The following is a 55,636-nucleotide window of genomic DNA, read 5'->3' as shown; positions in this document are numbered from 1 at the left end:
CCTCGCGCGCGAGAGCAGTCCGCGCACTGTCGAGACCGGCAGGTCGAGCTCCTCGGCGATGTCCTCGTAGCGGTACTCGAGCACTTCCTTCATCACCCAGCACCGTCGCTGTGCCTCGGGGAGTTCGGCGAGCGCCGTCTCCACGGCCTCCTCACGGGACCGCGCCTCCGCGACCCGGTCCGGAGCACCGTCGTCGGGTGCCGCGACCTCGATCTCGGTGACGTCGTCGTGCACGCGTCGCGCACGGATCCGGTCGAGGCACTTGCGGCTGAGGATGCGCATGAGCCACGCCTTCACACGGGCGCCGTCGTCGAGGGAGTCGAGCCGGTTCCACGCCGTGATGAACGTCTCCTGCACCACGTCGTCGAGCTCGTCGGTCGAGCCGAGCGTGCGGCGGGCGTACGCGCGGAGCAGCGGCGTGTACCGGCGGATGAGGACCTCGAACGCCCGGACGTCGCCGTCCGACGAGCGACCGGCGAGGACGGTGTCGTCGAGGTCTGCGAGGGGCTGGTGGGGCACGGGTACCTTCTACTGGTCACGCCTCGGGGAAGTCTGGGCGTCGGTGTGACGGTCGGACGGGACGGATCGTCACGCGGCACGTCGGACACCGTCGGGGACCGGCATGGGGCAGGGTGGTGCCGTGTCCCTCGTCACCGCCGTCTGCCGCGTCGAGCAGCTCCTCCGCGACTCCGGCACCATCGGCATCACCGCGATCGACAAGCGACCCGTCGACGGCCCCGTCCGGGTGCGCCCGCTCGGCCTGCACGCCGACGTGCAGGCCGACCGGAAGCACCACGGCGGCGAGGACCAGGCCGTGTACGCCTACGCCGACGAGGACGCCGCGTACTTCGCCGAGGTGCTCGACCGCGAGGTCCCGCCCGGGCTCTTCGGCGAGAACCTGCGGACGAGCGGCGTCGACGTCACCGGGGCGGTCACCGGCGAACGGTGGCGGATCGGCGAGACCCTCGAGCTCGAGGTCACGATCCCGCGGGTGCCGTGCGGGACCTTCGCGCGGCGGATGCGCATCGACGGGTGGGTCCGCCGGTTCGCCGAGGAGAACCGTCCGGGCGCCTACCTCCGCGTCCTGCGGTCCGGACCGGTTGCCGCCGGCGACCCGGTCGTGGTGACCCACCGGCCGGCGCACGGCGTGACCATCGGCCAGATCTCCGCGGGCCTCACGCCGGAGCAGGCCCGCGCGGTGCTCGACTCCGGGGACGGGCTGGCCCCGAAGGTCGTCCGCGACGTCTCGAAGGTGCTCGCCCGCGGGCGAGTCTCGGGCCCGACCCGACGCGCGGGGTCGAGCGGTCGGGTCTAGGGCCCGACCCGGCGCGCGGGGTCGAGCGGACGGGACTAGGGCCCGACCCGGCGCGCGGGGTCGAGCGGACGGCGGGCGCGCGGCAGCCCCTGCACGACGAGCTCCCAGGAGTTCGCGACGAGGTCCTCCACCATCGCCTCGTCGAGCCCCTCCCCCGGCGCCAGCGTGACCCAGTGCCGCTTGTCCATGTGCCACCCCGGTGTGACCTCGGCGAGGTCACGGACCAGTGCGGCAGCGTGCGGGGGCGCGCACTTGAGGTTGACGATCGGCACGCCCCGCAGCGTCGTGGTGAGCACGAACATCCGGCCGACCACCTTGTGCACGACCGAGTCCTCGCCGAACGGCTGCGTCTCCTCGACCGCGGGGAGTGCCAGGGCCGTCCGGATCGCCACCTCGTGCAGTGCTGCGCCGTCCACCACACCAGCATGCCGCACCGCCCCGCTCGGGGGTATCCACGGATAAGCCCTGCTCGGCTACGATCGGGCCGTCGCGCACCCGACGCGGCGGTCGCGCGAGCGGCCACCACCTCCCAGGGGGAAGAACCCGTGCAGACCACCCGCACCCTCGGCGCAACCGTCGCCACCGTCGCACTCGCCGCCGCCGTCGTGCTCGGCGGCACCACGACCGCGTCGGCCGCGCCGAAGACCTACGCGAACTGCGCCGCCGTGCAGAAGGTGTACTCCGGCGGCATCGCGAAGAAGTCGGTGACGTACAACACCGTGAAGACCAAGTCCGGCAAGGTCGAGCACCGCGCGCTGAAGGGCACGGTCAAGAAGGACGACGCGCTCTACAACGCGAACAAGTCGATGGACGCCGACAAGGACGGCATCGCCTGCGAGAAGAGCTGACGCACACGGTCAGAGCGTCGGGACACCCTCGTGTCCCGACCTCGGCCGCGCCGTGCCGGCCACCCCGGTGACGACCGACCCCGCCGGGACGTCCTTCGTCACCACCGTGTTCGCACCGACGACCGAGTCCGCCCCCACGGTGATGGCACCGATGAGCGACGACCCCGCTCCGAGCACCACCCGGTCGCCGACGACCGGGTGCCGCCGCCGCCCCGGTCCGTGCTCACCGCCGCGGCCGCCGAGCGTCACGCCGTGGAACACCAGCACATCGTCGCCGATCACCGCGGTCTCGCCGATCACGACGCCCATGCCGTGGTCGATGAAGAAGCGACGGCCGATCCGTGCGCCCGGGTGGATCTCGATCCCGGTCGCGGCGCGCGCGAGCTGCGCCAGGACCCGGGCGGCGAAGCGCGAGCCGGGCAGACCGCGCGCGAGCCAGAGCCGGTGCGTCAGGCGGTGCGTCCAGATCGCGTGCAGGCCGGAGTACACCACCGCGTTCTCCAGGTCGCCCCGGGCGGCGGGGTCACCGCGGCGTGCTGCGGCCAGGTCCTCCCGGACGGTCCCGAGCACGCCGCGTCGGACGGCACGCGTCACGCAGTGAGTCCCTCGAAGAGCGGGGTGGACAGGTACCGTTCACCGGTGTCGCAGACGATCGCGACGACGCGCTTGCCGGCGTTCTCCGGGCGGGCGGCGATCTCGACGGCGGCGTGCACGATGGCGCCGGACGAGATGCCGGCGAGGATGCCCTCCTCGGTCCCGAGCGCCCGCGCCACGCGGAGGGCGTCGTCGAGCTCGACGTCGAACACCTCGTCGATGACGGACCGGTCGAGGACCTCGGGCACGAAGTTGGCGCCGATCCCCTGGATCTTGTGCGGACCGGCCTTGCCCTCCGACAGCAGGGGCGAGTCCTTCGGCTCGACGGCGACGATCTGCACACCGGGGACGCGCTCCTTGAGCACCTGGCCGACACCGGTGATGGTGCCGCCCGTGCCGACACCGGCGACGAACACGTCGACGTGCCCCTCGGTGTCGCGGAGGATCTCCTCGGCGGTGGTCCTGCGGTGGATCGCCGCGTTCGCGGAGGTCTCGAACTGGTGCGCCAGGATCGCCCCGGGGGTCTCCTCGACGATCTGCTCCGCACGCGCGACGGCGCCCTTCATCCCCTCGGGACCGGGTGTCAGGACGATCTCGGCGCCGAAGGCACGGATGAGCGCACGACGCTCGACGCTCATGGTCTCCGGCATGGTGATGACGACGCGGTACCCGCGCGCGGCACCGACCAGTGCGAGCGCGATCCCGGTGTTGCCGGACGAGCCCTCGACGATCGTGCCGCCCGGACGGAGCTCCCCGGACTCCTCGGCCGCGTCGATGATCGCGACCCCGAGACGGTCCTTCACGCTGGACCCCGGGTTGTAGAACTCGAGCTTCGCCAGGACCTCGGCGCCGTCCGGCTGCGGCAGGCGGTTGAGGCGGACGAGCGGGGTGTTGCCGAACGCCTGCGTGATGTCGTCGTAGATGGTGCCGGTCATCCGTCTTCGTCCTCCGGTCGATGGGCGCCACCGACGGTGGTGACGCTGCAGTCCCCCGTGATCCTACCGACGGCGCCCGGTGCTCCCCCGTCGATGACGCCCCCTGACGCGCCGGACGTCGACCACGCGTCCGGTCCGGGTCAGCGCCCCGCGTTCCGCGCGAACCGCCCGTCCGTCGCCTCGAGCACCCGCAGCACGTTGCCGCCCGCGAGCGCCCGCAGGTCGGCGTCGCCCCACCCGCGCCGCCGCAGCTCCTCGGCGAGCACCGGGTACCGCGACACGTCCCGCAGGTCCGGCGGCAGCACGGGCGTCCCGTCGTAGTCGCCGCCGAGCCCGAGGTGCCCGACGCCGGCGACGTCCCGCGCGTGCTCGACGTGGTCCGCCACGTCCGCGACGGTCACGGGCGGCGGCGTCCCCTCGGAACCCGCCTCCTCCCAGTCCGCCCACGCGCGCGAGACGAACTTCGGGACGAAGGTGATCATCACCACCCCGCCGTTGTCGGCCAGGCGGGCCAGCACGTCGTCGGGGACGTTCCGGGGGTGGTCGTCGATCGCGACCGTCGACGAGTGGCTGAAGACCACGGGCTGCGTGGCGACGTCGAGGGTGTCCCGCATCGTGGTGGGTGCGGTGTGGGAGAGGTCGACGAGCATGCCGATCCGCTCCATCTCGGCGACGACCTCGCGCCCGCGGTCGGTCAGTCCGCCGTGCGCCCGGACTCCGGTCGCGGAGTCGGCCCAGGTGGTGTCGTCGTTGTGCGTCAGCGTCATGTAGCGCACGCCGAGCCGGGCGAGCGTGCGGAGCACTGCCAGGTCGTCGCCGATGGAGTGCCCGCCCTCGGCCCCGAGCAGCGAGGCGATGCGTCCGGCAGCGACGGCGGCCCGGAGCTCGGCGGCGGTCCGGACGAAGGTCAGGTCGTCCGGGTACCGCTCGATGATCCGGTGGGCGGTGTCGACCTGCTGCAGCGTCGTCCGCACCGGGTCGGGGTCGTCCGACGGCACGAACACCGACCAGAACTGCCCGACGACGCCACCGGCGCGCAGCTTCGGCAGGTCGGTGTGCAGGGTCCCGTCCTCGGTGTCGATGCCCTCGACGCCGGAGTCGTGGGACTCGCGACGCTCCCACGGCAGGTCGTTGTGGCCGTCGACGACGGGGAAGGCGAGGGAGTCGAACGTCATGCGTCGACGCTACCGCGCCGCCGCCCGCTCGCTAGGCTCGCGCTGTGCACCCCGTGACGCTCCGCACCGACCGGCTCGTGCTGTCCGTCCCGGTCGACGCCGACGCCGACGACGTCGTCGCGTACGCGAACGACCCGGACGTCGTCGCCTTCACCCCGGTGCCGGTGCCGTACGGCCACGCCGAGGCCCGGCACTGGATCCGGGAGGTCGTCGCCGCGGGCTGGCGGGACGGCACCCGCACCGAGTTCGGCCTCCGCCGCGCGGACGACCTGCGGCTGCTCGGCACGGTCGGGTTGTTCGGGATCGCGGACGGTGCGGCCGAGATCGGCTACGCACTCCACCCCGACGGACGCGGGCACGGGTTCGTCGCCGAGGCGGTCGAGCGGGTGCTGCGGTGGGCCTTCGCGGCGTCACCGACCGGTCTCGCGCTCGAGCGGGTGCAGTGGCGGGCCATCGCGACGAACGCCGCCTCCGCCGCCACCGCGCAGCGGGTCGGCCTGCGCTACGAGGGACGCGCACGCTCGGCGGTGCTGCACCGGGGTGCCCGGCACGACCAACTGCTCGCGGCGGTGCTGCGGGACGACGACCGGTCCGGGCCGCAGGTCTGGCCGACGGCGTGACCGTCGTCTTCCGCCTGGTCACCGAGATCGCGGCACCGCCTGAGCGGGTCTTCGCGCTCTCGCTCGACGTCGGCGCGCACGAACGCTCGATGGCAGGTACCGATGAACGCGCCGTGGCCGGCACGACGTCCGGCACCATCGGCCTCGGCGAGAGCGTCACGTGGCGCGCACGGCACTTCGGGGTCGTCTGGCGGATGACGAGCCGGATCACCGCCCTGGAGGCGCCGGGTCGCTTCGTCGACGAACAGGTGCGTGGTCCGTTCGCCCGCTTCCGGCACGAGCACCGGTTCGAGCCGTCGGCCGTCGGCACGCGGATGGTGGACGACGTCACCTTCCGCGCACCGCTCGGTCCGCTGGGGTGGCTCGCCGAGCGGCTCGCGCTGGCGCGGTACATGCCTCGGCTCATCGCCGCGCGGAACGCCACGCTCCGCGCGGAGCTCGAGCGCGGGCACGACGGTCAGCGCGCGGCGAGCTCTCCGAGCGAGTCGTAGGCCGCGGCGACCGCGTCGACGCGGGCACGACCGGCGGGACCGGACGCCTCGTACACGTCGTTCGCGATGGCGGCGACGACGGCGAAGAGCGCCGCCATGGAGTCGAACGCCGACGGCGAGTCGACGGGGCAGAGCACCGCGGTCGCAGCGGGGGCGGCGATGACCGCCGCGGTCGGGTCGCCGAGCACGACGACGTCCGCCCCGGTCGCGACGCAGTGCCGCACGAGCCGCTCGGCACCGGCCGCGTGTCGCCGCACCGTGACGAGCACGACGAGGTCGCGGCGGTCGAGGTCGGCGACCTCCTCACCCAGGCGCTGCCCGGGTGCCGGACCGATCCGGACGTCCGGACGGACCTGCGCGAGCTGGGAGCGGAGCTGCATGGCGACAGGGTGCGCGCCGCGTTCCCCGAACACGAGCACCCGGCGGGCGCGGACGATCCGGCGGGCGAGCCGGACGCGGTCGGCCCGGGCGAGGGAGGCGAACGCGGCGTCGAGGTTGCGCGCCTCGACGGCCCGCTGGTCGACGTGCGCGGCGTCCTCCGCGGCCCAGGGCAACCCGCTGCCCCGCGCGGACATGAGCTCCTGCCGGACCTCGGCGGCGTCCTGGAACCCGAGGGAGCGGACCAGGCGCGAGACCGTCGCCTTCGACGTGCCGGACTCGGCCGCGAGCTCGGCGGACGTGCCGACGAGCAGCAGCTCGGGGTCGTGCCGGACCATCGCGGCGACCCGGCGCTCCGCGGGCGACAGGCGGTCCCAGACGGCGTCGACGCGGGCGCGGACGTCGGGGACGGCGCTCACGCCGGGACCTCCCGACCGTCCGCGACGACGTCGTCGGCGATCCGCTCGACGGCCACGGCGAGCGCGTCGAGGCCGAGGGCGACGTCGTCCTCGGAGACGAACTCGTCCGGGTGGTGGCTGATGCCGTCGGGGTTGCGCAGGAACAGCATCGCGACGTCGGTCACCAGGCCGAGCGACATGGCGTCGTGCCCGGCGCGGGAGAACAGCTCGGCGGGCGCGGCCTCCCCCGTCGAGGCGATGCCCGCGCGGATCGCGTCCATCAGCCGGGGTGCGCAGAACACAGCCGGCGCACGGTGCACCTCGGTCGGCGACACGGTCACGCCGCGTCGGGTGGCGATCTCGTCGAACGCCGCCGTGATCGCCTCCCACACCCGGTCGCGGCCCTCGTCGAACTCCCCACGCAGGTCGACGCTGAAGCGGGCGAGCCCCGGCACGACGTTCACGGCCCCGGGTTCGACGGACATCGTGCCGACGGTGCCGACGTGCTGCTCCGCCCGGCAGATGCGCTCGACGGCCAGGGCGGCCTCGGCCGCGGCGAGCAGGGCGTCGTGCCGACGCTCGTAGGGGGTGCCGCCGGCGTGCCGGGCCTCACCGACGGCCTCGACCGTGAAGCGACGGGCGCTCGCGATGCTGGTCACCACGCCGAGGGCCTGACCGGCCTGCTCCAGGTGGGGACCCTGCTCGATGTGCGCCTCGAGGTACCCGACGAGCCGCTCCGGTGCCAGTGCGGCCTCGCCGACACGCTCCGGGTCGAGTCCGAAGTCGGTGAAGGCCTGCCGCAGGGTGGTCCCGTCGCCGTCCTCGAGGTCCCACCACGCCTCGTCCCAGACCCCGGCGACGGCGGAGGACCCGAGCAGGGCCTTGCCGAACCGGGTGCCCTCCTCGTCCGAGAACGCGGTGACCTGCAGGGCGACGGGCAACGGGCCGGCCGCGGTGAGCCGGGCCGCGGTGCGGATCGCCATCAGGACCCCGACGACCCCGTCGTAGCGACCGGCGTCGACGACGGTGTCGAGGTGCGAGCCGAGCAGCAGCACGGGGGCGTCCGGCGTCGCGCCGTCGACGATGCCGTGCAGGTTGCCCGCCGCGTCCTGCCACGTGCGGAGGCCCGCGTCGTGCATCCACTCCGCGACGACCGCGTTCACCCGGGCGTGCTCCGGTGACAGGTAGACGCGGGTGGTGCGGCCGTCGTCCTCGGACACCGCGGCGAGGGCGTCGCACCAGCGGACGATCGTCGCGGCGTCGGCGAGGGCACGCGTGCTGGCGGTCGGGACGGGGGTCGGGGTGACGGCGCTCACGCGGGGGCCCCGACCGGGACGGACGCTCCGGCGTGCACGTCGAGCGCCGCGTCGACGCCCGCGCCCTGCGGGACGGCGTGCCCCGCACGCCGGAGGCTGTGCTCGAGCGCGGCGAGCGTCGCCACGACGGCGTCCTTGCGCGCGTTGTACCCCATCGTGCCGATCCGCCAGACGCGGCCGTGCAGCGGGCCGAACGACGTGCCGATCTCGATGCCGTGGTCCTCGAGCATCGCGCCGCGGACCTGGTCGCCGACGACGTCGTCCGGGATCTCCACGGCCACGACGTTGTGCATCTTGTGCCCGACGTCGCCGAAGACCCGCAGACCCAGGGCCTCCACCCCCGCGAGCATCGCGCGACCGGCCGTCGCGTGGCGCTCGACGACGGTCTCCCGCCCCTCCTCGAGCAGGATGCGTGCGCACTCGTTGGCGGCGTAGAGCATCGACGCGGCCTCGGTGTGGTGGTTCAGACGCCGCGGTCCCCAGTAGTCGAGGATCATCGCGAGGTCGAGGTAGTTCGACCGGATCGGGTGGTCGGAGACGACGTCGTCGGCCTCGCGGATGCCGGCCTCGATGCTCCGACGGCCGTCGAGCACCGCGACCGCGCGCGGCGAGACGGTGATCGGGGCGCTGCCGGACGGACCGCCGAGGCACTTCTGCAGCCCGGCGCTCGCGACGTCGATCCTCCACGCGTCCACCTCCAGCGGGTTGCCACCGATGCTCGCGGTGGCGTCGGTGTAGAGCAGCGCCCCGTACCGGTCGCAGACCGCGCCGAGCTCCTCGAGCGGCTGGTTCATCGTGGTGGAGGTGTCGCCCTGCACGACCGCCAGGACCTTCGGCCGGATGCGGCGCACGGCGTCCTCGACCACCGACGTCGGGAAGACCTGTCCCCACTCGGTCTCGATCGTGTGCACCTCGGCGCCGGCGCGCCCGGCGATCTCGGCCAGCAGGTGCCCGAAGCGCCCGAACACGGGCACGAGCACGCGGTCCCCGGGTGCCAGGAGGGAGACCAGGGCCGCCTCGATGCCGGCGCGCGAGGTCCCGTCGACCAGGACCGTGGCGTCGTTGCGGGTGCCGAAGACCTGGCGGTACAGCTCCTGCGTCGCGGTCATCGTGGCGGTCATCCACGGGTCGTACTGCCCGACGAGCGGCGTCGAGAGCGCCCGGAGCACCCGGGGGTCGGCGTCGATCGGGCCCGGACCCATGAGGAGTCGGGCGGGCGGGTTCACTGGCTGCGTCATGGTGCCTCCGTTCCGTTCAGGATGGTACCGGAACGATCGTTTCGTACGTGTTGCGTGTCCTGCGGCCGGACGAGCAGGACGCCCTCGACCGCGGTCACCCCCTCGGTGGCCGTCGCGACGAGCCGCCCGTGCAGCCAGGTCTCCGTGACCCGTCCGAGGGTGTGCAGGCCCGCGAAGGCGGACACCGGGTTGCGGTGCGCGAGGGCGGCGACCTCGACGACGTCCTCGGCCGCGGGGTCGAGGACCGCGAGGTGCGCGACGGCACCCGGCGCGATGCGACCGCGGTCCGTGAGCCCGACGAGCGCCGCCGGTCCGGTCGTGAACCACGGCAGCACGGTCTCGAGCGGGATCCCCCGCCGCACGGCCTCGGTCCACACCGCGCGGAAGCCGACCTGCAGCCCGGCGATCCCACCCCAGGCGAGCCCCCAGTCGTCGGTCTTCAGGTCCGCCGTCGACGGCGAGTGGTCCGAGACGACGCAGTCGATCGTGCCGTCGAGGAGCCCGGCCCAGAGCGCGTCGCGGTTCGCGTCGTCGCGGATCGGCGGACAGCACTTGAACTCGGTGGCGCCGTCCGGGATCGTGCTGGCCTCGAAGGCGAGGTAGTGCGGGCAGGTCTCGACGGTGATCCGCACACCGTCCGCCTTCGCCGCCCGGATCAGCGGCAGGGCTGCGGCGTCGGAGAGGTGCAGCACGTGCACGCGCGCACCGGTCTCGCGAGCACCGTCGACGACCCGCGCGATGGCGGACCGCTCGGCGCTGCCCGGACGGGTCGCCAGGAAGTCGGCGTACCGGCCGCCGAGCGCGTCGTGCGGGACGAGCAGGTCCGGGTCCTCGGCGTGCACGATGAGGAGCGCGTCGAGCTCCGCGACCTCGGCGATCGCGGCACGGAGCTGCTCCGGGTCGAGGTGCGGGAACTCGTCGACGCCGCTCGGGGCGGTGAAGCACTTGAACCCGAACACCCCGGCGTCGTGGAGCGGCCCGCGGGTCCCCGCGTTCGCGGGGACCGCACCGCCCCAGAACCCCACGTCGACCGCCACGCGACCCTCGGCGCTCGCCCGCTTGACCGCCAGGGCGTCGACGTCGGTCGTCGCCGGGATCGAGTTGAGCGGCATGTCGACGATCGTCGTGACCCCGCCGAGCGCCGCCGCGCGGGTGGCGGACGCGAAGCCCTCCCACTCGGTGCGGCCCGGCTCGTTGACGTGGACGTGCGTGTCGACGAGCCCCGGGAGCAGCACGTGCTCGTCGGGCACGGTCCGGTCCTCCGCGGCGTCGACGGCGTCCCCGAAGGGCAGCACCGCGTCGACGAGCCCGTTCCGGACCACCACCGCAGCCGGGCGGAACGCGCCGTCGACCCAGGCCCGTCGAGCGCGCAGGACGAGGTCGGCCTCGGCGCCGCTCATGCCGACACCCCGCTCAGCACGGCGGTCGGGGCGGCCACGGTGAAGCCCGACAGCACCCCGGTGACCTCCTTCGGCGGTGGCGGGGCGTACTCGCCGCGCTTGCCGGTCACGAGGCCGAGCCGGACGAGCGACTCGGCGAGCACCGTCGCCGCAGCCACGCCGTCGACCACCGGGGCACCGACCTCCCGGGACACCTCGGCGCAGAGGTCCGCCATGCCGGCGCACCCGAGCACCACCGCGTCCGCACCACCGGCGAGCACCGCGCGGCACTCCTCGACGACGAGCGCCCGCGAGCCCGAGGCGGGGTCGTCGAGCGCCAGCACCGGGACCTCGCACGCGCGGACCTCGGTGACGAGCGGCCCGAACCCGTAGCGCTCGGCGAGCTCCCACGCCCTGCCGGTCGTCCGGGCGAGGGTGGTGACGACCCCGAACCGCCGACCGAGCATGGCCGCGGCGTGGAAGCCGGCCTCCGCGATGCCGATCACGGGACCCGTGGCGAGCTCCCTGGCGGCGTCGAGGCCCGGGTCGCCGAAGCACGCGACGACGAACGCGTCGACGCCGTCCCGTTCCCCGAGTGCCACCTGCTCGAGGAGCCCGGGGACCGCCAGCGCCTCCTCGTAGTGGCTCTCGATCGAGGCCGGTCCGGTGGTGGGCGTCACCGCCTCGATCACGGTCCCGGGCCCGGCGACGGCGGCCGCAGCGCGACCGATCGTGGCCGTCATGGCGGCGGTGGTGTTGGGGTTGACGACGCGGATGCGCAAGCGGGTCCTCCGGGTGGTGACGAGGGGAAGCGGGGCGTGGAGCCGGGTGGTGACGAGCGGGGCGGAGGCGGGACGCGCCTCCCGGCCGAGCCGAGCCGAGCCGAGACGGGCCGAGCCGAACCGAGACGGGACGGGACGGGCCGGGCCGAACCGACACGGGACGGGACGGGACGGGCCGGGCCGCGCTAGGCGCGCCCCACGGCGGCGCCGTCGTCGACCGTCGGGTCGTCGGCCTCCAGGACCGGCATCCGCGGCGACCGGCGCTCGAGCGCCCAGAACACGACGAGCCCGAGCCCGCAGCCGATGAACCAGCTGTAGTTCGACAGCCACGGCAGGATGCCGGTCGCGGGCGGCAGGACCGCGCTGGCGACGGACACGGCCCCGGCGACCAGCAGGGTCCACATCGCGTTCGGGTTCCACCCCGCGCGGTACCAGTACCGGGCGGTGGGCTCCTTCGAGTACATGTCGTCGACCGCGACGCGCTGCTTCGCGACGAGGTAGTAGCCGGCGATGAGGATGCCGAACAGCGGACCGATCAGCGCGCCGAGGATGCCGAGCGTGTACAGGATCGCCTGGTCGTTGCCGTACCAGTTCCACGGCGTCAGGAGCACCGAGCCGACCGCGGCGATCATGCCGCCCGTGCGCCAGCTGATCTTCCGCGGGGCGACGTTCGAGAAGTCGAACGCGGGGCTGATGAAGTTCGCGACGATGTTGATGCCGACCGTGGCGATGACGAACGTCAGGCCGCCGAGCAGGATCGCGAACGGTGCGTCGATCGCCTGGACCGTCTCGATCGGGTCGGTGATGAGCTTGCCGAACACCGGGACGGTGGCGCTGGCGCAGAGCACCGTGAGGACCGAGAAGAACAGGAAGTTGACCGGTAGGCCCCAGAGGTTGCCGCGCTTGACGGCGGCGAACGACCTGCCGTACCGCGAGAAGTCGCCGAAGTTGAGCATCGGGCCGGAGAAGTAGCTGACGACGATCGCGACGGCGGAGAGCATCACCGGGATCGAGGCGCCGAACGACATCGGCGCCCCCGTGTGCAGCGTGAGCGAGATGTTGCCGATGCCGGCCCGGGCGACGAGGTAGACCGCGAGCGCGATCATCACGAGGTAGACGGCGGGCCCGGCGAAGTCGATGAAGCGGCGGATCGCCTCCATGCCCATCGAGAAGAGCACGGCCTGCGCGACCCAGAGGATGCCGTACGAGATCCAACCGAGCGCCGACAGCCCGAGGAACGCGTGGTCGAGCAGCGCGGCCGATCCGGGCAGGAACTTGAGGAACACGATGTTCAGCGACTGCGCGGCGAGGAAGGTCTGCACGCCGTACCAGGCCGTCGCGATGAGCCCGCGGATGACGGCGGGGACGTTCGCCCCGATGACGCCGAACACCGCGCGGTTGATGACCGGGTACGGCACACCGGTGCGCTGCGACGGCTTCGCCACGAGGTTCGCGAACACCTGGACGACCAGGATGCCGACGACCAGGGCGACGAGCACCTGCCAGCTGGCGATCCCGAGTGCGAAGAGCGACCCGGCGGTGACGTAGCCGCCGACCGAGTGCACGTCGGACATCCAGAAGGCGAAGATGTTGTAGCTCGTCCAGCGCTGTTCGCGCAGGGGGGCGAGGTCCTCGTTGGTGAGCGACGGGTCGTACCCGGGCTTGACGACGCCGGCACCGGCGGCGGCCGACGACGTCGTGCGGGGGGCGTGGGGCGCGGCGACGGGTGTCGCGATCTCTGTGACCAAGGCGTCCTCCGTGGGAGTGGGCGGCGGGGGTCCCCGCTCCTGGACGACGCTATGGAGGCTCTTCGCGCTGCCCGTTTCCCTCGTGTAACGGTCGTGTGACACGCTCCCCGGCCCGGAACGATCGTTCCGAGGAACCACGGCCGTCACCTGAGCGGCCGCACAGTCCGGTGCGGGATGCCGCAGGGATTGGCGCACCGGTCGACAGGAGCCGTCCGGGGAGCACCACGCGGCACGATCATCGATCCATGACCAGGGGCATCAGGATCGACCACGTCGGCGTCACCGTGCCCGACATCGACGCGGCGACGGCGTTCTTCGCCGCCGCCTTCGACGCCGTCGTGCTCTACGACGTGCGCCGCACCACCGACGTGCCGAACGGCACACCGGAGGCGCACCGCTACCTCGGCATCCCGGACACGATGGCGCAGGGAGCCATCCGCATGCTCGCCCTGCCCGAGGGCCCGGGGCTCGAGCTCTTCGAGTACCGCGGCCCCGACCAGCGCGCCGCTGCGCACCCGTCCGACCTCGGCTGGCAGCACCTCGCGCTGTACGTGGACGACCTCGACGAAGCGCTCCTGCGGCTCGAGGCCGCCGGCGCCGTCCGCAACAGCGATCCGCGGCCCCTGCGGGGTGAGGAGGCCGGGGAGGGCAACCGCTTCGTCTACACCCGGACGCCGTGGGGGTCGACGCTCGAGCTCGTCACCTACCCGACACCGCAGCCGTACCTGCTGCATGCACCCCGGGCGAAGTGGGCGCCGTGGCCGGACGTGGACCGGCTCCGGCAGCTGGACCCGGCCTGACGGGCTGACCGGTCCGGCCGGCCGGGAGGCACGGCTCGCGTCCGCCTCGCCGGTCACCGTGCGTGCCGGGTTGCGCTCATCCCCTACGCTCGTGCCGACGGAGGGGAACACGATGACGAACCTTGCCGACTGGGAAGCCGAGGGTGCCCGGGCACGACCCAGCACACCGACGGACCACGTCCGAGCACCGCTCGCGCTCCGGGCGGCGACGTGGATCGGCACGGCCCTGCTCGTCGTCGCCGGCATCGTGCTGATCAGCACGACGATGGTCACGCAGCAGGCGGAGGAGTCGGCGGCGCACGAACTGCTGCGCGTCCTGGTCCTGGTCGTGGTCGGCAGCGCGATCGCGGTCGTCGGTGCGGTGACCCTCGTCCTCCGTCTCGTCGCGAGCGCGCTCCGTCCGAGCTCCTGACACGACACGGCAGGGCCCCAGCTGCGAGGACCACCGGGTGCCGCTCGGTCCCCGACGCGCGCCGTGGGATCGTCGAGCCGTGGACGACGACCTCACCGCTGCAGCGTTCCGTCGGGCCTTCCGCGACGCGGACGGCGTCGAACCGATGCCGTTGCCCGACGGCGAGGTGGTCGACTCGCTCGGATCGGACATCGGCCCACTGCGCGACGCACTCACGCACGCTCGATGGCTGCACGTCACGGAGCAGGACACGGGCGGGGCGGCCGCGACGCTCGCTGCCTGGCCGAGCACCGGCGTGCAGGTCGACTTCTTCTTCGGGTGGGGAGCACCCATCGCGTTCGACTTCGATCTCCGGCAGCTGATCGGGGACGAGGACGTCCAGGCGCTGGCGCGGTTCCTCCGACTGGTGAGTTCGGTCGTCGGCAAGGACGTGGTGGTCCGTCCCGAGGGCGAACGAGACGGTCAGCCGGCCCTCGTCGTCGAAGCGTCGACCGGTCGCTGTCGTCTGCTCCCCGCCCCGCCTGGATGAACCTCGATGACGCCGTACCGTGGACGGGCGCTCCTCGATCGAGGTCAGCGCGATGTCGATTTGCACGAGGAGCGCGCCGCCATGGGCATGTTCGCAACGTTCACGTACGCCGATCACCGATGGCTGGCGGAAGAGGATCCGGTCCAGCGCGACGGCGCACCGAGCGGACCGTTCTTCTCGGCCACGGTCCACGACAGCGACTTCGCGACGCTGCGGTACGAGCCCGCCTCGACTGCCGGCGGTCTGGCGTACCTCGGGTTCCAGCCGCGCGACTACTTCGACGACCCGAGCGCGAGTGACGACGTCGATCTGGACGCGCAGGCCATAGGGCTTGCGGAATGGGCTGCGGCGGTCACGGGGACCGCCGTGTCAGCAGGGGCGATCCGCCCCCTGCTGGCGCAGGAGTTCGTCGAGGAACCGATCGCCGACTTCGTCGAGGACACCCTGCAACGACTCGTCTCCCTGCTCGGGTTGCCGCTGATCGCGGAGCTCATCGACGGTTGATCGACTCGAAGACGCGGCCGTTCCATCGGCTCGTTGCCGCAGCAGCCAGAGTCGACTCGTCAGCGGTCGAAGTCAGGTACCCGTCGTCGACCCTCCCCACCGCGCAACCGGCCAGCGACACCACGCCGAGCGCTGAGGAGGACCATGCAGCAACAGCTCGTGACCTCATGAGCACCACACTGCACTCAACGGATCCCGGTCAGGAGAGGATCGTGAGCAGACGGTTCCCGAAGAGTGCCGCGTACCGCCCCTGCCTCTGCAGGATGCGCTCGACGGAGTGGGCAGTCTTCGGCATCCGATGCGAGAAACGGTCGAAGCCCGAAAGGCTGAGCACGAGGCCAGTCTCGGACGCGTCCCACCCGTAGTCCGCCTCTGCGACGTCTGCCATGCAGTCGTTGAGGGCGTCGAGGTTCCTCCCGAAGTGGCGAGGGAAGCGGAGGCCCGTCGCGAAAGCGATGTGCATCTGCTCGTCGTCTTCCCATGCATCGGCGTCGAGCTCGACGACCCGGTAACCCTCGCGCCGAAGCCACGTCACGGCGCTGCTGACCGCAGCATCGTCTCGCATCCTGGCGACGAAACCGTCTCGGGCGAGCTCGAAGTCGAGCCGGTTCCCCAAGACGTCATCAGTGGAGAAAGCGGACATGCTCGAACCGTAGTACGCCGTGGACGCACGAGACGGTGTGACTGGTCATGGGCGGCTGGCTCAGCGCTCGACACGAGCGATCCGTCACCGCCGGACGGGCGATCCTGCGCCTTCGTAGCGACGGAGGTCGAGTCCCTTGGCCGGCAGGTCGAGGAGCCGCATGAGGGGCGACGCGATGGACGCGGCGCGGAAGAACAGGTTCCGGAGACGGATCCCCCGCATCGTCCTCGGTGCCAGGAGCGCGCCGGCGTTCACCTTGTGGGACGCGGCCGTGTACGGCCGGTAACGGGCCTCGTACTCCGCCAGGGCCGTCGCGACGTCTCCGTCCGCCAGACGCAGCTCGCCGGCCAGCACGTACGCGGCGACCAGGGCGAGGCCCGTGCCGTACCCGCTCAGGGCGTTCCCCCACGCGGAGTCGCCGAGCAGGACCACGCGCCCTCGGCTCCAGCGGCCCACGGTCACCCGGCTGATGGAGTCGGTGTAGAACGACCGCGCGTCGGCGAACCGGTCGACGATCTCCGGGATGCGCCACCGCCCCTCCCGCAGTGCGCCCGCGATCTGACGCTTCTGCTCGTCGACGTCGTCACGGGCTCCCGGGAACCGGTCTGCGGCGACGACGATGAAGGTGGGGGCCTTCGACCCGCCGAGCATGACCGTCATCCCGGGCTGGCTGTACACGACGTCGTCGTCGCCCAGGTCCAGGTCCGCCAACACGTAGTGGTGTCCGCGGTGCTCGACGAACTGCTCCTCCGGGCCCCAGACGAGACGGCGCACCCCGGAGTGCACGCCGTCGGCACCGACGACCAGGTCGAAGCGCTCCACCGATCCGCTCCGGAACGTCACCGTGACGCCCTCGCCGTCGTCGACCATGCGCGAGATGCGATCCCCGAACCGGTAGTCGACGTCGTCCTTCGTCCGCTCGTACAGGACGGTCGCGATCGTGTCCCGGGGGACGTTGAGCTCGCCGGAGCCGAATCCACCGGGCGCGACCCCGATCGTGCGACCGTGCTCGTCGACGATCGCGGCGTCCTCGTCGCGGATGTCGTACTGACGGAGCTCGTCGAGGATCCCCATCTCCCGGAGGACCTGCATGTGGGTCGCGCCCTTGAAGTCGACGGCCTGTCCACCGGGTCGGATGCTGTCGTTCTTCTCGACGACGGTCACGTCGTGGCCGGAGCGGTGCAGCCAGAAGGCGAGGGCGGGACCGGCGATGCTGGCGCCGGAGATCAGGATGCGGGTCATGGGGACTCCTCGTGTCGGTGGGACCACCATCCGCCCGACCACTCACACCCCGCTGACGCGGTACTGACACCGGTGGCGTCCGCGGCGCCAGGCGCCACAGGGAGCCGCGCGCTCCGCCGCGCCGCCTCCGGGAGCACGGTCAGGACTCGTCGTCCGAGATCTACCGCACCCGAGCCCTCACAGCGCGTGCGTCCCGAGCAGCGCCCCGGCCACGTACGTCGCCGCGAGCGCGAGCGCCCCGCCCACCACGACCCGCAACGCCGCACGCCCCCGCCGGGCACCGCCGAGCACCGCACCGGTGGTCCCGGTGAGCGCGAGCGCGACGAGCGACGCCGTCACCGTGACCGGCACCCGCGCGGCTTCCGGGGCGAACAGCATCGCGAGGAACGGCAGCAGGGCCCCGACCGTGAACGTCGCGGCGGAGACCCAGGCGGCACGCCACGGGCTCACGACCTCGTCCTCGGCGTCCCGCAGGGCGGCCTCGGCCCGCCGGCGGCGGACCTCCGGTCGCGCGAGCTCCCGGGCGACCGCCACCGCCACCGACTCCTCGACCCCGAGCGACCGGTAGTGCGCGGCGAGCGCTGGGGCGTCCTCGGCGTCGGCCTCGAGCTTCGCCTGCTCCGCGGCCTGCCCGGTGCGCTGGGCGTCACGCGCGCCGCTCACCGAGATGTACTCGCCGAGCGCCATCGAGATCGCACCGCCGACGAGCGCCGCCGTCCCCGCGGCCACCACCGGCCCCGTGCCCGCTCCCGCGCCGGCGACGCCGACGAGCACGGCCGCCACGGAGACGATGCCGTCGTTCGCGCCGAGCAGTCCGGCGCGGAGCCAGTTGAGTCGCGCGGCGCTGGCGGCGTCGTCGTGCTCCGAGACGGGGAGCGAGAGGTCCGATGCGGTCGACATGGGGGCAATCGAACCACGCTCGTGCGCCGCGCGCCAGCAAGGTGAGGCATGCCTGACCTGGGGTTTCCTGGTGAGGACAGCCTCACCTCACCGGTCCGCGCCGGTCCGCCAGACCCGGGTCGGCCGACCGCTCAGGGCGTGGGGGAAGGAGTCACCGACGGGCCGGAACCCGGCGCTGGCGTAGAGCGCCAGTGCCGGCGCGTTGTCGTCGAGCGCGTGCAGCTCGCACTGCGCGTGCCCGGCCTCGGCTGCGGCCGCCACCGCTGCGGCGAGCAGCCGGCGGCCCAGCCCGTGCCCCTGCGCGGTCGGCGCGACCGCGAGCAGGCTGAGGTACGCGGCGTCGCTCGGGGTGCCACCGGTGCCGGGGGCCGTGACCAGGGCGAAGCCGACCGGTGCTCCGGCGGGGTCGTCCGCCACCACGAGGGCGACACGGTCGGCGGCGAACTTCGTCCGGGCGCGCTCGCGGACCGCCGGCGAGGCGGGCAGACCGTCACGGTCGGCCACGGCCGCGACCCACAGGTCGACGCAGGCCGCGTCCGCCCCGGTCGCGGTGCGCACGACGAAGGTGGTCCCGATCACCGGACCACCCTACGTCGCACCGTGACCGTCGACGCTCAGACCGCCGCGCGGACCCCCGAGCGGTACTGCGCCGCACGGTGCTCCTCGGGGAGCCGGTCCCCGCGGCCGAACAGCTTCTGGCGCAGGGACCCCGCCACGTACTCCTCCGGGTACGCCCCGCGGGCACGGAGCTCGGGGACGACGAACTCGATGACGTCCTCCCACGTGCCGGGGGTGACCGCGTACGCCAGGTTGAACCCGTCGACGTCGGTCTGCTCCTGGATGTCGATCAGCCGCTGGGCGATGGTCGCCCCCGACCCGACGGCCACCGGCCCGAGTCCACCGATCGCGGTGTGCTCGGCGATGTCCCGGACCGTCCAGTTCGCCCCGTCCTCCCCCGTCGCCGCGGACAGGTTCGCGGCCGTCGACTGGATCGCGTTCGACTCGATGTTCCCGAGCGGCTCGTCGAGGTCGTACTGCGACAGGTCGACGCCCATCCACCCCGAGTTGAGCACGAGCGCGCCCTCGGCCGACGCGTACGACAGGTAGTCGCGGTACTTCGCCTGCGCGGCCTCGTCGGTCTCGTCGGTGATGACGGTCAGCAGCGTGTAGACCTTCGCCGCGTACCGGTCGCGGCCGGCGGCCTCGAGGGCGTCGCGGATCTTCCCCACCGTGGCCGCGAGCTGCGGGATCGTCGGCGCACCGACGAAGACGGCCTCGGCGTTCTCCGCAGCGAAGCGGATGCCGCGAGGCGATGCGCCCGCCTGGTAGACGACGGGGCTCCGCTGCACGGACGGCTCCGACAGGTGGATGCCGGGCACGTCGAAGTGCGTGCCGTGGTGCTCGATCGGGTGGACCTTCGCCGGGTCGGTGAAGACACCGGTCTCGCGGTCCTCGACGACGGCGTCGTCCTCCCACGACCCCTCCCACAGCTTGTAGAGCACCTCGAGGTACTCGTCGGCCACGTCGTAGCGGTCGTCGTGGCTCAGCTGGTCGGTGTGTCCCATGTTCCGGGCGGCACTCGGCAGGTACCCGGTGACCACGTTCCAGCCGATGCGGCCCTTCGTCAGGTGGTCGAGCGTCGACATGCGCCGCGCGAACGGGTACGGGTGCTCGTACGCGGTCCCCGCAGTGATGCCGAAGCCGAGGTGCTCGGTCACCGCGGCCATCGCCGAGACGAGCAGGATCGGGTCGTTCACCGGCACCTGCGACCCGGTGCGCAGGGCAGCCTCGTTCGTGCCGCCGTACACGTCGTACGTCCCGAGGACGTCGGCGATGAAGATGCCGTCGAAGTGCCCGCGTTCGAGCAGCTGCGCCAGGTCCGTCCAGTACGACAGGTCGTTGTAGTGCCGCGAGCGGTCGCGGGGGTGCCGCCACAGTCCGGAGGACTGGTGCGCGACGCAGTTCATGTCGAACGCGTTGAAGCGGATCTGCCGGGGCTCGTTCGTCGTGTCCGTCACGGCGGTGACGCTACGTGCGTCCGGCGCGTCCGTCACGCCTCGTGACGCTCCGTGACACGGCCGGGAGGCCCGCCCCGACTCCGCCCCGCCACACACGTCCGGCGCGGGTCGCCCGTCGCCCGGCCGGTCTGACGCGAGCGGCGGGCTCAGCCGCCGGACTCGGCGCAGCTGTCGGTGCCGCTCCAGCAGGCGGGTGTGTCGTTGCTGAGGCTCGGGATGTCGGCCCACCGTCCCTGCGGCACCGCGAGCACCCACGCGGCGACGAGCACGATCGGGACCATCGTGAGCGCGACGAACGCCGGCCAACGGACGCCGCTGCGCACCGCTGACACCACGGCGACGACGACCAGCACGGGCGTGGCGACCAGCAGCAGCTCGTAGGTCCGGACGTGCGCCGGGGTCTCGTCGGGGCCGTACAGGGTCCACGTGCCCACCACGTTCAGCAGCATGACGACCGGGACGGCACACGTCAGCAGCGCGGCCACGACGGCGGTCCGGCCGGAGCGCCGGTGGTCCCGCGCGGCGTCCGCCGCGACCTGGTCCCCCGTGCCCGTCACGCGGCGGTGGCCTCGCGGGCGGCGGCCTCGGCGGCGACCCAGGCGAGCATGCCGCACTTGACCCGCATGACGAACTTCGAGACGCCGTGGAACGCCACGAGGTCCTCGAGGGTGTCCTCGTCGGGCTCCCCCGCGCCACGCGACCGCATCATCGTCCGGAACGCCTCGGTCAGTTCGAGCAGTTCCGGGACGGTGCGCCCGGGTGCCATGTCGGTGAGGACCGATGCCGACGCCATCGAGATCGAGCAGCCGTCGCCCTGCCACGCGACCGCGGCGATGCGGTCGGTGCCCGGCTGGAGCCGGATGCTCACGGTGATCTCGTCGCCGCAGGTCGGGTTCCGCTCGAAGTGCGACGCGTCGGCGTCGACGAGCACGGTGTCACCGTGTCGGGCCTTCGCGTGGTCGAGGATGACCTGCTGGTAGAGCGAGTCGAGCCCGTTCACGAGGCCGCTCCGAAGTAGCCGCGGATCTCCGCGACGGCCGCGAGGAACCGGTCGACGTCCTCCTCGGTCGTGTACACGTACGTGCTCGCGCGGCTGGTCGCCACGAGGCCGAGGCGACGGTGCAGCGGTTGGGCGCAGTGGTGGCCGGAGCGCACGGCGATGCCCTGCGCGTCGAGGTACTGCGAGACGTCGTGGGCGTGCACGCCGTCGACGTCGAACGCCACGAGCCCGGACCGCGGGACCCCGGCGGGCGGACCGACGACGCGGATGCCGGGCACCGCGGCGAGGCCCTCGAGCATGCGCTGGGCGAGCTGCTCCTCGTGGGCACGGACCCGGTCCGTGCCGATGGCCTGCAGGTACCGGACGGCCTCGGCGAGCGCCACGGCCTGGGACACGGGCTGCGTGCCCGCCTCGAAGCGCTCGGGAGCGGGCATGAACTCGGACGACTCCATCGTCACGGTCGTGATCATCGATCCGCCCGTGCGGAACGGGGGCAGCGCATCGAGGAGCTCGCCCCGACCCCAGAGCACGCCGATGCCGTTCGGCCCGAGCATCTTGTGCCCGGAGAACGCGGCGAAGTCGACGCCGAGCTGCTGCACGTCGAGCGGACGGTGCGGCGCGGACTGGCAGGCGTCGAGCACGACGAGGGCGCCGTGCTCGTGGGCGGCGGCGACGACCTCCGCCACGGGCGCGATCATGCCGGTGACGTTCGACACGTGCGCGAAGGCGACGACCCGCGTCCGGTCGGTGATGCGCGAGGTCGCGTCGTCGGCGGTCCACGTGCCGTCGTCGGCGACCGGCACCCAGCGGAGCGTCGCACCGGTCAGGGCCGCGAGCTCCTGCCACGGGACGAGGTTCGCGTGGTGCTCGGCCTCGGTGACGAGGACCTCGTCGCCCGGGCCGATGCGGAAGCGCTCGGCGGCGGCTCCACCGCGACCCCGGCTGGCGTTGGCGATGCCGTACGCCACGAGGTTGAGGGCGTCGGTGGCGTTCGCCGTCCAGACGACCTCCGACGGCGACGCCGCCCCGACGAAGCCGGCGACCGTGGCACGCGCGTCCTCGTAGGCGTCGGTGCTGAGCGCCGCGAGCGTGTGCGCGCCACGGTGCACGGCCGCGTTGTCCTGCTCGAGGAAGCGTCGTTCGGCGTCGAGCACCTGCCGCGGCCGCTCGGCCGTCGCCCCGGAGTCGAGGTAGGCGAGCGGACGCCCGTTCACCTCCTGCTGGAGGATCGGGAAGTCCCGCTTGATCGCGGCGACCTCGGCGTCGGTCAGCGGCTGGTTCGGAGCGAGGACGGTCACCCCACAATCGTGGTCCGTCGCGCCCGCTCCGTCCAATCGCTGTGAGCGGAAGCGCCGGTGCTACTCGTTGCCGATGCGCTTGTCGGCCTGCTCGCGGGCGCCGTCGATCTTGTCGTCGTACTTGCCGCCGGTGGCCTTCTTGACCGCGTCGGCCACGCCACCGAGGATCTTGTCGCTGACGTCCTCGGCCTTCTCGCTCTTCAGGGCGTCCTGGACCTTGCCGTCCTTCAGGAACTCCTGCGCCTTCTTCGTGATGTCGTCGAACCCTGCCACGGGATGCTCCTCAGCTCGTGCGGGGCCCGCTGCCCCGACCTGCGGTCGATGCTAGGCGCGGTCCACGCCCGTGTCCGGACCGGGCGTCGGGACACGGGAGTCGGCCGCGCCTAGGCCATCTGCGCGCTGCGCCGGCGGGCGAGCAGGTACCCGACGGCCACCGAACCGGTGATCGCGAGGAGCGACGGGACGAGGATGTCCGTGCCCTCCTGGGTGAACTCGACGACGAGCACGAGCGCGGTGAACGGCGCCCGCATCGTCGTCGCGAGGAACGCCGCGGCGCCGACGAACGCGAAGGCCGCCAGGTTCGATCCGTCGGCGGGCCAGAGCAGCACCCACAGCCCGCCGAGCGCGGCGCCGGCGGCGGACCCGATGGCGATGGACGGGGTCAGCGTGCCACCGACGGCACCGGCGCCGATGGTCGCCGAGGTCGTGATGGTGCGGATCACGGCGAGGAGCAGCAGGAACACGATCGGCGACAGCCCGGCGAACTCGGGCGCCTCGGTGGTCGCGTTCATCGCCACGAGCCCGAGTGCCCGGCCGTTCCCGAGGATCTCCGGGAACGGCACCGCGATGAGGCCGACCATCGCGAACACCACGGGCAGCACGACGAGCAGGTGCCACCCCTTCGGCGCCATCCCCTGCAGCCGGTTCGTGAGCTTGACGAAGCCGACGCCCGCGAAGCCGAGCAGCGGTCCGACGACGAGCGCCCAGACGAGCAGCGACGGCGACATGTGCATCGCCGGCACGTGGTACAGCACCTCGTCCGGGATCACGAGCCGTGCCGTGAAGGCCGCGATCGCGCTCGTCGCGAACGCCGGCAGCGCGGTCGCGAAGGTCAGCTCGCCGAGCAGGACCTCCACGGCGAACAGCGCGCCGCCGAGCGGGACGTCGTAGACGGCCGCCAGACCGGCTGCCGCGCCGCAGGCGACGAGGATGCGGGTCTCGCGCGCGGTCAGACCGGCGCGCGCCGTGACGAGCTGCGACAGCCAGGCACCGATCTCGCGGGGCGCGACCTCCTTGCCGATGGAGGCGCCGAGCCCGACCGCCAGGATCTGCACGGCGGCGTTGGCGACCGTGGCGAGCGCGGGCATCCGCTTGCCCCCGACGGCGGCGGTCACCGACACGACGGGCTTCGCCCAGCGCCGGATCGCCCACCACGCGACCCCGGTGAGCACGCCGGCCGCGGTGAGCGCGAGGAAGCGGTTCAGCCCCGAGGGCGCATCCGCCGCCTCGCGGTGCCCGCCGAACGGGTACCCGAACGCGACGAACTGGATCGCCTGCAGTGCGAGCCACACCGAGATGCCCGCGGCACCGCCGGCGATGCCCACGAGGGCGGTGATCACGGCGAGCTTGAGGGCCCAGACCGGCGTGGTCGTGCGTGTCGCGTTCCCGGTCTGCGGCATGTCCGGAAGCCTAGCGGCCCGTCGGGGCCGCCCCCGGCCCGGCAGGTGACCGGTGGCCGGACGGGAGGCCCGTGGCGGTGTCGCAACGCGCCTCCCGTCCGGCAGCGGGTCACGTCACGGTCAGACGGCCGTCACGCGGAACGGCACCACGCGGTCGGCCGGCACGAGGGGCGGCTGCAGGCCGACCTGCTCGAGCACGCGGCCGGTGAAGACGCGGTCACCGGACCACCACGCGGGCGCCCGCACGTCGTCGCCCGCACCGACGATCACCGGGTCGACGCGGTACCGCGTGTCGGGGTCGAGGTCGCGGAAGACCACGCGGCCGACACCGGACACGTCCGAGCGACCGGTGCTGGCGACGAAGAACGCCGCCTGGCGGCGGTCCTCGGCGACCACGCCGTACACGAGCCGCGTCGGGTCGACCTCGTCCACCCGGACGAGCAGACCGCCGTGCAGGAGCGCACGCCACTCCTTGTGCAGCGTGATCCACGACGCGAGCGTGCGTTCCTCGTCCGCGGTGGCCCGGGCGAGGTCCCACTCGATGCCGAGGTGCCCGATCAGGGCGGTGCCCGCACGGAAGGAGACGTCGTGGGAGCGCCCGGTGGTGTGGTTCACGCCGCTGGCGACGTGCGCCCCGAGGAGCTCCGGGGGCAGGAGCTGCTGCGTCCAGCGGTGCATCTGCTGGCGCTCGGAGGGGTCGATGTCGTCGGACACCCACACGCGGTCGGTGTGCTCGATCACGGCGAGGTCGACCCGGGCCCCACCGGACGAGCACGACTCGATCTCGAGCGACGGGAAGCGCTCCTTGAGCGTCGCCATCAGCCGGTACGTCGCGAGGGTCTGCTCGTGCACGGCGGCCCCACCGCCCGGGTGCCCCGCCTCGACGAGGTCGCGGTTGTGGTCCCACTTGACGTAGTCGATGCCGTACTCGCCGATGATCGCCGTCATCCGTTCGAGCACGTACGCGGAGGCCTCGGGGATCGCGAGGTTGAGCACCTGCTGGTCTCGGGAGCGGACGGGCAGCCGACCGTCGGCCTGCATGATCCACTCCGGGTGCGCCCGGGCGAGGTCGCTGTCCTCGTTGACCATCTCCGGCTCGAACCACAGGCCGAACTCCATGCCGAGTGCGCGGACCCGGTCGACGATCGGGCCGAGGCCGTCGGGCCAGACGTCCTCGTCGACGTACCAGTCGCCGAGCCCGGCGTGGTCGTCGCGCCGACCGCGGAACCAGCCGTCGTCGAGCACGTACCGCTCGACCCCGAGCCGGGCAGCGCGCTCGGCGAGGTCGGTCAGCCGCGCGAGGTCGTGGTCGAAGTAGACGGCCTCCCACACGTTGATGGTGACCGGACGCGGGGTCGACGGGTGCTGGGACCGACTGCGCAGCCAGCGGTGGAAGCGCCGGGCCTGGTCGTCGAGGCCGTCACCGTACGCGGCGTAGACCCACGGTCCCTCGTACGACTCGCCCGTCGCGAGCCGGACCTCCCCCGGCAGCAGGAGCTCGCCGCCCCCGGCGACCTGGCGACCGGTGGCGAGCCGCTCGGCGAAGTGCCGGTGGTTGCCGCTCCACGCGGTGTGCACGCCCCAGACCTCGCCGCGGGCGAAGCCGAAGCCGGGCTCCCCGACGCTGAGGACGGTCGCGGCGTCGGCACCCGTCCGACCCTTGCGGCTGTCGCGTTCGTGCGCGCCGACGACGAGGGCGCGACGCTGCGGGGTGCGCTCCTTGCCCCAGTGACCGGCGAAGTCGAGGACCTCGCGGGCGCGGGAGGGCACGGGCAGGGCGACGGTCAGGTCGTCCACCGTGTACACGCCGTCGGCGGCGTTCGTGACCGCCGCGCGGGCACGGACCAGCCCCGACCCGAGCAGCTCGACCGTCACCCGGACGGTCAGTCCCGCGACCGTGTCCTCGGCGTCGGCGACCACGCGGTTCCCGTCGACGTCGAGGGCGGTGACGGTGAAGGCGGGCGACCAGTCGCGACCGTCGCGGTGGCCGGAGAGCCCGGGACGACCCGTCCACCCCCGGTGGGGTTCCGGCAGCAGGGCGAGGCGGACGGGGACGTCGGCCTCGTTGTTCGCCACGACGGCGACGTCGGCGTCCGCGAGCGCGACGAGCTCGTCGTCGGAGAGGGACCCGAGTGCGGCGCCCCAGTGCACGACGGCGGGGAGCGCGTTCGCGCGGCAGTCGAGGACGAGGGAGACACCCCCGGCGGTGAGGTGGACGAGGTCGTGCGAGATCGGCGTGGTGGTCGGCATCGGTGCTCCGGTCGGCGTCGTTGACGGTGTCGAGCCTTCCGGTCCGTGCGCGCTGCCGCAACCCGACGGGCGTGGGAGCGGTCAGCGCACGGGGATCAGAACCAGCGCTTGACCTTGAACACCACGAACAGGACCACCGCGAACAGCACCATCGCGAGGATGGACAGGGGGTAGCCCCAGGTCCACGACAGCTCGGGCATGTGCGTGAAGTTCATGCCGTAGATCGCCGCGATGAGCGTCGGCGCGAACAGGATCGCGGCCCAGCCGGAGATGCGCTTCGTGTCGTCGTTCTGCTTCTGCGCCGCGAGCGTCGAGTCGACCGTCAGGGCGTTCTGCAGGAGCTGCCGGAAGGTGTCGAGCCGCTCGACCGTGCGGATGACGTGGTCGAGCACGTCGCGGAACCGACGTTGGAGCTCCACGGGCAGGTGGTACTTCTCGGCACCCCGGTGCAGGTTCTCGATGATGCCGATGAGGGGCCGCGCCGCGCGCTGGAAGTCGACGACCTCGCCGAACAGCTCGTAGATGCGCCGCGACACCCCGGTGACACCGGCGAACAGCTGGTCCTCGATCTGGTTGATGTCCTCCTCGAGCCCGTCGATGACCGGCGCGTAGCCGTCGACGATCGAGTCCATGAGCGCCCAGAGCTGCGCCTGCGGTCCGGCGGTCACTAGGCCGGGCTTGCCGCTCATGCGCTGCAGGGCCCGCGGGACGGCCTCGCGGCCGCGCGGGTCGGCTGCGACGACCGCGAGGAAGAAGTCCTGCCCGACGAAGGCGTGCACCTCACCGAACTCCACCTCCTCCGCACCGTCGTGGTAGACCGCCGGCTTGAGGACGGTGAAGAGCGTCGAGCCGTACCGCTCGAGCTTCGGCCGCTGGTGTCCCTCGGCGGCGTCCTCGACCGCGAGCTCGTGCAGGCCGAGGGCCACCGCGACGTCGCCGAGCTCCTGGGCGTCCGGCTCGTGCAGCACGATGCACGCGCTGGCGCCCTGCTCGCCGACCAGCCGGAAGGTGTCGTCGAGCGAGGGGCACGCCATCGGCGCGATCCGGTCGACGTAGACGGTGTTGAGCGCGACGGTCACGAGGCCACCGTACGCACCCGTGCGACGCTCCGCTGCCGTCCCCCGCGCTCCTGGACGCCGGCTGCGCGCGCGGCCGGTCGACGTCGTACGGTCGATTTCATCAGCATGCTGACGAACGGAGTGGACATGAGGAAGATCTGGAAGCGCATCGCGGTCGCCGTGAGCGCGGTCGTGGCGGTCGTCGGGGCGTTCGTCGGCTCGGGTGCCGCGGGCGGGACCCCGATCCAGGACGCGGCGGGCGGGGCACTCTCGGCGTCGTCGACGGCCATCGCGCCGGACGGTCCCGCGTTCTCGATCTGGAGCGTCGTCTACGTCGGGCTCATCGCCTACGCGGTGCGCCAGTGCTTCCGGACCGCCGACGACGAGCGGCACGAGCGGCTGTTCGCCCCCGTGGTGCTCTCGCTGCTCCTGAACGCCGCCTGGATCCTGTCGGTGCAGTTCGGGTTCCTGTGGGCGAGCGAGCCGATCATCGTCGCGCTGCTCGCCGTGCTCGCCTGGGCGTTCGTGGTGCTCCGTCGCACCCGTCCGTCGGGCACCGTCGAAGCGGTCGTCACGGACGGCACGTTCGGGCTCTACCTCGGGTGGGTGTGCGTCGCGACGGCGGCGAACACCGCTGCGGTGCTCACGGCCGCGGGCTTCCGGGGCCTCGGGCTCGGGCAGGACGCGTGGGGCGTGCTCGTCGCCGCGGTGGCCGGGCTCGTCGGCGTCGCACTCGCAGTGTGGGGTGGCGGACGCCTGGCCCCGACCGCGGCGCTCGGGTGGGGGCTCGCCTGGGTCGCGGTCGCGCGGCTCGACGGCCCGCTCGTGTCGGTGCCGACTGCGGTGACATCGGTCGTGGCGGTCGCCGTCGTGGTGGTCGTGACGCTCGTGGTCCGCACCCGCACCGGCTGGGCTCGTGCTCGCGCGGGCTCCCCGGCGCGCACGGCGTAGCGGCGTTGCCCGAGGCTCGGCCCGGCGGACACTTTCGCGTCAGGATCTTCGCGAAAGTGTCCGTCCAGCCGAGGCTCGGCCAGGCGCGTAGCGGCGTGCGCGCCGGCGCGTCAGCGGCCCGCCGCCGCCAGGCCGTGGGCAGCGGCGACGGCCTCGTTCACCACGCGACCGGCGTGCACGTTGACGCCCTTCGCGAGCGCCGGGTCGGCGGCGGTCGCCTGCTCCCAGCCCTGGTCGGCGATCGCGAGCGCGTACGGCAGCGTCGCGTTCGTCAACGAGATCGTGCTCGTGCGCGGCACCGCGCCGGGCATGTTCGCCACGCAGTAGTAGACGGCGTCGTGCACGCGGAACGTCGGGTCGTCGTGCGTGGTCGGCCGCGACCCCTCGAAGCAGCCGCCCTGGTCGATCGCGATGTCGACCAGCACCGCCCCCTGGCGCATGTCGGCGACCATGGCGTCGGTGACGAGCTTCGGCGCCGAGGCCCCCGGGATGAGCACCGACCCGATCACCAGGTCCGCGTCGCGCAGGGCGTCCGCGATCGCGTGCGACGAGGACCGCAGCGTCGTGATGCGTCCGTCGAACCGGGCGTCGAGCGCTCGGAGGCGGGGCAGGCTGATGTCGAACACCGTGACCTCGGCACCGAGGCCGAGCGCCATCGTCGCCGCGTGCTCGCCCGCGACGCCGCCGCCGATCACGACGACCCGGCCGCGCGGGGTGCCGGGCACGCCGCCGAGCAGCAGGCCGCGACCGCCGTTCGTCCGCATGAGCTGGTGGGCCCCGACCTGCACGGACAGGCGCCCGGCGATCTCCGACATCGGCGAGAGCAGCGGCAGCGACCGGTCGGGCAGCTGCACGGTCTCGTACGCGATCGCGGTCGCGCCGGAGGCCACGAGCGCGTCGGTCAGGGAGCGGTCGGCCGCGAGGTGCAGGTAGGTGAAGAGCACCTGGCCGGGACGGATCGCGTCGTACTCGGACGCCACCGGCTCCTTGACCTTGAGCACGAGGTCGGCGCGCTCCCACACCTCGGCGGCGGTGCCGACGACGGTCGCGCCCGCGGCCCGGTACTCGTCGTCGGCGAAGGACGAGCCGTCCCCCGCTCCGGCCTGGACGAGCACCTCGTGCCCGTGCAGCGTGAGCTCACCCACACCGGCCGGGGTGGCCGCGACGCGGTACTCGTTGTTCTTGACTTCGGTGGGGACGCCGATGAGCATCACGGACTCCTTCGTGGGCGGTGCAGGTCCCTTCCACGATGCGCTCGGGTTCGTGTCGAGCACGTTGCGGCCGAACATCTGCGCAGACCGGCGGCGTTCGGTGCGATGACGTTCGGCACCGGCTCGTCGGTCGCCGGCTCGGCCGAACCGGGTGTCAGCGCGTCCGGAGCGATTCGCTCGGCAGTTCGCCGAACCGCGCGCGGTACGTCGCCGAGAACCGACCGAGGTGCCCGAACCCCCACGACCGAGCGATGTCCGCGACGCTCGTCTCGTCGCGGTCGCCGCGCAGCAGGTCGCCGCGAGCACCGTCGAGCCGGACGCTCCGCAGCAGGTCACCCGGGGTCTGGTCGAGGTGCCGACGGAGCGACTGCTGCAGCCCGCGGGCGCTCAACCCGGCGGCGGCGGCGATCTCCGGGGTGCCGATGGCGTCACGCGCGTGGGCGTGCACGTACTCGAGCGCGCGGCGGAGCCGGTCGTGCTCCGGGCCGTTGCCGTGGACGGACGACTGCCAGCGGTCGCGCCGCGGGAACGCCTCGACCGCGGCGGCGACGAAGGCGTCCGTGATGGTCCGCTGCACGGTCGGTGTCATCCGGTGCTCGACGTCGAGCCACGTCGACGCGTGGGCACGGACGGCGGCCTGCCACGTCCGGATGCCCTCGGCCGTCGGTCGCCGCATCGCCTCGAACGCGAACTCCGGGTCACCGACGGTCGCTCGCACGTGGTCGCGGTCGAGGTGCACGAGGTTCAGGCCGATGTCGCGGTGGTGCAGCTCGTACGCCTCGGCGAAGGGCAGCACCACGGGGACACCCGGCTCGAGGTCGATCGACCGGCCGCCGTGGGTGATCGTGCTCGAGCCCGACCGCAGCCACGCGACGAGGAACTGGTCGTCGACCATGCTCTCCGTCCGGAGGTCGACCAGGAAGCGGGACGATCGCAGCGACATGCGCTCGTCACCGACGCCGGCGAAGTCCCAGTGCGGGCGCTGCCGGGTCCGTCGGACCCGCGGCGTCCGGAAGTCGTAGTCGCCCGTGAAGAAGGCCAGGGCTTCGTCCACGTCGCTGCCGACGAGCCGTCGGAAGTAGCGCGCATCGTCGTGCGACGACCCGTTCGACGGCGCCGACGACGGGGCCGCCGGGCGCGTGGTGTCGGGAGCCGGCTGACCGGTATCGCGAGGAAGCACCATGCACCAGAACGTACGGGCGACCACCGACAAAGTACGTCAGGCCCTGACTCAGGGCTGCAGGATCGCCTGCCCCACGCTCTCGTCGAGGATGAGGTCGGTGATCAGCCCCGCGGCGAGCGCGCCCTTCAGTGAGGCCGCCTTGGACCGCCCGGCCACCACGCACACCCGCCGGGGCGACCGCTTGATCGTGTCGAGGTCCGGCGCCCCCGCGCGGGCGTTCACCCCGATGTCCTTCCACGACCCGTCGGCCCGGTAGAACACCGTCGACACGTCGCCGACGACGCCCGCCTCGGTGAGCTCGTCGCGGTCCGCCGGGTCGAGGTAGCCGCCGGAGTAGACGTGCGAGGGCACCGGGGCCTGCGGCGCGCCGACGCCGAACACCACGAGGTCCATCCGCTCGTGCAGGTCGAGCACCCGGCGGATGGAGCGCTCGCGGAACAGCATCTCCTTCGTCGCCGGGTCGTCGAAGAACGCCGGCACCGGGAACTGCTGCACGAAGGCGCCGTAGGCCTCACCGAACCGACGGAGGATCTCGGACGCGTAGACGATGCCCGTGGTCCGGGTGTTCGCGGCCCCGTTGATCTGCACGACCGTCGACCCGTGGGTGGTCTTCGGCACGAGGTACCGGCTGACGGCGCTCACGGTCGAGCCCCACGAGATGCCGATCACCATGTTCGACTCGACGTACTGCGTGAGGATCCGTGCGGCGCTCAGGGCGACGCGCTCGAGCCGGTCGACGTCGCTCGTGTGGTCCGGCACCGGTACGACGTGCGCGTGCACGCCGAAGCGCGCGCGGATGTTCCGGCTCAGCGCGGCGGCCTGGTCCAGCGGCGAGCGGATCTGGATGTCCACGAGCCCGGTGTCCCTGGCGTACTTCAGCAGGCGCGACACCGAGGAGCGCGACGTCCCGAGCTCGTCGGCGATGGCGTCCATCGTCAGGTCCTGCAGGTAGTACAGGTGCGCGGCGCGCAGCGCCTGCTGGGTCCGCATCGGCTGCGCCGCGTCGCTCATGGGAACCGAGCATGCACGGACGTGCACGGCCTCTGCAACCCCGGTCGCGCCTCCCGGTCGCGCCTGCCCGCCCCGCTGCTGACGCCGACAGGTGTGCTGCACGTTCGTGCACGTGAGTTGCCCGGCCTCTCACGGAGGCGCACGATCGAAGTCGTCCCACGGAACCGACCCAAGGAAGCGACGCACCATGTCGAAGAAGACGCAGCCCCGGAACACCGTTTCCGCGCTCACCGAGCGCCCGACCGCACAGGTCCTCGTCGTCGGTGGCGGCATCAACGGCATCGCCACCTTCCGCGACCTCGCCCTGCAGGGTGTCGACGTCGTGCTCGTCGAGCGCGGCGACTACGCCGGCGGTGCGTCCGCCGCGTCGAGCCACATGATCCACGGTGGCATCCGCTACCTCGAGAACGGCGAGTTCCGCCTGGTGCGCGAGAGCGTGCAGGAGCGCAACGGCCTCATCCGCATCGCCCCGCACTACGTCAAGCCGCTGCAGACGACGATGCCGATCTTCTCGACGTTCTCCGGCATCATGAACGCCCCGCTGCGCATGCTCACGCACAAGCAGCGCTCCACGAAGGAGCGCGGCGCGATGCTCATCAAGATCGGCATGACGATCTACGACTCCTTCTCCCGCGACGGCGGCTCGGTGCCGAAGCACGTGTTCCGCACGAAGAAGGCCGCGCTCGAGGACATGCCGGCCCTGAACAAGGACCTCAAGTACACCGGCACCTACTACGACGCGTCGGTGCACGAGCCGGAGCGCCTGGCCCTCGACGTGCTCAAGGACGGCCTGGCCGCCGCGCAGGGCACCGGCAGCGCCGCGACCGCCCGCGCCGTCAACTACGTCGAGGCAGCCGGTACCCGCGACGGCGGCGTCGTGCTGCGCGACCGCGAGACCGGCGAGGAGTTCGTCTTCTCGGCCGAGGTCGTCGTGAACGCGTCCGGGCCCTGGACCGACCTGACGAACCAGGCGTTCGGCGGCGAGACCAAGTACATGGGCGGCACGAAGGGCTCCCACATCGTCGTGCAGAACGACGAGCTGCTCGAGGCGACCAAGGGCCGCGAGCTGTTCTTCGAGAACAACGACGGGCGCATCGTCCTCATCTACCCGCTCAAGGGCCGCGTGCTCATCGGGACGACGGACATCGACGCCGACCCGTCGAAGCCCGTCACCACGACCGAGGAGGAGATCGACTACTTCTTCGGCCTGGTCAAGCACGTCTTCCCGCAGATCGAGGTCACCCGCGACCACATCGTCTACAGCTACTCGGGCATCCGGCCGCTCCCCCGTCACGAGGACACCGCCCCCGGCTTCGTCTCCCGGGACTACCGGATCGTCGACACCCCGATCGCTGGCCTGCCGTCGACCACCGTGCTGTCGCTCGTCGGCGGCAAGTGGACGACGTTCCGTGCCCTCGCGGCGCACCTGTCGAGTGACGTCACGACGAAGCTCGGCGTGGCCCGGAAGGTCGACACGACCGGCATGCCGATCGGCGGCGGCAAGGACTTCCCGACCACGGACGCCCAGCGTGCCCTGTGGATCAAGTCGCACCGCGACGGCCTCGACGAGCAGCTCGTCGACGGTCTGCTCGAGCGCTACGGCACCCGTGCCGCCGAGGTCGTGGACGTCCTGACCGACGGCCCGGTCGAGGCGCTCGAGTCGGACCCGTCGCTCACCCGCGCCGAGGTCGCCTACTTCGCCGAGCACGAGCAGGCGGTCCACCTGGTGGACGTGGTGCTGCGACGCACGAACCTCGCGTTCGTCGGTGGCGTGACGATCGACCTGCTCGACGAGCTCGCTGACGTCATGGCCGGGTCGCTCGGCTGGACCACCGAGGAGCGCGCGGACGAGGTCCAGCGCACTCTCGACGTGCTGCGCGAGTCGCACGGTGTGGTCGTCCCGCTGCACACGGCGGCGCAGCCCGCGTAGTCCCCACGCAACCGGACGGGAGGCGCGGTGCCGGCTGGCACCGCGCCTCCCGTCCGTCACGTGGTCGGGTCAGAAGCGCTCGCCGGTCGGGTCCTGCGCCGTCCGGTCGATCAGCTCGTCGCCGCCGACCGGCTCGCCCTCCCAGTCGACCAGGCGCCAGCCGTCCTCGAAGGAGCCCTCGACCTCGACGATGCCGGTGTTCTCCAGGTGGCGCTGCGTCCCGAACTCGTCCGGGGTGTTCTGCGCGACGGCGCTCGCCCACGTCCGGATCGCGGCACCGTGGCTGAACGCCGCGGCGACGCCGACCCCGGAGGCGACGACGTGCCGCACCGCCTCGTCGTACCGGGCGAAGAACTCGTCGCCGCTCTCGGCGCCGGGCATCCGGCTGGCACGGTCGCCGGCGGACCACCCGTGCACGGTCGAGATGTACATCTGCACCGACGTCCGGTCGTGCTTGCCCTGCAGGTCGCCGGCCTCGATCTCCCGGAGCCCGGGCAGCACCTCCGGCTCGAGCCCGAGTGCGGCGGCGAGGGGTGCGGCGGTGACCTGCGTCCGGACCATCGAGGAGACGAAGAGCCGCTCGATCCCCCGGTCGGCCAGGGCTGCCGGCAGCGCGTCGGCCTGCCGCTGCCCGAGCTCGGTCAGCCCGGGGCCGGGCACCTCGGCGTCGAGGACGCCGTTCACGTTGGCGGGGGTCTGGCCGTGGCGGATGAGCAGCAGTCGCATGCGCCCACCCTACGGACGCCCGGTGACCTCGCTCCTGAGGGCGGTGGTCGTGACCCGGTGACGGACGGGGACTCCGTCACCCCAGGGTGTCGAGCAGGGCGCGCGCGGTCGCCGCGTCGGTGACGAGCTCGTTCACCATGCCGGCGCGCACGGCACCGACGATGCTCGTCACCTTGGCCGCGCCGACCGCGACGCCCACGGCGTGCGGGACCCCGGCCAGGACCTCCCGCGAGGTCCGGACCATCCGCTCGCTGCCGGGGAACTCGACCGGCGACCCGTCGGGCGCGAAGAAGTTGAGGCACACGTCACCGGCGGCCTCGTGCAGCACGGCGTCGTCCACGGGCAGCCCGGTGGCGAACGCCTCGCGGGTGAGGACGGGGGCGCCGATGCCGAGGAACGCGCCCTTCGCGCGGCCCCACAGCCCGACGACGTGCTGGAACGCCGGGTCCTCGTCGAGGGTCGCCCGCATCGCCGCGGACGGCAGCGCCTGCGCGAACAGGAACGCCGGGATCGCCCCGGAACGCTGCGCTGCCGCCCGGGTGATCTCGTTCGTCTGGAACCAGGGCGTCGGGTCCGCCTGGCCCCCGACGGTCGGTACGAGCTGCACGCCCGTGAGCGGCGGCATGCCCGCGTGCGCGACGTCGGAGACCGTCCGGCCGGAGGACATCAGGACCGCGTCCCCGGGCACGAGCCCCATCCCCTCGACCGCGGTCGCGATCGGGCCGGCCAGGTCCGCGCCGAGGGTCGCCTGGTGGGTGACCGCCGCCAGGTGCACGGCGCGGAGTCCGAGCACGACCTGCAGGCGCTCGGCGAGGGCCACCGTCTCGTCCTGGAAGGGGTCGACGACCTCGATCCGGACGAGCCCGGCGCGCCGCGCCTCGGACACGAGTCGGCTGACGGTCGGCCGGGACACCCCGAGCCGCTCGGCGATCTCGCCCTGCGTGGCGTCCTCGAGGTAGTACATCCGCGCCGCCTGGTAGACGGTGTCGAGCGGGAAGCGGCCCCTGGCCCCCTCCGTCGCGGTCGTGCTCTCGGAGGACATGCGGCGGGACCCTTCACCTCGGTCGGACACCGCCGATCGTAGTCGGCAGGGCTCAGCGGATCGTGTACCCGCCGTCGACCCGGAGGTCGGCGCCGTTCACCATCGCGGCGGCGTCGCTCGCCAGGAACAGGACTGCCGCCGCGACCTCGGCCGGGGTCGCGAAGCGTCCGGTCGGGATCTCGTCCTGGTGCCGCACCCCGGCCTCGTTCGCCCACGCCGCGCGCCCCAGGTCGGTGAGCACGACGGTCGGCGACACCGTGTTGACGGTCACCCCGCGACCGCCCCACTCGAGCGCCAGCACGCGGGTGAGCCCGAGCACGCCGGCCTTCGACGCGCAGTACGCCGCGTGCCGGTCGAGCCCGACGTGGGCGGCCTGCGAGGCGATGTTCACGATCCGGCCCCGACCCGCCGCCAGCATGTGCCGACCGACGGCCTGCGCGAGCCGGAAGGTCCCGGTCAGGTTCACGTCGAGCGTCCGTGCCCAGGCGTCGGCCCCCAGGTCCTCGGCGGCGTCCAGCGCCACGATGCCGGCGCAGTTGACGAGCACGTCGACGGTGCCGGTCTCGTCGACCACCGCGGTGACCGTCCGTCCGACCGAGCCGTCGTCGGTGACGTCGCACGCGAGGCCGAGGTGTGGTGCCCCGTCCCCGGTCGGCGGGAGGTCGGCGGCCGCGGACGAGGCGGCGTCGGCGCGGACGTCGACGATCGCGACCCGGGCACCGCGTCCGGCGGCGGCCCGGGCGATCGCGCTGCCGATGCCGGACGCCCCGCCCGTCACCAGGACGGTGCGACCGGTGAGGTCGTTCGTGAGGTCGACGTCGGCGGGACCCGGACGGAGGGCTGAGGCGTGGTCTGCAGTCATGACGGGAACGGTAGCAGTACGTGACATTGTGCATTGATGTACTCTCGTTGTACGGTCGGGAAGTCCTCGTCGTCCCGAGGACGTCCAGCTGACCGACGGAGGACCAGCCCGTGTCGACGACGACCCGCACCAGACCGACCACGACAAGCACCGCCGGGGCGACCGCCACCGGACGCACGTCCACCGCCCGAGCGACCGAGGGCCGACTGGACCGGATGGGCATCCCCCGCCCGCTCGCCCTCGGCTTCGTCGCCGTCCTGCTCTTCATGACGGGGGTCGGGGTCGAGTCGAACTTCGTCGTGCCGCACGTGGTCGCGGTCCTCGGGAGCCCGGAGACCACCGTCGCGGCGATCGTCACCTGCTCCAGCCTCGCCGCCCTCGTCGGGTCGTACCTCTCGGGCGCCCTGTCCGACCTGGTCGGGCCGCGACGGGTGATGGTCGTCGGCTTCGTCGCCTGGGTCGTGCCGGAGGTGCTGTTCCTCGTGGCGCTCGGCACCGGCAGCGTGCCGTTCGCCGCGGTGGCGTACACGGTCCGCGGCCTCGGCTACCCCCTGTTCGCCTTCGCGTTCCTGGTCTGGGTGGGCATCACGACGCCGCCGCAGCGGAACGGCGCGGCGGTCGGCTGGTTCTACGTCGCCTTCACCGGCGGCCTGCCGACGCTCGGCTCGCTCTTCGCGATCGGGGCCATCCCGGCGCTCGGCGGCGGCACGGTCGGCGAGACCGGGGCGATGGCGGCCTCCGTCGTCCTGGTCACTGCCGGGTTCCTCGTCGTGCTGTTCGGCGTCCGCCTGCCGAACGGCTCCGCGCGCCTCGCCCCCGCGGACGAGAGCACCTGGCGCGTGCTGACGAGCGGCATCCGACTCCTCGCGACACGACCCCGGATCCTGATGGGGTTCGCCGTCCGGCTGATCGACACCGCACCCGAGTTCGGCATGTTCGTCGTCCTGCCCGCCGTGATCGCCGACGAGCGCGGGTGGGGCCAGCAGCGGTGGCTGCTCATGACCGTCTGCGTCTACGCCACGAACATCCTCGTGAACGCGCTGTTCGGCTGGGTCGGCGACCGGATCGGCTGGCAGCGCACCGTCCGGTGGTTCGGCGTCGTCGGGTCCGCCGCGGGCCTGCTCGCCTGGTGGTACGTCCCGCAGCTCGTGCCGGCCGGGTCGGACTGGGGCTACGTGCTCTCGGTCGTGGCGGGGTGCGTCTTCGGCTGCATGCTCGCCGGCTTCGTGCCGATGGGCGCGATCATGCCGGCGCTCGCCCCCGGGCACGAGGGCGCGGCCATGGCGGTGTACACGACGGCCGCGGGTGGCGCGGCGTTCGTCGGCAGCGCGGTCGTGGCGGTCGTGCTCGCCCTGGGCGGCGGTGGCGAGGCGGTGACGTGGACGTTCGTCGGTCTCTACGCCTGCGCCTTCGCGATGGTCCACTTCCTCGTCGTGCCGCAGGACGGAGGGCACCGCGCCGCCCACTGACCGCCGACCACCACCGCGCCACCGCGCCACCGCGCCACCGCGTCACCGACCCCGACCACCCAGCCCCGACCACGGAGGACCCCAGCACCATGACCACCATCCACGACGCTCCCGAGGAGTTCGCCGAGGACCAGCTCGCCGGCTGGACCGCGCTGTACGCCGACCGCGTCCGCCCCGTCCACGGCGGCGTCGTCGCCCTGCCCACCGCCGGCGCCGAACCGCAGGTGGCCGTCGTCGTCGGCGGCGGCTCTGGCCACTACCCGGCCTTCTGCGGGCTCGTCGGCCCGGGCCTGGCGACCGGCGCCGTCGTCGGCAACGTCTTCACCTCACCGTCCGCCGCACAGGTCTGGTCCGTCGCCCGGGCCGCCGACCAGGGACGCGGCGTCGTCCTGGCCTTCGGCAACTACGCCGGCGACCGGATGAACTTCGGGCTCGCGGCCGAGCGGCTCCGCGCCGAGGGCATCGACACCCGGATCGTCACCGTGACCGACGACGTCGCCTCGGCTGCGGACCCCGCCGACCGACGCGGGATCGCGGGGACCCTCGCCGTGTTCAAGGCCATGGGCGCCGCCGCCGCTGCAGGGGCACCGATCGACGAGGTCGAGCGGACCGGCCGACGCTGCAACGCCGCGACCCGGACGATCGGCGTCGCGGCCTCCGGCTGCACCCTGCCCGGCGCGGACCGGCCGCTGTTCCGCGTGCCGGACGGGCACCTCGGGCTCGGTCTCGGGATCCACGGCGAGCCGGGCATCCGCGACGTCCCGCTGCTCTCCGCGACCGCGCTCGCGGCCCTGCTCGTCGACCGGCTCCTCGACGAGCGTCCGGCCGGCGCCGGCACGCGGGTCGCGCCGGTGCTCAACGGCCTCGGCGACACGACGCAGGAGGAGCTCTTCCTCCTGTGGGGCCGGGTGCTCCCCCTGCTCGTTGCCGCCGGCCTCGAGGTCGTCGAGCCCGAGGTCGGCAACGTCGTCACGAGCCTGGACATGGGCGGGTGCTCCCTCACCCTGCAGTGGCTCGACGACGACCTCGAGCGCCGGTGGCGGGCGGACGCCTACGCACCGGGCTACCGCAAGGTGGCGGCGCCGGTCGCCGCGCTCGTGCCGGCCACGGCGGTGGCCGAGGCCGCTGCGGAGGCGACCGTCGCGCCGGAGGCGAGCGCCGCCTCCCGGACGGCCGCCGGAGCCGCACGCGCCGCGGTCACGGCGATGGACGAGCTGCTGCGCGACGCCGAGGAGACGCTCGGTCGCATCGACGCGGTCGCCGGCGACGGCGACCACGGTCGCGGCATGGTGAAGGGGGTGGGTGCGGCCCGACGGGCGGTCGAGCAGACCGGCCGGGAGGCAGGGGTCGCCTTCGTCCTCGGCCGCGCCGGTGAGGCGTGGGCCGCCTCCGCCGGCGGCACGTCCGGGGTGCTCTGGGGTGCCGCGCTCGAGGCGTTCGGTCGGTCGCTCGGCGACGCTGCGGACCGCCTCACGGCGGCCGACGTCGTCGACGCGGCGCAGGCGTTCGCCGACGCGATCGTGCACCTCGGCGGTGCGCAGCGCGGCGACAAGACGCTGCTCGACGCGCTCCTGCCGTTCGTGGACGCGCTGCGTGCCGCCGTGGGGTCGGGCGCGCGACTGGACGAGGCGTGGCGGACGGCCGCCGCGGTCGCCGTCGAGCAGGCGGCCGCCACCGCCGGGCTCACGCCGCGTGTGGGCCGGGCACGGCCCCTCGCCGAGAAGAGCGTCGGCACCCCGGACGCGGGTGCGACGTCGATGGGGATGGTGCTCGCGTGCGTCGGCGAGGTGCTCGCCGCGCGCGTGGACGATCGGGAAGGGGTGACGGCATGACGTTCCGTCTGGTGATCGGGTCGGACGACGCGGGGTTCGACCACAAGGAGGTCCTCCGACGCGACCTCGAGGCCGACGACCGCGTGGCGAGCGTGGTCGACGTGGGCGTGGACGCCGACGGGCACACGGCGTACCCGCACGTCGCCGTCGAGGCCGCGCGCATGGTGGCCGACGGCCGGGCCGACCGGGCGCTCCTGGTCTGCGGGACGGGTCTCGGCGTGGCCATCGCCGCGAACAAGGTGCCCGGCATCCGTGCGGTGACGGCGCACGACCCGTTCTCGGTCGAGCGGTCCGTGCTGTCGAACGACGCGCAGGTGCTCTGCCTCGGCCAGCGCGTGGTCGGCGTCGAGCTGGCGCGGCGACTCGTGCGCGAGTGGCTCGGGTACACGTTCGACCCCGCCTCGCCGAGCGCCGAGAAGGTCCGGGCGATCTGCGCCTACGAGGGAGGGGTGCCCGAGGAGCTGCCCTGACGGTCGATCCCCAGCCGGTCGATCCCCAGCCGGTTGTCGGCTGCCGGACGTACGGTTCCCTCGTCCCGAAGCTCCTCCCGGAGGGAACCCGATGAAGAAGTCAGCCTGGCTGCCCGCAGTCATCGCACCGGTCGTCGTGGCCGGTGCCGTCGCCGCGCCGGTGATCGCGAACGCCGCCGCCGACCCGATCGCGGGGAAGGACCCCAGCGCGGCAGCCGTCCTGGCGAGCGTGGCCTCGTCGCGGGACGCGCAGTACTCCGGTCAGCTGGCGCAGACGAGCGACCTCGGGCTCCCCGAACTCCCGTCGGGCAGCGGTGGTTCGTCGCTCGAGGGCGACGCCTCGGACGTGCTCGACCTGCTGACCGCGTCGCACACCGCCCGCGTCTACGTGGACGGTGTCGACCGGCAGCGGTTCCAGCTCACCCAGCAGCTGGCCGAGCAGGACGTCGTGCGGAACGGCTCCGACGTCTGGACGTGGGACTCGAAGGAGCGCAAGGCCGTGCACGTCACGCTGCCCGCGGGTTCCGACGTGCCGCAGGCCGGCACCACGACGCCCGCCGACGCAGCGGAGCGCGCGATCGCCGCGATCACGCCGAGCACCCGGGTGTCCGACCCGACGGCGGTCCGCGTGGCCGGGCACGCCGCGTGGCAGGTCACGCTGACCCCGCGGTCGTCGGACACGCTCGTCGGCACCGTCCGGCTCGCGGTCGACCAGCAGACCGGACTGCCGCTGCGCGTGACCGTGACGGCCGCAGGACAGCAGGACCCCGCGTTCCAGGTCGGCTTCACGAGCCTCGACTACGGCGCACCCGCGGCCCGGCTGTTCGACTTCACGCCGCCCTCGGGTGCCGAGGTCAGCACGCAGGACCTCTCGGAGCGGGGCGGCCACCACGGTGGCACGGGGCACGACGGCGCGACGCACCGCGGTGCCGAGCCGGCCGTCACCGGCTCCGGGTGGGACACCGTCGTCGAGTTCCCGGCGGGGACGGCAGGTCGCCCGACCGCCGACACCGACGCGACCGCGCTGCTCGACCAGCTGACGAAGTCGGTCGACGGCGGACGTGCCGTGCAGACGTCGCTGGTGTCGGTCTACCTGACCGACGACGGCCGGGTCCTGGCCGGTGCCGTCCCGGTGTCCGCCCTGGTCGCCGCCGCGAAGTGACGGCGGAGGCGGGCCAGGACCGGCACGACGACGACCCGGCGCCGCAGCCGGCGGTCCGCACCGCGTCGCTCGTCAAGGTCTTCCGGAAGCAACGCGCCGTCGACGGCATCGACCTGACGGTCCCCCGCGGTTCGGTCTTCGGGTTCCTCGGACCGAACGGCTCGGGCAAGACCACGACGATCCGGATGCTGCTCGGGCTGTCCTCGGCGACGAGCGGCACGATCGAGCTGCTCGGGCGTCCGATGCCGGCGGCCCTGCACGACGTGCTCCCCCGGGTCGGGGCGCTCGTCGAGGGACCGGCGTTCTACCCGTACCTCTCGGGTCGCGCGAACCTGCAGCGCTTCGACGCGGCCGACCCGACCTCGGACCCGCGCACGCGCCGTGACCGCGTCGCCACGGCGCTGGAGCGCGTCGGCCTCACGCACGCCGCGGACAAGAAGGCGCACGCGTACTCGCTCGGCATGAAGCAGCGCCTGGGGCTGGCGAACGCGCTGCTGGCGCCCCGCGACCTGCTCGTGCTCGACGAGCCCACGAACGGCCTCGACCCGCAGGGCACCCGCGAGGTCCGGAACCTCATCCGGTCCCTCGCCGACGACGGCACCACGGTGTTCGTCTCGAGCCACCTGCTCGCCGAGATCGAGCAGGTCTGCACCCACGCGGCGGTGATGCGCAGCGGGCGGCTCGTGGCACAGGGCTCCCTCGACGAGCTCCGCGCCACGGGCGGCCGCACCGTGACCGTCCGCACGCCGGACGTCGGCGCGGCCGGAGCCGTGCTCGCGCGGCTCGGGCTCGCGCCGCGTCGCGACGCCGGGGTGGACACGCTCGTCGCCGACCTGCCCGCCGACGTGGAGCCCGAGGCGGTGACCGCAGCACTCGTGCGGGCCGACGTGCGGGTGCGGGGCCTGAGCGTCGGCGGCGGCACCCTCGAGGACCTGTTCGTCGCGCTCACCGGAGAGGGGTTCGATGTCGCAGCCTGACGTCGTCCGACGCCCGTCCCGCCCGTTCGCCCTGCTCGGCTCGGAGCTCGCGCTGGTGTTCCGCCGGCGCCGCACCTGGGCGATGCTCGGCGCGCTGGCCCTCGTGCCGGTGCTCATCGCGATCGCGGTGCGGCTGACCACCGACCGGGACTCCGGCGGACCGGCGTTCCTCGGCGACATCACGAACAACGGCCTGTTCGTGGCGTTCACCGCGCTCACGGTGTCCATCCCGCTGTTCCTGCCGCTCGTGGTCGGGGTCGTCGCGGGTGACACGGTCGCGGGCGAGGCCTCGCACGGCACGATCCGCTACCTGCTCGTCGCACCGACCGGACGGGTGCGCTTCATCCTCGTCAAGTACGCCGGAGCGGTCGCCTTCTGCCTGGCGGCGACGCTCCTGGTCGTGCTGGTCGGCGCGGCGATCGGAGCCGTGCTGTTCCCGATCGGACCGGTCACGCTGCTCTCGGGCACGCAGGTCGGCGGGTGGTCGTACGCCGGACGGGCCGTCCTGCTCGCGCTCTACGTGACCCTGTCGATGCTCGGGCTGGCCGCGATCGGCCTGTTCGCGTCGACGCTGACGACCGTGCCCGTCGGGGCGATGGCGGCGACGGTGGTGCTCGCCGGGGTGTCCCAGGTGCTGGACCAGCTCCCCCAGCTCGACTGGCTCCACCCGTTCCTGTTCTCGCACCTGTGGCTCGGCTTCGGCGACCTGCTCCGCGACCCGATCTCCTTCGACTCGTTCGGGTCGAACGCCGTGCTGCAGCTCGGGTACGTCGCGGTGTTCGGCGCCCTGGCGTACGGCCGGTTCGCCACGAAGGACGTCCTGAGCTGACGCGACGGGGCCGTCCCGACGACGGCCCCGGCGTCCCGTGGGACACCGGGGCCGTCCGTCGGCCGGACGCCGGTCAGGCCGACGGGCTCGCCGACCCGCCCGCCATCGTCTCGGTGTCCGACCCGCGTTGCTCGGCGTACCGGTCGCGCAGGTCACGGGCCTTCTCCGAGCGGTACCAGTCGAGGCGCGCTCCGGTCTCGACGGTCTGCATGCCGATGACGACCTTGCCGCGGGAGCGCATCTCGGCGAGGTCCTCGTACGCGTCGACGATGTACTCGAACGGGTAGAACCCCGAGATGAGCACCTGCACGCGACGGTCCTGCACGGCCTTCGCGAGCATGGTCAGCAGGTCGCGGGCCTCCTCGTCCTCGGCGGGTGCGCGGAGGAAGCGGATCTCGACGTCGCGGCGGTCCTCCGAGGAGACGACGCGTTCCGCGGGCACGCCGAGCCGGGCCGCGAGACCGGTCTCACGGTCGCCACCGTGGTTGTCGATGAAGGCCGTGATCGGGCGACCGTCGGCGATCGAGCGGATGCGGTCCTCCTCGCCGTCGCCGTAGGCCACCGGGAGTGTGCCGATCTGCCGCAGGTAGTCGTGGTTCCGCGGGCTGCCGAGAGCGATGACGGTCGCTCCGGCGTCGTGGGCGAGCTGGCACTCGATGTGCCCGACCCCGCCCGCCGCCGCCGTGATGACCACGGTGTCCTCCGGCCCCAGGCGGAGCCCGCGGACGATCGTCGCGGCGGTGGCGCCGGCGAGGTAGAGGCCGCCGGCGACCTCCCACCCGACGTGCTCGGGCTTCTTCACGACCGCGCCGCGCGGGACGCGGATCCAGGTCGCGTGCGCACCGCCCTCGGGCGCGTGGCCCATGACCTCGTCGCCGACCTTGAGGTCGCGCACCTCCTTGCCGCGGGCACGGACGATGCCGGCGAAGTCGACGCCCTGGTGCGCCGGGAACGTCAGGTCGACGTGGTCGCGGAGCTTCCCCTCGCGGAGGAACCGCTCGACGTGGTTGAGACCGGCGGCGACGACCTCGACGACCACGTCGCCGGGGCCGGGTTCGGGACGTTCCTGCGGGACGAGGTCGACGACGTCGAACCCGCCGTACCGGTCGTACTGCACTGCACTACCGACGCGCATGGGTGGCTCCTTCCGTGGGCATGGCTCCGGTGTACTCGTGACCCCGGGGCGGTGTCCGTGAGCCAGGGGTACCTAGCGGGAGCCCTTCGAGCAGGTCTGCTCCGCCGCACTCTGCCCGGTGATCGTCGACGGCAGTGCGGTCGGCGTGCCCGGGGCGGGAGCGGACGACGCCGGGGTCGACGCCGCCGGGGTGCCGCCACCCGACGCGGTCGTGCCGTCCGCCGGAGCGCTCGACGCCGGAGCGTCCGGAGCCGGAGCAGCCGAGGCGGCGGCGTCCGGTGCCGCGACGGCGCCGCGTCCGATCGAGCCGTCGGCGAGCTGCGTGCGCCGGTCGTCCTGCAGCGCGGTGTTGAGCAGGTGCGCGGCGTCCTGCTCGACCACCAGGCGGTTGCGGTCGTCCGGGTCGTCGGCGGTCGGGTACTGCACGAGCAGCATGTCCGAGGTGTCGGTGTCCCGCAGCGCCGCCGCGAGGGACACGAGGGTGTTCGTCCGGTTCAGCCCCTCGGAGAGCGTCATGCTCGACGTCGCCGCCGACGCGAACCGGAACAGCGTGACCGGGTTGGCGAGGGCGTCCTCGTCGGTGAGCTTGCGGAGCATCGCCGAGAGGAACACCTGCTGGTTGCTGATCCGCGCGAGGTCGCTGCCGTCGTCGACACCGTGGCGGGTGCGGAGGAACGCGAGCGCCTCGTCGCCCTGCAGCGCGACCTCACCGGCGGGCAGGTTCAGGAACGAGCCGTCCGAGATCGGCTTCGCGAGGCAGACCGTCACCCCGCCGAGCGCGTTGCTCATCGAGATCACGCCGTCGAAGGTGACGAGCCCCGCGTACGGGATCGTCAGACCGGTCAGGTTCTCCACGGTGCGGACCACGCAGGCGACGCCGCCGTTCGGCCCGCCCTGGGCGAGCGCGGTGTTGAACATCGCCTTCGGCTGTGCCGGGCTCACCGCGCCGGTGTCGGGGTCCGTGCACGACGGGATCGGCACCATCGTGTCCCGCGGGAACGACACCGCCGTCACCTGCGAGTGGTCCTCGCTGATGTGGACGAGCATCGTGACGTCGTTGCGGGCGCCCTCGGTGTCCTCCGGTTCGGCGTCCTGACCGACACGCGTGTCCGAGCCGATGAGCAGGATGTTCGCGCCGCCCTGGATCGCGTTGATGTCCTGGCGCGCCGCCCGGGCCTGGTCGCCGGGACCGAGCTCGACCGTGGCGATGTTGCCCCGGAGGTCGTTCGCGGCGATGGCCGCGACGCTGCCGACGCTGACCAGGGCGACGACCGCGGCGGTGCCGACGACGCCGAGGAGCGTCGCGACCGGTCGGCTGCGCCGCAGCTTCCCGTGGCGTACTCCGCTGCCCGTGCGACGCTGCGGTCCCCGTGCACTCGCGGCCACCGTGTCCCCCTGTCCTGGTCGCTCCGACGCTACCGGAGGGCTCCGCGCGCCTCTGCCCCCAACCCGGGGCGCGCCGTCGGCGGGAGGCGACGACCGTCGGACGGGAGGCGCGTGGCGGGGCCGCCACGCGCCTCCCGTCCGACCGGTGGTCGCCGGAGCGTCACGGCCTGCCCGCCTGCGCGGCGATGCGCGCGACCGTCTCGCGGTCCAGCACGAACGCGATCGGGTCGCTGTCCGGGCGCGGGACGCGGACCGGCGTCGACCAGACCGAGCCGTCCGTCGCGACTTCCACCACCAGCGCGCCGGCCGCCACGTGGGCGGACTCCTCGTCGTAGGGCCCGACGACGTCCGTGTCGTTGGCGACGCCGGGGGCGACGAGCACGGGGACACCGGCGAGGGACCCGACCGCGTGGTGGTGCTGGTGGCCGCCGAGCACGACCCGGACGTCGGATCCGTCGAGGAGCGCGGCGAGGTGCTCGGGGTCCTGCAGGCGGAGGGCCTCGTGCAGGAGCGTCGGGGACGGCACCGGCGGGTGGTGCAGGACGACGACCGTGCCGTGCGGCACCGGGTCACCGGTGAGCGCTGCCTGCAGCCGTTCGGCCGCGGTCTCGCTGACCTCGCCGTACCCGGCGCCGGGCACGCTCGTGTCGACCGTGACGATGCGGAACCCCGCGACGGTCGACCAGCCCGAGACGGGGACGCTCGGCGGCAGGTACTCCATGGTGTGCGCGAGCGGACGACCGCCCTCGCCGAGGACGTGCCCGTTCGCGAACACCTGGCGGAACCCCTCGCGGAGGTCGTGGTTCCCCGGCACGACGACGAACGCGGCACTGTGTCGCTCCGCCCAGCCGCCGACGCGTTCGCGGACCGTCCGGTACGACTCGACGCTGCCGTCCTCGGACACGTCGCCCGAGATCACGACGAGACCGACCCCCGGCACACCCTCGACGTGGGCGAGGACGGCGTCGAGCGCGGCGGTCGTGTCGACCGAGCCCTGGTGCAGGGCGCCGTCACCGGTCAGGTGCGTGTCGGACAGGTGGAGGATGCGGAGGGTTCCGGCTGCGGGCGGCTGCATGCGGCACACGGTAGCGACGCCGGTCGTCCACGGTCTGGACGGCGCGTTAGCGTTGCCTGGTGACCGACGCCCCGATCGACCTGCGCTCCGACACCGTCACCCGCCCGACCCCGGCGATGCGCCGGGCGATGGCCGAGGCCGAGGTCGGCGACGACGTCTTCGGCGAGGACCCGGAGACGAACGCCCTCGAGCGGGAGGTCGCGGACCTGCTCGGGCACGAGGCCGGGCTCTTCACCCCCACCGGCTCGATGGCGAACCAGCTCGGGCTGCGGCTGCACGTCGCCCCCGGCGAGGAACTGCTGGCCGACGTCCGCGCCCACGTGGTGCGGGCGGAGCTCGGTGCGGCCGCCGTGTTCTCCGGCATCACCACACGGACCTGGCCGTCCGAGCGCGGACGGCTCGTCGCCGCGGCGGTGGCCGAGGTCGCGGAGCCGAACGCCGGGGCGTACAGCGTGTCGACGACGGCGATCGCGATCGAGAACACGCACAACTTCGGCGGCGGCACCGTCCAACCCCGCGACGAGGTCACGGCGGTGCAGGCCTTCGCCCGCGAGCACGGCATCGCGGTGCACCTCGACGGTGCCCGGCTCTGGAACGCACACGTCGCGTCCGGGGTCCCCCTCCGCGAGCTCGCCGACGGCTTCGACACCGTGTCCGTCTGCCTGTCGAAGGGCCTAGGCGCACCGGTCGGCTCGGTGCTCGTCGGTTCCCGCGAGCACGTCGCCGCCGCCCGGACCTGGCGGAAGCGGTACGGCGGCGGCATGCGGCAGACCGGCTTCCTCGCGGCCGCCGGCCGGTACGCGCTGCAGCACCACGTCGAGCGGCTCGCCGAGGACCACACCAACGCGCGGGTGCTCGCGGCGGCGCTCGGCGTCGACCCGGCGACGGTCGACACGAACATCGTGTTCGCGGACGTGGCCGACCCCGCGGCCTTCGTCACGGCGGCGGCGGAGCAGGGTGTCCGGGTCATGCAGCTCGGGCCGCGGAGCGTCCGGCTCGTGACGCACCTCGACGTCAGTGCCGAGGACACGGCCCGGGCCGCCGAGGTCCTGGCGGCGATCCCGCGCTGACCCCCGGCGGCCGCCGTGGACGGACAGCCCTCCGGCCTGCACGTGACGACGTCTACCGGTAGACGTCGCGACGGTGGCCGATCACCAGCACCAGGACGACCAGGCGGTCGTCGACGACCTCGTACACGATGCGGTGATCGCCGACCCGGACACGGAGCTCCCCCGGGCGTCCGACGAGCGCCGTGGCACCGGGCGGACGCGGCGTGGACCGTAGCAGCACCAACGCCGCGAGCAGACGACGCTGCACGGCGCGATCGACCTTGGCGAGCGTCTTCGCCGCGCGCTTCGTCAACTCGACCCGGTACTCCGGCGGGGGAACATCAGTCAAGCGTGATCCCGAGCTCACGAGCGACGTCCTCGAGCGGGAGGGTCTGCGGGTCGTCCTCCAACTCGCGACGGACGGCGTCGACCGCTGCTCGGTCGATCGCGTCCTCGAGCGCCTGCAGCGCGCGGTGTGCCAGGTCCGCCTCGAGCACGACCACCTGCTCCCGACCTCGGACGGTGATCGCCACCGGTTCGCGGTGCGCGTGGTCGAGCAGGTCGGACCACCGCTGACGGGCTTCGCTCGCGGGCAGGTTGTACATGTACTGATCGTACGATCGGTACGGTTCACCTGCAACCACCGGCGGTCGATGCCGGATCGTGATCCTCACCCGACCGCGGACGTGCTTCCCTGGCCCCGTGGGACGAGGACGCGTGCGGACGACCGGCTCGACGCTGGTGCTGGCCGCCGCGCTGCTGCTGTCGGCCTGCCGGTGACGATCCACTGAGCGGTCCGGCACCCACCCCGTGCCAGGATGACGACATGGCGGTGAGCGTTCGGGAGGTCGCAGCGCTCGCTGGCGTGTCCCTCGGCACGGTCTCGAACGTCCTCAACCGACCGGACAAGGTCGCGCCCGGGACGGTCGACCGGGTCCAGGCCGCGATCGCCGAGCTCGGCTTCGTGCGCAACGACTCGGCGCGGCAGCTCCGGGCGGGCCGGAGCTCCACGGTCGGTCTCATCGTGCTCGACGGCGGCAACCCGTTCTTCACCGACGTCGCCCGCGGCGCCGAGGACGCTGCGATGACCCGCGGCCTGGCCGTCCTCGTGGGGAACTCGGACGAGTCCGCCGACCGCGAGCAGACGTACGTCGACCTGTTCGAGGAACGCCGCGTCGCCGGCCTGCTCGTCTCCCCGGCGGGCGACGACCTCGCACGCCTCGAACGGCTCCGCGACCAGGGCACCGCCGTCGTGCTGGTGGACCGTCGCGCCGACGACGACCACTTCGCGTCCGTCTCCGTCGACGACGTCGCGGGCGGCCGACTCGCCGTCGAGCACCTCACCGGGATCGGACGCCGCCGGATCGCGTTCGTCGGCGGCCCCTCCGGCATCCGCCAGGTCGCCGACCGCCACGCGGGCGCCGCGGCCGCAGCAGCCGAGGCCGGCGCCACGCTCGAGGTCCTCCCGACCACGTCGCTGTCGGTCCTCGAGGGCCGCCGGATCGGCGAGGAGCTCCAGGCCCGCCCCGCCACGGAGCGCCCGGACGCCGTCTTCGCGGCGAACGACCTGCTCGCCGTCGGGCTCGAGCAGGCGTTCATCATGCGCGGTTCGGTCCGGGTGCCGGAAGAGGTCGCCATCGTCGGGTACGACGACATCGCCTTCGCCGAGGCCGCCGTCGTGCCGCTGACCTCGGTCCGCCAGCCGGCGCAGGACCTCGGCCGCCGGGCCATCGAACTGCTCGTCGCGCAGGTCGAGCAGGGGCAGGGCATCGCGCTGGAGCACGTCGAGTTCACGCCGGAGCTCGTGGTCCGGCAGTCCACCGTACCCGAGCGCTGACCCGCCCGGTCGCGGACCCGCCCACGACCGGCCGGGAGGCGCGGGGCGGCCCGGCACCGCGCCTCCCGTCCGGCGCAGGCGCACCCCTAGCATCGAGGCATGGTGCACGTCCCCCGCCGCGACGCACCGCCCAGCGTGCACCACGTGGCCGCCCGGGCGGGTGTGTCGCTGGCGACCGTCTCGAACGTGCTGAACCACCCGGAACGCGTCGCCGATGCGACGGCGGCCCGGGTGCGCGACGCGATCGCGGCCCTCGGGTACACGCCGAACCGGAACGCCCGTGCGCTGGTCTCCGGACGGACGCGCTCCATCGGACTCGTGGTGACCTCGCTGCGGAACTCCCTGTTCACGGACATGGTCAGCGGCGCCCAGGCAGCAGCGCGCGAGCGGGGCGACACGCTGATCGTGACGAACAGCGACGACGACCTCGACGCGCAGGCCGAGCACCTGGCGTTCATGGAGAGCACGCGGGTGTCGGGGATCCTGCTCGCGTCGATGACGACCTCGCGGGCGCAGGTCGAAGCGGCGCGGCAACACGGGCTCCCGGTCGTCTACGTGAACCACGAGCCGGAGGACGTCGACGCGTGCGCGGTCGTGGTCGACAACGAGCAGGCCGGGTACGTGGCGGCGACGCACCTGATCGAGGAGGGATGTCGACGGATCGGGTTCGTGAGCGCACGACCGGACCTGCAGCCCGTTGCACGACGACGAGCGGGGCTGCTCCGGGCGGTCGCCGAACACCCCGGCGTGGCGCTCGTCGACGTCGACGCCGGGGACATCGATCCGCCGGGCGGCACGGACGCCGGTGCCCGGATCGCGGCGATGTCCGTCGAGGAGCGGCCCGACGGCGTGCTCGGGGTGACCGACCTGCTCGCGATGGCGGTCGTCACCGAGCTGCGCGCCGCGGGGATCCGCGTGCCGGAGGACATCCCGGTGACCGGGTGCGACCACAACTCGATCGCGTGGGGCGGCGCCGTGCCGCTCACGTCGGTGACGCAGCACGGCGAGGACATGGGGGCCGTCGCGGTCGAGCTGTTGCACGCGGAGCTGTCGGAACCGGCGTCGTCGCACGTGCACCGGACGGTGGTGCTCGGCAGCGAGCTCGTCCCCCGGGAGAGCACGGTGGGTCGGGCGCGGGCGGTCGCGGCGGCCCGGGCGGGGCGGCCGAGCGACCCGCGGCGGACCGAGGCGTAGGAGCGGACCGGGGGGATCGCCCGGCCGAGCGCGTGCGCGGCGACCGGCCCGTGGCCACGGAGCCGATCCGCCGGACGGGAACCGAGTGAGCGCGCACTTCGTCACGAATCGGGATCAGCAATTGACACGCTTCAACCGCCGTGGTTCCATTCCGATTGAAACGTTCTAAGCACCAGCACCGGACTCCGCACCGTAGCGGCGGACCGGGTCCGTTCCACCCGGGGTACCCCACACCGGGCCTTACGAGGAGGTAAGGAATGTCAGCTCGTTCCCTGACCACGCGTCTGATCGCCATCGGCGGCGCGGCGGTCCTGATCGGCGGACTGACCGCGTGTTCGTCCGGCGACTCCGGCGGCAGCAGCGGCGGCAAGGTCGAGATCAGCTACCTGATCGACAACGGTCCGGCCACCGCCGCGACCGCGAAGCCGCTGATCGCCGCCTTCGAGAAGGCGAACCCGGACATCACGGTGAAGCTCGACACCCGCCCGCAGGGCACCGACGGCGACAACCTGATCAAGACGCAGCTGTCCACCGGCGAGATGGCCGACGTCTTCAACTACAACTCCGGTTCGCTCCTGCAGGCGCTCAACCCGGACAACACCCTCGTCGACCTCTCCGACCAGTCGTGGGCGAAGGACGTCGACCCGCAGTTCACGAAGGTCGTCAGCACGAGCAAGGGCATGTACGGCGCCCCGTTCGGCACGAGCTTCGGCGGCGCGATCATGTACAACAAGAAGGTCTACGAGAAGCTCGGCCTGAGCGTCCCGACGACGTGGGACGAGTTCATCGCCAACAGCGAGAAGATCAAGGACGCCGGCGACGTCGCCCCGATCATCCAGACGTACGGCGACACCTGGACGAGCCAGCTCTTCGTCCTCGCCGACTTCGCGAACATCACCGCGCAGCAGTCGGACTGGGCTTCCGAGTACACGGACCACAAGGAGCCCTACACGAAGGACCCGGCCTTCGCCGGCTTCGACCACCTCGCCGAGGTCGAGGACAAGGGCCTGCTCAACCAGGACTACGCGTCGGCCACCCAGGCGAACGGTCTCAAGATGCTCGCCGAGGGCACCGGCGCCCAGTACCCGATGCTCACGAACGCGATCTCGACGATCCAGCAGGACAACCCGAGCAAGGTCGACGACATCGGCGCGTTCGCGATCCCGGCGCAGGACGCGTCCGACACACGACTCACGATCTGGGAGCCGAACGGCCTGTACGTCCCGAAGACGACGACCGGTGACAAGCTCTCCGCCGCGAAGAAGTTCATCGCGTTCGCGAACTCCTCCGAGGGCTGCGGGATCCAGAACGACACCGGGACGCCCGGCGGCCCGTACGTCATCTCGACCTGCTCCCTGCCGAGCTCTGTCCCGCCGATGATCGGTGACCTGCAGAAGTACCTCGACGAGGAGAAGGCGAGCCCGGCGCTCGAGTTCCTGTCCCCGATCAAGGGCCCGAACCTCGAGAAGATCTGCATCCAGGTCGGCTCCGGCATCTCCTCGGCCGCCGTGGGCGCGAAGCAGTACGACCAGGACGTCGTGCAGCAGGCCCAGCAGCTCGGCATCAAGGGCTGGTGAGGACGGTGACCGCGACGCTCACGACGGCGGCCGTTCCGCCGGAGACGATGCAGGCCGGCCCCGGTCCGGCGCGCAGGAAGATGCGCTCGTACTACCCGGCGTGGTTCTTCATCCCGGCGATCGCGTTGTACGTCGTGTTCTTCGCGGTCCCGACCTTCGCCGGGTTCTACTTCTCGCTCACCCGCTGGACGCTGTTCGACCAGACCTTCATCGGGTTCGACAACTTCGTCCGCTTCTTCCAGGACCCGCAGCTCGTCTCGGGGTTCATCCACACGTTCGAGTACGGGTTCGTGACGAGCGCGGCGAAGGTGGTCCTCGGACTCGCCCTCGCCCTGCTCCTCACGAGCCCCGTGCTCGGGCGCGGGTACCTCCGAGCGGTGGTCTTCTTCCCCGTGCTGGTGTCGACCATCGGCATCGGCATCACGTTCAAGGCGCTGATGGACCCGTTCCACGGGATCATCAACGGTGTGCTCGGCTCGGTCGGCCTCCCCACACCGGGGTGGCTGACCGATCCGGCCCTCGCGCTCTGGAGCGTCGCGGCGGTGGACATCTGGAAGGGCGTCGGCATCGCAACGCTCATCTTCATCGCCGGCATTGTCGCGATCCCGCAGGAGTACTTCGAGGCGGCGCGTGTCGACGGCGCGAGCTCGTGGACCATCTTCAGGAACATCACCCTGCCGCTCTCGCGACCCGCGATGGGGACCGTCATCATCCTGTCGCTCATCGGCGGCCTGCGGTCCTTCGACCTCATCTGGGCGATGACCGGCGGTGGTCCCGGCTTCACGAGCGACGTCATCGCGAGCGTGATCTACAAGCAGTACCAGGCCGGCTTCTACGGCTTGTCCACAGCGGGCAACGTCGTGCTCTTCGTCGTCGTCACGGCGATCATGGTGCCGATCTCCTGGCTCATCAACCGCAAGGAGGCGGACCTGTGACCGCACCAGCACTCGGACGAGCCGGCCGCCCCGCGGCGGCGGTCCGACGGCCCGTCGGGCGGGAGACCGTGCAACGGTGGACCGTCGGCACGATCGCCATCGTCGTCAGCTTCGTCGTATTCCTCGTGCCGTTCGTGTTCATCCTGCTGCAGGCGATGAAGTCACCCGCGGACGCGAACCAGCTCGGCTTCACCCTGCCGACGCAGTTCCAGCTGTGGGAGAACCTCGCGACCGTGCTGCAGACCGGCGACGGCGGGATCCTCCGGGCGTTCGTCAACAGCGCCGTGCTCACGGTCGGCAGCGTCGTCGTGATGGTCGTGTTCTCGGCCATGGTCGGCTACACGCTCCAGCGCCGTCCGAGCCGGTGGAACGGGGTCATCAACTTCTTCGTCCTGGCCGGTCTCATCGTGCCGCCCGCCATCGTCCCGACGATCTGGGTGCTGCAGGGGCTCAACCTGTTCAAGACGATGGGCGGGATGATCCTCATCGAGGCGACCTTCGGCCTGTCGTTCTGCATCCTGCTGTTCCGCGCCTTCGTCGCCACCATCCCGAAGGAGCTCGACGAGGCCGCGGTCCTCGACGGCGCTGGCCCGATCCGCCTGTTCTTCGGGGTCGTCCTGCCGCTGCTCAAGCCCGTCATCATCACGGTCGTCCTCGTGCAGTCGGTCACGGTGTTCAACGACTTCACCAACCCGCTGTACTTCCTGCCGGGCTCCGAAAACGCGACGGTGCAGCAGACGCTCTACGCCTTCCAGAGCCAGTCGGTCAGCCAGCTGAACCTGCTGTTCACGGACGTGCTGCTCATCACGATCCCGCCGCTCGTCCTCTACGTCTTCTTCAACCGGCAGATCGTCGCCGGCATGACCAGCGGCGCCGTCAAGGGCTGACGCCCGACCCGGCCGGGAGGAACGGACCACCTCCCCCGAGTCGCCCCACCACCACGGGCGGCTCGGTCCACGACACCAGCACCGGTCGACGACGACCGGTTGCGTGAAAGGACCCACCACATGACCACCTGGACCGCATCGTTCCTCGCGAGCGACGACGACCTCGGGAGCGCACCGATCCTGCGCCGGGAGTTCACCCTCGACACCGGCCACGGCGACGTGACGAGCGCCACCCTCGCCCTCAGCGCCCTCGGCGTGGTCGAGGCCTGGCTCGGCGGCCGCCGGGTCTCCGACCACCTGCTCGAACCCGGGTGGACGAGCTACGAGTGGCGTGTGCGGGTCGTCTCCCACGACGTCACCGACCACCTCGTCGGCACCGAGCCGGGCGGCGATGCCGTCCTCGCGCTCGTCGTCGGGAACGGGTGGGCCGCCGGTCGCCTCGCGTGGGGCGGCGGCGGCGGGTGGTACACCGACGAGCGCGCCGGTGCCGCCGAGCTCCGGATCGGGTTCGCCGACGGCCACGAGCAGCGTGTCGCGACCGACGGGTCGTGGCGAGCGCTGCCGAGCGGCATCACCGCCGACCAGCTCTACGACGGCGAGGACGTCGACGCCCGCGTGCCCGACGACTGGCAGCGGCCGGGTGCGGTCGAGGGCGGCTCCGCGGTGCACACAGTGGACCTCGGCGAACGGGAGCTCGTCGCCGACACCGTGCCGCCGGTCCGCTCGCTCGCGGAGATCGCACCCGTCGAGGTCTGGACGAGCCCGTCGGGAGCGACCCTGGTGGACTTCGGCGTCAACCTGGTCGGCTGGGTCCGGGTCACCGCGACCGGACCGGCGGGCACGGTCCTGACGCTCCGCCACGCCGAGGTCCTCGAGCACGACGAGCTCGGCACCCGCCCGCTGCGGACCGCGGCGGCCACGGACCGGTTCACGCTGAGCGGGGGCGAGGACGTCTTCGAGCCGCGCTTCACCTTCCACGGCTTCCGGTACGCCTCCGTCGACGGCTGGCCCGGCTCGCAGGACGACCTGCGGGCGGCGCTCACCGCGGTGCAGGTCGGCAGCGACCTGCACAGGACGGGCACGTTCGCGTCGAGCCACGAGCTGCTCGACACCTTCCACGACAACGTCGTCCGCGGCATGCAGGGCAACTTCCTCAGCGTGCCGACCGACTGCCCGCAGCGCGACGAGCGCCTCGGTTGGACGGGCGACATCGCCGCCTTCGCCCCCACGGCCGCCTACCTGTTCGACACGAAGGCGTTCCTCGAGGACTGGCTGCGCGACGTGTGGCTCGAGCAGCAGCACGCCGACGGGGTGATCCCGTTCGTGGTGCCGGACGTGCTGAAGTACTCCCCCGCC

57 protein-coding genes (2 of these 57 cut by a window edge) are annotated in these 55,636 nt (G+C 72.9%); 23 read left to right on the top strand and 34 right to left on the bottom strand.

Annotated elements, in window-relative coordinates; genetic code table 11:
• Positions 1-519: the 5' portion of an RNA polymerase sigma factor gene (locus QUG92_RS00790; RefSeq protein ID WP_289457254.1), read on the bottom strand. Its footprint begins 36 nt before the window's first position; 519 of the gene's 555 nt are visible here — the first part of the coding sequence; it begins with the start codon at positions 517-519; the stop codon falls past the left edge of the window.
• A 103-nt stretch (positions 520-622) separates the two neighbouring features.
• Between QUG92_RS00790 and QUG92_RS00785 the strand changes: the two genes are divergently transcribed.
• Complete coding sequence (locus QUG92_RS00785; protein WP_434533029.1) at positions 623-1,315, top strand: MOSC domain-containing protein; 693 nt, start codon at positions 623-625, stop codon at positions 1,313-1,315.
• 35 nt (positions 1,316-1,350) lie between these two features.
• Here QUG92_RS00785 and QUG92_RS00780 read toward each other — a convergent pair whose 3' ends face one another.
• Positions 1,351-1,731 carry an MmcQ/YjbR family DNA-binding protein gene (locus tag QUG92_RS00780; RefSeq protein WP_289457250.1) on the bottom strand — a complete coding sequence of 127 codons (381 nt, stop codon included), beginning with the start codon at positions 1,729-1,731 and terminating at the stop codon, positions 1,351-1,353.
• Between the two features lie 129 nt (positions 1,732-1,860).
• Here QUG92_RS00780 and QUG92_RS00775 point away from each other — a divergent pair, with 129 nt between their 5' ends.
• On the top strand, positions 1,861-2,163 hold the full coding sequence (locus tag QUG92_RS00775; RefSeq protein WP_289457247.1) for an excalibur calcium-binding domain-containing protein: 303 nt from the start codon (positions 1,861-1,863) through the stop codon (positions 2,161-2,163).
• A gap of 9 nt (positions 2,164-2,172) precedes the next feature.
• On the opposite strand, the gene epsC is transcribed toward QUG92_RS00775, so the two are convergent.
• The 3 genes from epsC to QUG92_RS00760 all read right to left on the bottom strand — a co-directional run bounded on the left by epsC (position 2,173) and on the right by QUG92_RS00760 (position 4,867).
• Positions 2,173-2,757: a serine O-acetyltransferase EpsC gene (gene epsC, locus QUG92_RS00770; protein ID WP_223246636.1), complete on the bottom strand. Its 585-nt coding sequence runs from the start codon at positions 2,755-2,757 to the stop codon at positions 2,173-2,175.
• Entirely contained in the window at positions 2,754-3,692 is a 939-nt protein-coding gene (cysK, locus tag QUG92_RS00765) for a cysteine synthase A (RefSeq protein ID WP_289457240.1), read from the bottom strand. The genes epsC and cysK overlap by 4 nt, the downstream gene beginning before the upstream one ends.
• Positions 3,693-3,832: 140 nt before the next feature.
• Entirely contained in the window at positions 3,833-4,867 is a 1,035-nt protein-coding gene (locus QUG92_RS00760; RefSeq protein WP_289457237.1) for a dipeptidase, read from the bottom strand.
• A gap of 44 nt (positions 4,868-4,911) precedes the next feature.
• Here QUG92_RS00760 and QUG92_RS00755 point away from each other — a divergent pair, with 44 nt between their 5' ends.
• Complete coding sequence (locus tag QUG92_RS00755; protein WP_289457235.1) at positions 4,912-5,487, top strand: GNAT family N-acetyltransferase; 576 nt, start codon at positions 4,912-4,914, stop codon at positions 5,485-5,487.
• The gene (locus QUG92_RS00750; protein WP_289457232.1) at positions 5,484-5,978 is read left to right on the top strand and encodes an SRPBCC family protein; all 495 of its coding nucleotides are present in this window, start codon (positions 5,484-5,486) and stop codon (positions 5,976-5,978) included. Before QUG92_RS00755 ends, QUG92_RS00750 begins: the two co-directional genes overlap by 4 nt.
• Here QUG92_RS00750 and QUG92_RS00745 read toward each other — a convergent pair.
• The 6 genes from QUG92_RS00745 to QUG92_RS00720 all read right to left on the bottom strand — a co-directional run bounded on the left by QUG92_RS00745 (position 5,945) and on the right by QUG92_RS00720 (position 13,217).
• The gene (locus tag QUG92_RS00745) at positions 5,945-6,775 is read right to left on the bottom strand and encodes a MurR/RpiR family transcriptional regulator (RefSeq protein WP_069713379.1); all 831 of its coding nucleotides are present in this window, start codon (positions 6,773-6,775) and stop codon (positions 5,945-5,947) included. The genes QUG92_RS00750 and QUG92_RS00745 overlap by 34 nt on opposite strands.
• Positions 6,772-8,070, bottom strand: coding sequence for an allantoate amidohydrolase (locus tag QUG92_RS00740; protein WP_289457229.1), 1,299 nt, complete (start codon positions 8,068-8,070; stop codon positions 6,772-6,774). The genes QUG92_RS00745 and QUG92_RS00740 overlap by 4 nt, the downstream gene beginning before the upstream one ends.
• A complete protein-coding gene (locus QUG92_RS00735) occupies positions 8,067-9,308 on the bottom strand; it encodes a pyridoxal-phosphate-dependent aminotransferase family protein (protein WP_289457226.1) in 1,242 nt (413 codons plus the stop codon). Before QUG92_RS00735 ends, QUG92_RS00740 begins: the two co-directional genes overlap by 4 nt.
• A complete protein-coding gene (allB, locus tag QUG92_RS00730) occupies positions 9,305-10,708 on the bottom strand; it encodes an allantoinase AllB (protein ID WP_289457224.1) in 1,404 nt (467 codons plus the stop codon). Before allB ends, QUG92_RS00735 begins: the two co-directional genes overlap by 4 nt.
• Positions 10,705-11,469 carry an aspartate/glutamate racemase family protein gene (locus QUG92_RS00725; protein ID WP_289457222.1) on the bottom strand — a complete coding sequence of 255 codons (765 nt, stop codon included), beginning with the start codon at positions 11,467-11,469 and terminating at the stop codon, positions 10,705-10,707. Before QUG92_RS00725 ends, allB begins: the two co-directional genes overlap by 4 nt.
• 185 nt (positions 11,470-11,654) lie before the next feature.
• On the bottom strand, positions 11,655-13,217 hold the full coding sequence (locus tag QUG92_RS00720; protein WP_289457221.1) for an NCS1 family nucleobase:cation symporter-1: 1,563 nt from the start codon (positions 13,215-13,217) through the stop codon (positions 11,655-11,657).
• Positions 13,218-13,462: 245 nt separating this feature from the next.
• On the opposite strand from QUG92_RS00720, the gene QUG92_RS00715 reads away from it, so the two are divergent.
• The 4 genes from QUG92_RS00715 (at position 13,463) to QUG92_RS00700 (ending at position 15,462) form a co-directional block, all read left to right on the top strand.
• Positions 13,463-14,017: a VOC family protein gene (locus QUG92_RS00715; protein ID WP_289457220.1), complete on the top strand. Its 555-nt coding sequence runs from the start codon at positions 13,463-13,465 to the stop codon at positions 14,015-14,017.
• A 112-nt stretch (positions 14,018-14,129) separates the two neighbouring features.
• Positions 14,130-14,429 carry a hypothetical protein gene (locus QUG92_RS00710; RefSeq protein ID WP_289457218.1) on the top strand — a complete coding sequence of 100 codons (300 nt, stop codon included), beginning with the start codon at positions 14,130-14,132 and terminating at the stop codon, positions 14,427-14,429.
• Between the two features lie 79 nt (positions 14,430-14,508).
• Positions 14,509-14,958 carry a hypothetical protein gene (locus QUG92_RS00705; RefSeq protein ID WP_289457217.1) on the top strand — a complete coding sequence of 150 codons (450 nt, stop codon included), beginning with the start codon at positions 14,509-14,511 and terminating at the stop codon, positions 14,956-14,958.
• Between the two features lie 6 nt (positions 14,959-14,964).
• Entirely contained in the window at positions 14,965-15,462 is a 498-nt protein-coding gene (locus QUG92_RS00700) for a hypothetical protein (RefSeq protein ID WP_289457216.1), read from the top strand.
• A 199-nt stretch (positions 15,463-15,661) separates the two neighbouring features.
• Here QUG92_RS00700 and QUG92_RS00695 read toward each other — a convergent pair whose 3' ends face one another.
• From QUG92_RS00695 to QUG92_RS00640, 12 genes are all read right to left on the bottom strand, one after another.
• Positions 15,662-16,105 carry a barstar family protein gene (locus tag QUG92_RS00695; protein ID WP_289457214.1) on the bottom strand — a complete coding sequence of 148 codons (444 nt, stop codon included), beginning with the start codon at positions 16,103-16,105 and terminating at the stop codon, positions 15,662-15,664.
• Between the two features lie 84 nt (positions 16,106-16,189).
• Entirely contained in the window at positions 16,190-17,347 is a 1,158-nt protein-coding gene (locus tag QUG92_RS00690) for an FAD-dependent monooxygenase (RefSeq protein ID WP_289457213.1), read from the bottom strand.
• A gap of 177 nt (positions 17,348-17,524) precedes the next feature.
• Positions 17,525-18,247, bottom strand: a complete 723-nt coding sequence (locus tag QUG92_RS00685; protein WP_069713386.1) for a VIT1/CCC1 transporter family protein — start codon at positions 18,245-18,247, stop codon at positions 17,525-17,527.
• An 87-nt stretch (positions 18,248-18,334) separates the two neighbouring features.
• Complete coding sequence (locus QUG92_RS00680; protein ID WP_289457211.1) at positions 18,335-18,826, bottom strand: GNAT family N-acetyltransferase; 492 nt, start codon at positions 18,824-18,826, stop codon at positions 18,335-18,337.
• A gap of 35 nt (positions 18,827-18,861) precedes the next feature.
• Positions 18,862-20,265 (bottom strand): LLM class flavin-dependent oxidoreductase, encoded by a 1,404-nt coding sequence (locus QUG92_RS00675; RefSeq protein ID WP_411469344.1) that lies wholly within the window; start codon positions 20,263-20,265, stop codon positions 18,862-18,864.
• Positions 20,266-20,411: 146 nt separating this feature from the next.
• Positions 20,412-20,822 carry a hypothetical protein gene (locus QUG92_RS00670; RefSeq protein ID WP_289457210.1) on the bottom strand — a complete coding sequence of 137 codons (411 nt, stop codon included), beginning with the start codon at positions 20,820-20,822 and terminating at the stop codon, positions 20,412-20,414.
• Complete coding sequence (gene sufU, locus QUG92_RS00665; RefSeq protein ID WP_289457208.1) at positions 20,819-21,265, bottom strand: Fe-S cluster assembly sulfur transfer protein SufU; 447 nt, start codon at positions 21,263-21,265, stop codon at positions 20,819-20,821. Before sufU ends, QUG92_RS00670 begins: the two co-directional genes overlap by 4 nt.
• Entirely contained in the window at positions 21,262-22,563 is a 1,302-nt protein-coding gene (locus QUG92_RS00660; protein WP_289457207.1) for a SufS family cysteine desulfurase, read from the bottom strand. Before QUG92_RS00660 ends, sufU begins: the two co-directional genes overlap by 4 nt.
• A 60-nt stretch (positions 22,564-22,623) precedes the next feature.
• Positions 22,624-22,836 carry an antitoxin gene (locus QUG92_RS00655; protein ID WP_182045652.1) on the bottom strand — a complete coding sequence of 71 codons (213 nt, stop codon included), beginning with the start codon at positions 22,834-22,836 and terminating at the stop codon, positions 22,624-22,626.
• 110 nt (positions 22,837-22,946) lie between these two features.
• The gene (locus QUG92_RS00650; protein WP_289457205.1) at positions 22,947-24,242 is read right to left on the bottom strand and encodes a chloride channel protein; all 1,296 of its coding nucleotides are present in this window, start codon (positions 24,240-24,242) and stop codon (positions 22,947-22,949) included.
• 120 nt (positions 24,243-24,362) lie between these two features.
• On the bottom strand, positions 24,363-26,492 hold the full coding sequence (locus QUG92_RS00645; RefSeq protein WP_289457203.1) for an alpha-galactosidase: 2,130 nt from the start codon (positions 26,490-26,492) through the stop codon (positions 24,363-24,365).
• A gap of 95 nt (positions 26,493-26,587) precedes the next feature.
• Positions 26,588-27,571 carry a magnesium and cobalt transport protein CorA gene (locus QUG92_RS00640; RefSeq protein WP_289457202.1) on the bottom strand — a complete coding sequence of 328 codons (984 nt, stop codon included), beginning with the start codon at positions 27,569-27,571 and terminating at the stop codon, positions 26,588-26,590.
• Between the two features lie 126 nt (positions 27,572-27,697).
• Here QUG92_RS00640 and QUG92_RS00635 point away from each other — a divergent pair, with 126 nt between their 5' ends.
• Positions 27,698-28,501, top strand: a complete 804-nt coding sequence (locus QUG92_RS00635; RefSeq protein ID WP_289457200.1) for a TspO-related membrane protein — start codon at positions 27,698-27,700, stop codon at positions 28,499-28,501.
• 110 nt (positions 28,502-28,611) lie between these two features.
• Here QUG92_RS00635 and ald read toward each other — a convergent pair whose 3' ends face one another.
• The 3 genes from ald to QUG92_RS00620 form a co-directional block, all read right to left on the bottom strand.
• On the bottom strand, positions 28,612-29,712 hold the full coding sequence (gene ald, locus QUG92_RS00630) for an alanine dehydrogenase (RefSeq protein ID WP_289457199.1): 1,101 nt from the start codon (positions 29,710-29,712) through the stop codon (positions 28,612-28,614).
• A gap of 154 nt (positions 29,713-29,866) precedes the next feature.
• The gene (locus QUG92_RS00625; RefSeq protein WP_182045647.1) at positions 29,867-30,895 is read right to left on the bottom strand and encodes a helix-turn-helix transcriptional regulator; all 1,029 of its coding nucleotides are present in this window, start codon (positions 30,893-30,895) and stop codon (positions 29,867-29,869) included.
• Positions 30,896-30,943: 48 nt separating this feature from the next.
• The gene (locus QUG92_RS00620; protein WP_069713399.1) at positions 30,944-31,906 is read right to left on the bottom strand and encodes a sugar-binding transcriptional regulator; all 963 of its coding nucleotides are present in this window, start codon (positions 31,904-31,906) and stop codon (positions 30,944-30,946) included.
• 187 nt (positions 31,907-32,093) lie between these two features.
• Between QUG92_RS00620 and QUG92_RS00615 the strand changes: the two genes are divergently transcribed.
• Entirely contained in the window at positions 32,094-33,836 is a 1,743-nt protein-coding gene (locus QUG92_RS00615) for a glycerol-3-phosphate dehydrogenase/oxidase (RefSeq protein WP_182045646.1), read from the top strand.
• 69 nt (positions 33,837-33,905) lie between these two features.
• Here the strand turns inward: QUG92_RS00615 and QUG92_RS00610 are convergent, their stop codons facing one another.
• The 3 genes from QUG92_RS00610 to QUG92_RS00600 form a co-directional block, all read right to left on the bottom strand.
• The gene (locus QUG92_RS00610; RefSeq protein ID WP_289457196.1) at positions 33,906-34,562 is read right to left on the bottom strand and encodes a histidine phosphatase family protein; all 657 of its coding nucleotides are present in this window, start codon (positions 34,560-34,562) and stop codon (positions 33,906-33,908) included.
• Positions 34,563-34,638: 76 nt separating this feature from the next.
• The gene (locus QUG92_RS00605) at positions 34,639-35,604 is read right to left on the bottom strand and encodes a sugar-binding transcriptional regulator (protein WP_182045644.1); all 966 of its coding nucleotides are present in this window, start codon (positions 35,602-35,604) and stop codon (positions 34,639-34,641) included.
• 52 nt (positions 35,605-35,656) lie between these two features.
• On the bottom strand, positions 35,657-36,466 hold the full coding sequence (locus tag QUG92_RS00600) for a GolD/DthD family dehydrogenase (RefSeq protein WP_289457195.1): 810 nt from the start codon (positions 36,464-36,466) through the stop codon (positions 35,657-35,659).
• 110 nt (positions 36,467-36,576) lie between these two features.
• Between QUG92_RS00600 and QUG92_RS00595 the strand changes: the two genes are divergently transcribed.
• From QUG92_RS00595 to QUG92_RS00570, 6 genes are all read left to right on the top strand, one after another.
• A complete protein-coding gene (locus QUG92_RS00595) occupies positions 36,577-37,935 on the top strand; it encodes an RbtT/DalT/CsbX family MFS transporter (RefSeq protein ID WP_289457194.1) in 1,359 nt (452 codons plus the stop codon).
• Positions 37,936-38,024: 89 nt separating this feature from the next.
• Positions 38,025-39,767, top strand: a complete 1,743-nt coding sequence (locus QUG92_RS00590; protein ID WP_289457193.1) for a dihydroxyacetone kinase family protein — start codon at positions 38,025-38,027, stop codon at positions 39,765-39,767.
• Positions 39,764-40,237, top strand: coding sequence for a ribose-5-phosphate isomerase (locus tag QUG92_RS00585; RefSeq protein ID WP_182045641.1), 474 nt, complete (start codon positions 39,764-39,766; stop codon positions 40,235-40,237). Before QUG92_RS00590 ends, QUG92_RS00585 begins: the two co-directional genes overlap by 4 nt.
• Before the next feature lie 91 nt (positions 40,238-40,328).
• Complete coding sequence (locus QUG92_RS00580; protein ID WP_289457192.1) at positions 40,329-41,399, top strand: LolA family protein; 1,071 nt, start codon at positions 40,329-40,331, stop codon at positions 41,397-41,399.
• Positions 41,396-42,376: an ABC transporter ATP-binding protein gene (locus QUG92_RS00575; RefSeq protein WP_182045639.1), complete on the top strand. Its 981-nt coding sequence runs from the start codon at positions 41,396-41,398 to the stop codon at positions 42,374-42,376. Before QUG92_RS00580 ends, QUG92_RS00575 begins: the two co-directional genes overlap by 4 nt.
• The gene (locus tag QUG92_RS00570; protein WP_289457189.1) at positions 42,363-43,205 is read left to right on the top strand and encodes an ABC transporter permease; all 843 of its coding nucleotides are present in this window, start codon (positions 42,363-42,365) and stop codon (positions 43,203-43,205) included. The genes QUG92_RS00575 and QUG92_RS00570 overlap by 14 nt, the downstream gene beginning before the upstream one ends.
• Before the next feature lie 73 nt (positions 43,206-43,278).
• On the opposite strand, the gene QUG92_RS00565 is transcribed toward QUG92_RS00570, so the two are convergent.
• From QUG92_RS00565 to QUG92_RS00555, 3 genes are all read right to left on the bottom strand, one after another.
• Positions 43,279-44,340, bottom strand: coding sequence for an NADP-dependent oxidoreductase (locus QUG92_RS00565; RefSeq protein WP_182045637.1), 1,062 nt, complete (start codon positions 44,338-44,340; stop codon positions 43,279-43,281).
• A 72-nt stretch (positions 44,341-44,412) separates the two neighbouring features.
• Complete coding sequence (locus tag QUG92_RS00560; protein ID WP_289457186.1) at positions 44,413-45,726, bottom strand: LCP family protein; 1,314 nt, start codon at positions 45,724-45,726, stop codon at positions 44,413-44,415.
• Between the two features lie 160 nt (positions 45,727-45,886).
• Positions 45,887-46,801, bottom strand: coding sequence for a metallophosphoesterase family protein (locus QUG92_RS00555; protein ID WP_289457184.1), 915 nt, complete (start codon positions 46,799-46,801; stop codon positions 45,887-45,889).
• A 59-nt stretch (positions 46,802-46,860) separates the two neighbouring features.
• Between QUG92_RS00555 and QUG92_RS00550 the strand changes: the two genes are divergently transcribed.
• Positions 46,861-47,871 (top strand): threonine aldolase family protein, encoded by a 1,011-nt coding sequence (locus tag QUG92_RS00550; protein WP_182045634.1) that lies wholly within the window; start codon positions 46,861-46,863, stop codon positions 47,869-47,871.
• A gap of 52 nt (positions 47,872-47,923) precedes the next feature.
• Here the strand turns inward: QUG92_RS00550 and QUG92_RS00545 are convergent, their stop codons facing one another.
• Together QUG92_RS00545 and QUG92_RS00540 are read right to left on the bottom strand one after the other, a co-directional pair.
• On the bottom strand, positions 47,924-48,199 hold the full coding sequence (locus tag QUG92_RS00545; RefSeq protein WP_289457182.1) for a type II toxin-antitoxin system RelE family toxin: 276 nt from the start codon (positions 48,197-48,199) through the stop codon (positions 47,924-47,926).
• Complete coding sequence (locus QUG92_RS00540; protein ID WP_182045632.1) at positions 48,192-48,455, bottom strand: type II toxin-antitoxin system prevent-host-death family antitoxin; 264 nt, start codon at positions 48,453-48,455, stop codon at positions 48,192-48,194. Before QUG92_RS00540 ends, QUG92_RS00545 begins: the two co-directional genes overlap by 8 nt.
• A 221-nt stretch (positions 48,456-48,676) precedes the next feature.
• On the opposite strand from QUG92_RS00540, the gene QUG92_RS00535 reads away from it, so the two are divergent.
• The 6 genes from QUG92_RS00535 to QUG92_RS00510 all read left to right on the top strand — a co-directional run.
• The gene (locus tag QUG92_RS00535) at positions 48,677-49,687 is read left to right on the top strand and encodes a LacI family DNA-binding transcriptional regulator (RefSeq protein WP_182045631.1); all 1,011 of its coding nucleotides are present in this window, start codon (positions 48,677-48,679) and stop codon (positions 49,685-49,687) included.
• A gap of 99 nt (positions 49,688-49,786) precedes the next feature.
• Positions 49,787-50,881 carry a LacI family DNA-binding transcriptional regulator gene (locus QUG92_RS00530; protein WP_182045630.1) on the top strand — a complete coding sequence of 365 codons (1,095 nt, stop codon included), beginning with the start codon at positions 49,787-49,789 and terminating at the stop codon, positions 50,879-50,881.
• Between the two features lie 257 nt (positions 50,882-51,138).
• The gene (locus QUG92_RS00525) at positions 51,139-52,458 is read left to right on the top strand and encodes an ABC transporter substrate-binding protein (protein ID WP_289457180.1); all 1,320 of its coding nucleotides are present in this window, start codon (positions 51,139-51,141) and stop codon (positions 52,456-52,458) included.
• 5 nt (positions 52,459-52,463) lie between these two features.
• The gene (locus QUG92_RS00520; RefSeq protein WP_411469343.1) at positions 52,464-53,393 is read left to right on the top strand and encodes a carbohydrate ABC transporter permease; all 930 of its coding nucleotides are present in this window, start codon (positions 52,464-52,466) and stop codon (positions 53,391-53,393) included.
• Positions 53,394-53,461: 68 nt separating this feature from the next.
• Positions 53,462-54,280 carry a carbohydrate ABC transporter permease gene (locus QUG92_RS00515; RefSeq protein ID WP_259346053.1) on the top strand — a complete coding sequence of 273 codons (819 nt, stop codon included), beginning with the start codon at positions 53,462-53,464 and terminating at the stop codon, positions 54,278-54,280.
• 120 nt (positions 54,281-54,400) lie between these two features.
• Positions 54,401-55,636, top strand: the 5' portion of a protein-coding gene (locus tag QUG92_RS00510; protein WP_289457178.1) for a family 78 glycoside hydrolase catalytic domain. The gene runs 1,035 nt beyond the window's last position; the window shows 1,236 of its 2,271 coding nt (coding positions 1-1,236); its start codon is at positions 54,401-54,403; the stop codon falls past the right edge of the window.

Source organism: Curtobacterium citri (genome assembly GCF_030362955.1).
Taxonomy (GTDB): domain Bacteria; phylum Actinomycetota; class Actinomycetes; order Actinomycetales; family Microbacteriaceae; genus Curtobacterium; species Curtobacterium citri.
This window is presented reverse-complemented; position numbering and strand designations above follow the sequence as displayed.

Excerpts from the sequence above, each read along its gene's own strand:
- QUG92_RS00785 (WP_434533029.1), top strand. The coding sequence starts at position 623 with ATGGGGCAGGGTGGTGCCGTGTCCCTCGTCACCGCCGTCTGCCGCGTC.
- cysK (WP_289457240.1), bottom strand. The coding sequence starts at position 3,692 with ATGACCGGCACCATCTACGACGACATCACGCAGGCGTTCGGCAACACC.
- QUG92_RS00760 (WP_289457237.1), bottom strand. The coding sequence starts at position 4,867 with ATGACGTTCGACTCCCTCGCCTTCCCCGTCGTCGACGGCCACAACGAC.
- QUG92_RS00735 (WP_289457226.1), bottom strand. The coding sequence starts at position 9,308 with ATGACGCAGCCAGTGAACCCGCCCGCCCGACTCCTCATGGGTCCGGGC.
- allB (WP_289457224.1), bottom strand. The coding sequence starts at position 10,708 with ATGAGCGGCGCCGAGGCCGACCTCGTCCTGCGCGCTCGACGGGCCTGG.
- QUG92_RS00715 (WP_289457220.1), top strand. The coding sequence starts at position 13,463 with ATGACCAGGGGCATCAGGATCGACCACGTCGGCGTCACCGTGCCCGAC.
- QUG92_RS00710 (WP_289457218.1), top strand. The coding sequence starts at position 14,130 with ATGACGAACCTTGCCGACTGGGAAGCCGAGGGTGCCCGGGCACGACCC.
- QUG92_RS00700 (WP_289457216.1), top strand. The coding sequence starts at position 14,965 with ATGACGCCGTACCGTGGACGGGCGCTCCTCGATCGAGGTCAGCGCGAT.
- QUG92_RS00695 (WP_289457214.1), bottom strand. The coding sequence starts at position 16,105 with ATGTCCGCTTTCTCCACTGATGACGTCTTGGGGAACCGGCTCGACTTC.
- QUG92_RS00690 (WP_289457213.1), bottom strand. The coding sequence starts at position 17,347 with ATGACCCGCATCCTGATCTCCGGCGCCAGCATCGCCGGTCCCGCCCTC.
- QUG92_RS00685 (WP_069713386.1), bottom strand. The coding sequence starts at position 18,247 with ATGTCGACCGCATCGGACCTCTCGCTCCCCGTCTCGGAGCACGACGAC.
- QUG92_RS00650 (WP_289457205.1), bottom strand. The coding sequence starts at position 24,242 with ATGCCGCAGACCGGGAACGCGACACGCACGACCACGCCGGTCTGGGCC.
- QUG92_RS00645 (WP_289457203.1), bottom strand. The coding sequence starts at position 26,492 with ATGCCGACCACCACGCCGATCTCGCACGACCTCGTCCACCTCACCGCC.
- QUG92_RS00635 (WP_289457200.1), top strand. The coding sequence starts at position 27,698 with ATGAGGAAGATCTGGAAGCGCATCGCGGTCGCCGTGAGCGCGGTCGTG.
- ald (WP_289457199.1), bottom strand. The coding sequence starts at position 29,712 with ATGCTCATCGGCGTCCCCACCGAAGTCAAGAACAACGAGTACCGCGTC.
- QUG92_RS00625 (WP_182045647.1), bottom strand. The coding sequence starts at position 30,895 with ATGGTGCTTCCTCGCGATACCGGTCAGCCGGCTCCCGACACCACGCGC.
- QUG92_RS00620 (WP_069713399.1), bottom strand. The coding sequence starts at position 31,906 with ATGAGCGACGCGGCGCAGCCGATGCGGACCCAGCAGGCGCTGCGCGCC.
- QUG92_RS00615 (WP_182045646.1), top strand. The coding sequence starts at position 32,094 with ATGTCGAAGAAGACGCAGCCCCGGAACACCGTTTCCGCGCTCACCGAG.
- QUG92_RS00610 (WP_289457196.1), bottom strand. The coding sequence starts at position 34,562 with ATGCGACTGCTGCTCATCCGCCACGGCCAGACCCCCGCCAACGTGAAC.
- QUG92_RS00605 (WP_182045644.1), bottom strand. The coding sequence starts at position 35,604 with ATGTCCTCCGAGAGCACGACCGCGACGGAGGGGGCCAGGGGCCGCTTC.
- QUG92_RS00600 (WP_289457195.1), bottom strand. The coding sequence starts at position 36,466 with ATGACTGCAGACCACGCCTCAGCCCTCCGTCCGGGTCCCGCCGACGTC.
- QUG92_RS00590 (WP_289457193.1), top strand. The coding sequence starts at position 38,025 with ATGACCACCATCCACGACGCTCCCGAGGAGTTCGCCGAGGACCAGCTC.
- QUG92_RS00585 (WP_182045641.1), top strand. The coding sequence starts at position 39,764 with ATGACGTTCCGTCTGGTGATCGGGTCGGACGACGCGGGGTTCGACCAC.
- QUG92_RS00580 (WP_289457192.1), top strand. The coding sequence starts at position 40,329 with ATGAAGAAGTCAGCCTGGCTGCCCGCAGTCATCGCACCGGTCGTCGTG.
- QUG92_RS00570 (WP_289457189.1), top strand. The coding sequence starts at position 42,363 with ATGTCGCAGCCTGACGTCGTCCGACGCCCGTCCCGCCCGTTCGCCCTG.
- QUG92_RS00565 (WP_182045637.1), bottom strand. The coding sequence starts at position 44,340 with ATGCGCGTCGGTAGTGCAGTGCAGTACGACCGGTACGGCGGGTTCGAC.
- QUG92_RS00555 (WP_289457184.1), bottom strand. The coding sequence starts at position 46,801 with ATGCAGCCGCCCGCAGCCGGAACCCTCCGCATCCTCCACCTGTCCGAC.
- QUG92_RS00540 (WP_182045632.1), bottom strand. The coding sequence starts at position 48,455 with ATGTACAACCTGCCCGCGAGCGAAGCCCGTCAGCGGTGGTCCGACCTG.
- QUG92_RS00535 (WP_182045631.1), top strand. The coding sequence starts at position 48,677 with ATGGCGGTGAGCGTTCGGGAGGTCGCAGCGCTCGCTGGCGTGTCCCTC.
- QUG92_RS00530 (WP_182045630.1), top strand. The coding sequence starts at position 49,787 with ATGGTGCACGTCCCCCGCCGCGACGCACCGCCCAGCGTGCACCACGTG.
- QUG92_RS00525 (WP_289457180.1), top strand. The coding sequence starts at position 51,139 with ATGTCAGCTCGTTCCCTGACCACGCGTCTGATCGCCATCGGCGGCGCG.